Annotated in this window: 50 protein-coding genes and 2 rRNA genes (2 of these 52 cut by a window edge); 23 read left to right on the forward strand and 29 right to left on the reverse strand. The window is 35.2% G+C overall.

All coding sequences use genetic code 11. From position 1 onward, the window contains the following. From HAV12_RS11475 to HAV12_RS11485, 3 genes are all read left to right on the forward strand, one after another. A 23S ribosomal RNA gene (locus HAV12_RS11475) occupies positions 1–1937 on the forward strand; it begins 947 nt to the left of the window's first position. A 150-nt stretch (positions 1938–2087) separates the two neighbouring features. Next, positions 2088–2197 (forward strand): 5S ribosomal RNA (gene rrf, locus HAV12_RS11480). A 380-nt stretch (positions 2198–2577) separates the two neighbouring features. After that, a complete protein-coding gene (locus HAV12_RS11485; RefSeq protein WP_171569784.1) occupies positions 2578–3012 on the forward strand; it encodes a nuclear transport factor 2 family protein in 435 nt (144 codons plus the stop codon). On the opposite strand, the gene nth is transcribed toward HAV12_RS11485, so the two are convergent. Continuing rightward, the gene (nth, locus tag HAV12_RS11490; RefSeq protein WP_171569785.1) at positions 3013–3663 is read right to left on the reverse strand and encodes an endonuclease III; all 651 of its coding nucleotides are present in this window, start codon (positions 3661–3663) and stop codon (positions 3013–3015) included. It abuts the gene before it with no gap. 36 nt (positions 3664–3699) lie between these two features. Next, positions 3700–4566 carry an alpha/beta hydrolase gene (locus HAV12_RS11495; protein WP_171569786.1) on the reverse strand — a complete coding sequence of 289 codons (867 nt, stop codon included), beginning with the start codon at positions 4564–4566 and terminating at the stop codon, positions 3700–3702. Between the two features lie 142 nt (positions 4567–4708). On the opposite strand from HAV12_RS11495, the gene HAV12_RS11500 reads away from it, so the two are divergent. From HAV12_RS11500 to HAV12_RS11525, 6 genes are all read left to right on the forward strand, one after another. Then, the gene (locus HAV12_RS11500) at positions 4709–6136 is read left to right on the forward strand and encodes a glycogen synthase (protein WP_171569787.1); all 1428 of its coding nucleotides are present in this window, start codon (positions 4709–4711) and stop codon (positions 6134–6136) included. Continuing rightward, positions 6126–7406 carry a glucose-1-phosphate adenylyltransferase gene (locus HAV12_RS11505; protein WP_171569788.1) on the forward strand — a complete coding sequence of 427 codons (1281 nt, stop codon included), beginning with the start codon at positions 6126–6128 and terminating at the stop codon, positions 7404–7406. Before HAV12_RS11500 ends, HAV12_RS11505 begins: the two co-directional genes overlap by 11 nt. Positions 7407–7440: 34 nt before the next feature. After that, the gene (gene glgB, locus HAV12_RS11510; protein WP_171569789.1) at positions 7441–9345 is read left to right on the forward strand and encodes a 1,4-alpha-glucan branching protein GlgB; all 1905 of its coding nucleotides are present in this window, start codon (positions 7441–7443) and stop codon (positions 9343–9345) included. A 198-nt stretch (positions 9346–9543) separates the two neighbouring features. Next, a complete protein-coding gene (locus HAV12_RS11515; RefSeq protein WP_171569790.1) occupies positions 9544–11943 on the forward strand; it encodes a glycoside hydrolase family 31 protein in 2400 nt (799 codons plus the stop codon). Positions 11944–12027: 84 nt separating this feature from the next. Further along, positions 12028–12837, forward strand: coding sequence for a M48 family metallopeptidase (locus tag HAV12_RS11520; RefSeq protein WP_171569791.1), 810 nt, complete (start codon positions 12028–12030; stop codon positions 12835–12837). A gap of 231 nt (positions 12838–13068) precedes the next feature. After that, positions 13069–14394: an MFS transporter gene (locus HAV12_RS11525; RefSeq protein ID WP_171569792.1), complete on the forward strand. Its 1326-nt coding sequence runs from the start codon at positions 13069–13071 to the stop codon at positions 14392–14394. A 124-nt stretch (positions 14395–14518) separates the two neighbouring features. On the opposite strand, the gene HAV12_RS11530 is transcribed toward HAV12_RS11525, so the two are convergent. From HAV12_RS11530 to HAV12_RS11545, 4 genes are all read right to left on the reverse strand, one after another. Then, a complete protein-coding gene (locus HAV12_RS11530) occupies positions 14519–15250 on the reverse strand; it encodes a head GIN domain-containing protein (RefSeq protein WP_171569793.1) in 732 nt (243 codons plus the stop codon). A gap of 19 nt (positions 15251–15269) precedes the next feature. Further along, a complete protein-coding gene (locus HAV12_RS11535; protein ID WP_171569794.1) occupies positions 15270–16331 on the reverse strand; it encodes a hypothetical protein in 1062 nt (353 codons plus the stop codon). Next, entirely contained in the window at positions 16315–16854 is a 540-nt protein-coding gene (locus tag HAV12_RS11540; RefSeq protein WP_171569795.1) for an anti-sigma factor, read from the reverse strand. The genes HAV12_RS11535 and HAV12_RS11540 overlap by 17 nt, the downstream gene beginning before the upstream one ends. Before the next feature lie 91 nt (positions 16855–16945). Then, a complete protein-coding gene (locus HAV12_RS11545) occupies positions 16946–17500 on the reverse strand; it encodes an RNA polymerase sigma factor (protein ID WP_171569796.1) in 555 nt (184 codons plus the stop codon). 285 nt (positions 17501–17785) lie between these two features. On the opposite strand from HAV12_RS11545, the gene lon reads away from it, so the two are divergent. The 7 genes from lon to rpsA all read left to right on the forward strand — a co-directional run bounded on the left by lon (position 17786) and on the right by rpsA (position 27217). Further along, positions 17786–20239 (forward strand): endopeptidase La, encoded by a 2454-nt coding sequence (lon, locus tag HAV12_RS11550; protein WP_171569797.1) that lies wholly within the window; start codon positions 17786–17788, stop codon positions 20237–20239. A 143-nt stretch (positions 20240–20382) separates the two neighbouring features. Continuing rightward, on the forward strand, positions 20383–21402 hold the full coding sequence (gene porQ, locus HAV12_RS11555; RefSeq protein WP_171569798.1) for a type IX secretion system protein PorQ: 1020 nt from the start codon (positions 20383–20385) through the stop codon (positions 21400–21402). Between the two features lie 8 nt (positions 21403–21410). Next, a complete protein-coding gene (locus HAV12_RS11560; protein ID WP_171569799.1) occupies positions 21411–22010 on the forward strand; it encodes a murein L,D-transpeptidase catalytic domain-containing protein in 600 nt (199 codons plus the stop codon). A 45-nt stretch (positions 22011–22055) separates the two neighbouring features. After that, positions 22056–22748 carry a (d)CMP kinase gene (gene cmk, locus HAV12_RS11565; protein WP_171569800.1) on the forward strand — a complete coding sequence of 231 codons (693 nt, stop codon included), beginning with the start codon at positions 22056–22058 and terminating at the stop codon, positions 22746–22748. Between the two features lie 68 nt (positions 22749–22816). After that, positions 22817–24193, forward strand: a complete 1377-nt coding sequence (locus HAV12_RS11570) for a nucleoside permease (RefSeq protein ID WP_171569801.1) — start codon at positions 22817–22819, stop codon at positions 24191–24193. Between the two features lie 320 nt (positions 24194–24513). Then, positions 24514–25164, forward strand: a complete 651-nt coding sequence (locus HAV12_RS11575) for a hypothetical protein (RefSeq protein ID WP_205423308.1) — start codon at positions 24514–24516, stop codon at positions 25162–25164. A 274-nt stretch (positions 25165–25438) separates the two neighbouring features. Next, positions 25439–27217 carry a 30S ribosomal protein S1 gene (gene rpsA, locus HAV12_RS11580; protein WP_171569803.1) on the forward strand — a complete coding sequence of 593 codons (1779 nt, stop codon included), beginning with the start codon at positions 25439–25441 and terminating at the stop codon, positions 27215–27217. A 90-nt stretch (positions 27218–27307) separates the two neighbouring features. On the opposite strand, the gene HAV12_RS23080 is transcribed toward rpsA, so the two are convergent. The 3 genes from HAV12_RS23080 to HAV12_RS11590 form a co-directional block, all read right to left on the reverse strand. Beyond that, positions 27308–27511: a hypothetical protein gene (locus HAV12_RS23080; protein WP_370528449.1), complete on the reverse strand. Its 204-nt coding sequence runs from the start codon at positions 27509–27511 to the stop codon at positions 27308–27310. 114 nt (positions 27512–27625) lie between these two features. After that, positions 27626–27832, reverse strand: coding sequence for an ExbD/TolR family protein (locus HAV12_RS23085; protein WP_370528450.1), 207 nt, complete (start codon positions 27830–27832; stop codon positions 27626–27628). A 32-nt stretch (positions 27833–27864) separates the two neighbouring features. Next, positions 27865–28395 carry a biopolymer transporter ExbD gene (locus HAV12_RS11590; RefSeq protein WP_171569804.1) on the reverse strand — a complete coding sequence of 177 codons (531 nt, stop codon included), beginning with the start codon at positions 28393–28395 and terminating at the stop codon, positions 27865–27867. Between the two features lie 208 nt (positions 28396–28603). Between HAV12_RS11590 and HAV12_RS11595 the strand changes: the two genes are divergently transcribed. Then, a complete protein-coding gene (locus HAV12_RS11595; RefSeq protein ID WP_171569805.1) occupies positions 28604–29158 on the forward strand; it encodes a fasciclin domain-containing protein in 555 nt (184 codons plus the stop codon). Between the two features lie 80 nt (positions 29159–29238). Here the strand turns inward: HAV12_RS11595 and HAV12_RS11600 are convergent, their stop codons facing one another. The 6 genes from HAV12_RS11600 to HAV12_RS11625 form a co-directional block, all read right to left on the reverse strand. Then, on the reverse strand, positions 29239–30084 hold the full coding sequence (locus tag HAV12_RS11600; RefSeq protein ID WP_171569806.1) for a DMT family transporter: 846 nt from the start codon (positions 30082–30084) through the stop codon (positions 29239–29241). 129 nt (positions 30085–30213) lie between these two features. Next, entirely contained in the window at positions 30214–30354 is a 141-nt protein-coding gene (locus tag HAV12_RS11605) for an SsrA-binding protein (protein ID WP_171571677.1), read from the reverse strand. Between the two features lie 91 nt (positions 30355–30445). Beyond that, on the reverse strand, positions 30446–31888 hold the full coding sequence (locus HAV12_RS11610; protein ID WP_171569807.1) for a serine hydrolase: 1443 nt from the start codon (positions 31886–31888) through the stop codon (positions 30446–30448). Positions 31889–31999: 111 nt separating this feature from the next. Next, on the reverse strand, positions 32000–33835 hold the full coding sequence (locus HAV12_RS11615) for a M56 family metallopeptidase (protein ID WP_171569808.1): 1836 nt from the start codon (positions 33833–33835) through the stop codon (positions 32000–32002). Positions 33836–33841: 6 nt separating this feature from the next. Continuing rightward, positions 33842–34210, reverse strand: a complete 369-nt coding sequence (locus tag HAV12_RS11620) for a BlaI/MecI/CopY family transcriptional regulator (RefSeq protein ID WP_127340561.1) — start codon at positions 34208–34210, stop codon at positions 33842–33844. Between the two features lie 153 nt (positions 34211–34363). After that, positions 34364–35581, reverse strand: coding sequence for an MFS transporter (locus tag HAV12_RS11625; protein ID WP_171569809.1), 1218 nt, complete (start codon positions 35579–35581; stop codon positions 34364–34366). 97 nt (positions 35582–35678) lie between these two features. Here HAV12_RS11625 and HAV12_RS11630 point away from each other — a divergent pair, with 97 nt between their 5' ends. From HAV12_RS11630 to HAV12_RS11650, 5 genes are all read left to right on the forward strand, one after another. After that, on the forward strand, positions 35679–36278 hold the full coding sequence (locus HAV12_RS11630; protein WP_171569810.1) for a DUF1684 domain-containing protein: 600 nt from the start codon (positions 35679–35681) through the stop codon (positions 36276–36278). Then, entirely contained in the window at positions 36278–36925 is a 648-nt protein-coding gene (locus tag HAV12_RS11635; protein ID WP_171569811.1) for a TatD family hydrolase, read from the forward strand. The genes HAV12_RS11630 and HAV12_RS11635 overlap by 1 nt, the downstream gene beginning before the upstream one ends. A 71-nt stretch (positions 36926–36996) precedes the next feature. Further along, positions 36997–37713 (forward strand): ThiF family adenylyltransferase, encoded by a 717-nt coding sequence (locus HAV12_RS11640; protein ID WP_132036670.1) that lies wholly within the window; start codon positions 36997–36999, stop codon positions 37711–37713. 133 nt (positions 37714–37846) lie between these two features. Further along, on the forward strand, positions 37847–38509 hold the full coding sequence (locus HAV12_RS11645; protein WP_171569812.1) for an HAD family phosphatase: 663 nt from the start codon (positions 37847–37849) through the stop codon (positions 38507–38509). A 72-nt stretch (positions 38510–38581) separates the two neighbouring features. Then, positions 38582–39424 (forward strand): DUF2911 domain-containing protein, encoded by an 843-nt coding sequence (locus HAV12_RS11650; protein WP_171569813.1) that lies wholly within the window; start codon positions 38582–38584, stop codon positions 39422–39424. Between the two features lie 106 nt (positions 39425–39530). On the opposite strand, the gene HAV12_RS11655 is transcribed toward HAV12_RS11650, so the two are convergent. From HAV12_RS11655 to HAV12_RS11705, 11 genes are all read right to left on the reverse strand, one after another. Continuing rightward, on the reverse strand, positions 39531–40157 hold the full coding sequence (locus HAV12_RS11655) for an MCP four helix bundle domain-containing protein (protein ID WP_171569814.1): 627 nt from the start codon (positions 40155–40157) through the stop codon (positions 39531–39533). A gap of 180 nt (positions 40158–40337) precedes the next feature. Next, positions 40338–42068, reverse strand: coding sequence for a sodium:solute symporter (locus HAV12_RS11660; protein WP_171569815.1), 1731 nt, complete (start codon positions 42066–42068; stop codon positions 40338–40340). A gap of 121 nt (positions 42069–42189) precedes the next feature. Then, positions 42190–44721, reverse strand: a complete 2532-nt coding sequence (locus tag HAV12_RS11665) for a PIG-L family deacetylase (protein ID WP_171569816.1) — start codon at positions 44719–44721, stop codon at positions 42190–42192. Positions 44722–44875: 154 nt separating this feature from the next. Beyond that, on the reverse strand, positions 44876–45397 hold the full coding sequence (locus HAV12_RS11670; protein WP_171569817.1) for a hypothetical protein: 522 nt from the start codon (positions 45395–45397) through the stop codon (positions 44876–44878). A 224-nt stretch (positions 45398–45621) separates the two neighbouring features. Continuing rightward, positions 45622–47448 (reverse strand): hypothetical protein, encoded by a 1827-nt coding sequence (locus HAV12_RS11675; protein WP_171569818.1) that lies wholly within the window; start codon positions 47446–47448, stop codon positions 45622–45624. A 74-nt stretch (positions 47449–47522) separates the two neighbouring features. After that, a complete protein-coding gene (locus HAV12_RS11680) occupies positions 47523–48623 on the reverse strand; it encodes an AI-2E family transporter (RefSeq protein WP_171569819.1) in 1101 nt (366 codons plus the stop codon). Positions 48624–48739: 116 nt separating this feature from the next. Further along, on the reverse strand, positions 48740–49270 hold the full coding sequence (locus HAV12_RS11685; RefSeq protein ID WP_171569820.1) for a mechanosensitive ion channel domain-containing protein: 531 nt from the start codon (positions 49268–49270) through the stop codon (positions 48740–48742). Positions 49271–49282: 12 nt separating this feature from the next. Continuing rightward, positions 49283–49867: a Maf-like protein gene (locus tag HAV12_RS11690; protein WP_171569821.1), complete on the reverse strand. Its 585-nt coding sequence runs from the start codon at positions 49865–49867 to the stop codon at positions 49283–49285. After that, complete coding sequence (locus tag HAV12_RS11695) at positions 49860–50786, reverse strand: geranylgeranylglycerol-phosphate geranylgeranyltransferase (RefSeq protein WP_171569822.1); 927 nt, start codon at positions 50784–50786, stop codon at positions 49860–49862. Before HAV12_RS11695 ends, HAV12_RS11690 begins: the two co-directional genes overlap by 8 nt. A 177-nt stretch (positions 50787–50963) precedes the next feature. Beyond that, the gene (locus tag HAV12_RS11700; RefSeq protein WP_171569823.1) at positions 50964–51491 is read right to left on the reverse strand and encodes an HAD family hydrolase; all 528 of its coding nucleotides are present in this window, start codon (positions 51489–51491) and stop codon (positions 50964–50966) included. Beyond that, positions 51475–52236, reverse strand: a complete 762-nt coding sequence (locus HAV12_RS11705; RefSeq protein WP_171569824.1) for a Rossmann-like and DUF2520 domain-containing protein — start codon at positions 52234–52236, stop codon at positions 51475–51477. Before HAV12_RS11705 ends, HAV12_RS11700 begins: the two co-directional genes overlap by 17 nt. A 326-nt stretch (positions 52237–52562) precedes the next feature. Between HAV12_RS11705 and ccsA the strand changes: the two genes are divergently transcribed. Beyond that, positions 52563–55775, forward strand: coding sequence for a cytochrome c biogenesis protein CcsA (gene ccsA / locus HAV12_RS11710; protein WP_171569825.1), 3213 nt, complete (start codon positions 52563–52565; stop codon positions 55773–55775). Between the two features lie 90 nt (positions 55776–55865). On the opposite strand, the gene HAV12_RS11715 is transcribed toward ccsA, so the two are convergent. The 3 genes from HAV12_RS11715 to HAV12_RS11725 all read right to left on the reverse strand — a co-directional run. After that, positions 55866–56591, reverse strand: coding sequence for a DUF3667 domain-containing protein (locus HAV12_RS11715; protein WP_171569826.1), 726 nt, complete (start codon positions 56589–56591; stop codon positions 55866–55868). A 40-nt stretch (positions 56592–56631) separates the two neighbouring features. Next, positions 56632–57024, reverse strand: coding sequence for a DoxX family protein (locus HAV12_RS11720; protein ID WP_171569827.1), 393 nt, complete (start codon positions 57022–57024; stop codon positions 56632–56634). 94 nt (positions 57025–57118) lie between these two features. After that, positions 57119–57671, reverse strand: partial view of an anti-sigma factor domain-containing protein gene (locus HAV12_RS11725; RefSeq protein WP_171569828.1) — the 3' portion only. 236 nt of this gene lie beyond the right edge of the window; 553 of the gene's 789 nt are visible here — the last part of the coding sequence; the start codon falls outside the window, past its right edge — the gene reads right to left on this strand; its stop codon occupies positions 57119–57121.

Raw genomic sequence — 57671 nt, forward strand, 5'->3', positions numbered from 1 at the left:
GCTATATAATGATTGATAACAGTGAGGGCTTGGGTGCTAAGGTCCAAGTCCGAGAGGGAAAGAACCCAGACCATCAGCTAAGGTCCCCAAATATATACTAAGTTGAAAGAACGAGGTTTGTCTGCCCAGACAGCTAGGATGTTGGCTTGGAAGCAGCCATTCATTTAAAGAGTGCGTAACAGCTCACTAGTCGAGCGGACGAGCATGGATAATAATCGGGCATAAGTATATTACCGAAGCTATGGATTTAGAGTTTACTCTAAGTGGTAGGGGAGCATTCTAACAGGGTTGAAGGTGTATCGTAAGGTATGCTGGACTGGTTAGAAAAGAAAATGTAGGCATAAGTAACGATAATGCGGGCGAGAAACCCGCACACCGAAAAACTAAGGTTTCCACAGCTATGCTAATCAGCTGTGGGTTAGTCTGGTCCTAAGGCGAACCCGAAAGGGACAGTCGATGGCTAACGGGTTAATATTCCCGTACTACTAATTACTGTGATGGGGTGACGGAGTGATGAAAGCGCCGCGAACTGACGGAATAGTTCGTTGAAGTACCTACCTATAAGCTGCGCAGGCAAATCCACGCGGCTTGGGGAAATACGATAGTACTCGGAGTCTTCGGACAAAGAGATAGTGCGCCTAAGGGCTTCCAAGAAAAACCTCTAAACTTCAGGTAATTAGTACCAGTACCGTAAACCGACACAGGTAGTTGAGGAGAGAATCCTAAGGTGCTCGAGAGATTCATGGCTAAGGAATTAGGCAAAATAGACCCGTAACTTCGGGAGAAGGGTCGCCCTGTAGCAATACAGGGCCGCAGTGAAGAGGTCCAGGCGACTGTTTATCAAAAACACAGGGCTCTGCAAAATCGTAAGATGAAGTATAGGGCCTGACACCTGCCCGGTGCTGGAAGGTTAAGAGGAGATGTTATCTTCGGAGAAGCATTGAATTGAAGCCCCAGTAAACGGCGGCCGTAACTATAACGGTCCTAAGGTAGCGAAATTCCTTGTCGGGTAAGTTCCGACCTGCACGAATGGTGTAACGATCTGGACACTGTCTCAGCCATGAGCTCGGTGAAATTGTAGTAACGGTGAAGATGCCGTTTACCCGCAGTGGGACGAAAAGACCCTGTGCACCTTTACTATAGCTTAGTATTGACCTTGGATAAATGATGTGTAGGATAGGTTGGAGACTGTGAAGTGGCGTCGCCAGGCGTTGTGGAGTCATTGTTGAAATACAACCCTTTGTTTATCTGAGGCCTAACCCCACAAACGTGGGGGACATTGCTTGGTGGGTAGTTTGACTGGGGTGGTCGCCTCCAAAAGAGTAACGGAGGCTTCTAAAGGTTCCCTCAGTACGCTTGGTAACCGTGCGTAGAGTGCAATGGCATAAGGGAGCTTGACTGAGAGACATACAGGTCGATCAGGTACGAAAGTAGAGCATAGTGATCCGGTGGTTCCGCATGGAAGGGCCATCGCTCAAAGGATAAAAGGTACGCCGGGGATAACAGGCTGATCTCCCCCAAGAGCTCATATCGACGGGGGGGTTTGGCACCTCGATGTCGGCTCGTCACATCCTGGGGCTGGAGAAGGTCCCAAGGGTTGGGCTGTTCGCCCATTAAAGTGGCACGCGAGCTGGGTTCAGAACGTCGTGAGACAGTTCGGTCTCTATCTACTGTGGGCGTTAGAAATTTGAGTGGATCTGATTCTAGTACGAGAGGACCGAATTGGACAAACCTCTAGTGTATCTGTTGTTCCGCCAGGAGCATCGCAGAGTAGCTACGTTTGGAAGGGATAAGCGCTGAAAGCATATAAGCGCGAAACCCACCACAAGATGAGATTTCTTTTAAGGATCGTGGAAGATGACCACGTTGATAGGCTATAGATGTAAAGGCAGTAATGTCATAGTCGAGTAGTACTAATAATCCGTAAGCTTATGTACACCCTTTTCCCGGGCCGCAAGGCTCGGGGAGAAACTTTCTAAAATAAAAAACTTTCTTTATCTCAGTATGTTAAGATATTATTGCAATTTTTTTAATTTTTAATTCTAAATTTTTAATTAATTGCAAGTTACCTCAAGTAACAACGACCTTAAGGTGGTTATTGCGGCGGGGCTCACCTCTTCCCATCCCGAACAGAGTAGTTAAGCCCGCCTGCGCAGATGGTACTGCAGTTATGTGGGAGAGTATGTCGTCGCCTTTCTTTTTAAAAACCCTGTTTCAAACGAAACAGGGTTTTTTGTTTTATGTTGAATCGTGGAATTTAAACGCAAAGTCCGCAAAGGAGTTTTTGGAGTTTGTGAATGGTATTAAATTGCAAGGGATGCAAGGCTGGAGGGGCTGTTTGGGATTCTTTTGAAAACAGATCTCAAATTACCCTTAAACTGCGTTAGGGATCGCAGCGGTATCCTTTTGCGGGGAACGTGTATCTCTAAAAGCACCCCAAAACCAATCCCGCAAAAGATTTAGCGTAGAGCCCGGCCCACAGGGAAACGCCCACAAACAATAACTGTAGGATAAATATCAATTCATTAAATGATTTAAATTTTATACTTTTAATCTTAAAAAATTAAACTGATTTCTATGAAAAAGATAATTGTTTTTATAGTATTGCTTTTTGGGATAGTTTGTAATGCTCAAAAGAAAGAAGTCCAGGAAGTGATTGACAATTTCTTTGTGGCATTTCATCAGAAAGATACAATCAAATTGAAATTAATTTGTTCCGATCAACTTATTTTGCAATCTATTACAGAAAGTAAAACAAAAGGAAATAAATTGTCGGATGAGAATGTAAAAGAATTCTACAAATCTATTGCGACAATTCCTTCTGATGTGAAGTTTAAAGAGAAAATACTAAGTTCTACTATTCAAATTGACGGAAGTATGGCTCATGTCTGGGCTCCGTACGAATTTTATATCAATGATAAACTAAGTCATTCAGGTGTGAATACTTTTACGTTATTTAAAGAAAAAGAGAACTGGAAAATTATTTATCTGATCGATACAAGAAGAAAATAATTATTTACTTAAGTGGTGCGTTGCATAGTAATGACAAGAATCTTTCATCAAACATTCTTCACATTTAGGTTTTGGCCTGCAGATTTCCCGTCCTAAAAAAGAAATTGCCATTCCAATCTCAGACCAAATGGATTTTGGAAGTGCCTGCATTAAATCTTTTTCTACTTTGTTACCATCTTTAGCTTCTTTGATTATTCCGATTCTGGGCGCAACCCGAATTACATGCAAATCGGCAATAATGCCTTCTGCCGGCTGATGGGTTTCTCTTAGAATTACATTTGCAGATTTTCTTCCAATACCTTTTAGGGCTGTTAACTCTTTTATAGTTAAAGGAATATTTTCATCTTTTTGAAGTGTTTCTGCAATTTCCAATAACCAGTTTGCTTTGGTTGGATAATTTCTGACTTTACTTATGTAAGGAATAAATGTTTCCGTATTCGCTCCGGATAAGCTGGTTAAAGTTGGAAATTTATCAAATAAAGCAGGAGCTATGGAATTTATGTTTGCATCAGAATCCTGTGCAGACAGCACTACCATAACGAGTAATTGGTAAGTGCTTTGATACTCAAGCGGGTGTTTTTTACTTTTATATTTTTCTAATAAGGGTTTTAATTTTAGTTCCCAATCGGTTGTTTCTCCAAATAAATCCATTTTAGTTTTTTTTAAAGTGAATTGTGCTATACAATATTAAGTAGTTTTAATAAAATCTATTATTTTTTTAATAACATTTTGATTTCCTAAAATTTTTCTGTGACCTAAATTATCAGTTAAAAGTAAAGTTCCATTTTCTAAATGTTCATGAATATGGATTCCTGCTTTTACTGCAACTTCGGGGTCATGATTGTCATGAATTACCAAAACTGGAATTTTGACCTTGGCAGCTGCTCTGTAAGCAGAATAATTATCCATTTTGGTCTGATATTTATTTTCAAAATAATTACATAGGAGTCTGCTCATTTCCGGTTTCAATCCTAATTTGGAAATAAAATCATCTAAAATATCCTGTACAATATCTCCACTTCCAATAATAATGGCTTTTTTGACCTTTAATCCATCCTTAATTGCATTAACAACCGACATTCCTCCTAATGAATGGCCAATCGCAAATTCAAACGGGCCATAATGTTTTTCGATTTCTAAAATTGATTCTATAAAATCAGACATTATAGTGGTTTTTCCTTCTGATTTTCCATGTGCCGGAGCATCAAAACTTATTGTTGAATATCCATTTTGTAAAAGTTCTTCGGCTATTTTAAATAATTGGGTTCCGCGTCCGGACCAACCGTGAACAATTAGTATTTTTCGCTGACTTTTTCCATATTCATAGGTAACAACGCTTTTGTCGATAGCAGGAACATAGATCGTTTTTTGGATGCTTTTATGTTCCATATCCAATTCTCTTTTAGGAACCTTATGTTTTATGGGGGTTGTAAAAAGCTTTGCAGCATATTTTGTAGCCAATTTAGTAGAAATAAAAGCGCATATTTTACTGGATATGATTATAAACTGCGGAATTTTTAAGGATTGAGTAGGATTGGAAGCCTTTTTTGCCATATTGATAATTTTTTTTTCAGGTCTTTATTCTGTGTATTTTTTCCTAAATTTAAAGAACATAAAAGTAACATAATTAATAAATGCTTACTCAAAAAAGAATTTGTATTTGATTAATTATTTAAAAGGCTTATAAATTTTTAAAATGGAAATATTTCATATCAGTGCAGAATGTTATCCTATGGCAAAAGTGGGCGGATTGGCCGATGTTGTAGGTGCATTGCCTAAATACCAGAATAAAGCAGGTCATCAGGTTCGTGTTGTTGTACCTTGTTATGATACGAAATTTAAAAAGGATAACGAATTTGAGTACGTTCACTGGGGAGAAGTCAAATTAGGAAATTTTGAATTTCCATTCAGTGTTTTGAAAGAAGCAACAGACAAGTTAGGATACGAATTGTATCTGATCGAAATTAAAGAATTATTTGACAGGCCTAATGTGTATGGGTATGAAGATGATATTGAACGCTTTTTGTCTTTTCAAATCGCCGCATTAGATTGGATTTCCGGCCGCGAAACGGTTCCTGATATTATTAATTGTCATGATCATCATACCGGAGTAATTCCGTTTTTAGTAAAATATGCTTATAAGTATGAAAGAATAAAAAACGTAAGGACAGTTATTACCATTCATAATGGATTGTATCAGGGCTGGTTTGGCTTTGACAAATTGCATTATTTACCTGAATTTGATTTAATTCATGTTGGGTTTTTAGAATGGAATAATGCTATAAATTCTTTGGCTGTTGGAGTTAAATGTGCCCATGCTGTTACAACGGTTTCGCCAAGTTATCTGAACGAAATCAATTATGCTGCTAATGGACTTGAAGAATTATTCAAAGTAGTACGAATCAAATCAAAAGGTATTTTAAACGGAATTGATATTGAAATCTGGGATCCGTCCACTGATAAAATGCTTTATGAAAATTATACAACTGAAACTTTTAGGGCAGGGAAGCAGAAAAACAAAGAAAAACTCTGCGCGCAATTTGATTTAGATCCTGCAAAACCGTTGTTTAGTTTCATTGGGCGATTGTTTGAAGAAAAAGGTGGCGATTTATTGCCTCAGGCTTCTGCTTTAGCTTTATCAGAGAATTTCGAAAATATAAATATCCTGATTCTGGGATCGGGTAATTCGGAGATTGAGTCACAATTAACGCAACTTAGAAATGACTATATCGGGAATTATAATGTTTTTATAGGCTATAATGAAGAATTAGCCCATTTGATTTATGCAGGTTCTGATTTTATCTTAATGCCTTCGCGTGTGGAGCCCTGCGGTTTAAATCAGATGTACGCTTTGCGCTACGGAACGGTGCCTATTGTCAGAAGGACGGGCGGATTACGCGATACTGTGGTTGATTTTGGTGATGATGGAAACGGAATTTGTCACGATCAGGCCTCTGTCGGCGATATTTGTTATTCAATTAATCGCGCCGTAAAACTGTATGGCGATAAAATAAGTTTCAATACAATAATTGAAAGAGGAATGCGTACAGATCATTCCTGGGAAACAGTATGTGAAGAGTACATAAAAATATACAACTTAATAATTCAGCAAAATGAAGTTTAAAAAGAAAAATGTAGTTGCCATTATTTTAGGAGGAGGACAAGGATCACGTTTGTTCCCATTAACAGAAACAAGATCAAAACCAGCTGTTCCGATTGGGGGAAAATACAGATTGGTTGATATTCCAATTTCAAATTGTATTAATTCTGATATTTTTAAAATATTTGTACTGACACAATTTAATTCTGCATCTTTGAATGCACACATCAAAAACACTTTCAATTTCAGTATTTTCAGTCAGTCCTTTGTCGATATTTTAGCTGCTGAACAAACGCCTGATAATCCGACCTGGTTTCAGGGTACAGCCGATGCCGTTCGTCAGTGTATGTCACATTTTCAAAAGCATGACTTCGAACACGCTTTGATTTTATCCGGTGATCAATTGTATCAGATGGATTTCAACGAAATGTTAGAGGCTCATATTGCAAGTAATGCAGAAATTTCTATTGCGACATTACCTGTAAATGCTAAGGATGCTCCGGAATTCGGAATTCTGAAAACGGATCATGAGAATTGTGTGGAAGCTTTTATTGAAAAACCGGATGCTTCGCTTTTACCGGAATGGGAATCAGAGGTAAGTGAACACATGCAGGCTAAAGGCAAAAAATATTTAGCTTCGATGGGGATTTATATTTTTAATAAGAAATTATTAGAAGATTTAATGGCTGATCCGGATACAAAGGATTTTGGAAAGGAAATTATCCCACAAGCGGTTGGTAAACATAAAATTCTGAGTTATCAGTACGAAGGGTACTGGACGGATATTGGAAATATTGAATCTTTTTTTGAAGCAAATATTGGTCTTACTGCCGATATTCCGGAATTTAATTTGTTTGATAATGACAATAAAATTTTCACGCGTCCAAGATTGCTTCCTCCTTCAAAGTTTAGAAATTCGGTGATTAATCAGTCTTTAATTTCTGAAGGCTGTATTATTAACGCCAAAGAAATTAAGAGTTCCGTAATTGGTATTCGTTCCAGAATTGGTGAGGGAACAGTACTCGAAAGCTGTTATGTGATGGGGAATGATTTTTATCAGGACCTTGATGAACTGCATGAGGATTCCGAGAACAATAAAATTCATATTGGAATAGGCGATAATTGTTTTATAAAAAATGTTCTGGTGGACAAAAATGTGCGTATTGGAAACAATGTTCATATTAACGGAGGCAAGCATTTAGATAATTTCACCAACGAATTATACAGTATAAAAGACGGAATTGTTGTTATTAAAAAAGGAGTTGTTCTTTCGGATAATTTTAGAATTGAATAAAGCTTAAAATTAATTATTGCCTTAAAAACCAAATATGAATAAAGTCCTCACACATTCCCTTTTTACTGATTTTGATATTAATTTATTCAAAGCAGGGAAACACTTCAGATTATATGAGAAACTTGGTGCACATTTAATAGAAGTTGATGGAGTAAAAGGCGTTTATTTTGCGGTTTGGGCTCCAACTGCACAATCTGTTTCTGTTGTCGGAGATTTTAATTACTGGACAGGAGGAGAACATCTACTACAAGTACGCTGGGATTCTTCCGGGATTTGGGAAGGGTTTATTCCAAAACTGGAAAAAGGAGCACTTTATAAATATAAAATTCAATCGAATATCGATAGTGTTGTAACCGAAAAAGCAGATCCGTTCTCTTTATATTGTGAAAAACCACCTCATACGGCTTCTGTTGTCTGGGATCTGGATTATAACTGGAAGGATGAAAACTGGATGCAATCCCGTCAGGAAAATAATGGTCTTGATAAACCTTATTCGGTTTATGAAGTGCATTTAGGCTCGTGGAAACGTGGAGAAAACAATCGTTTCCTGACTTATCTGGAATTAGCGGAAGATTTGGTAGCTTATGTAAAGGAAACGGGTTTTACCCATGTAGAATTTATGCCCATAATGGAATATCCATATGATCCTTCCTGGGGATATCAGCTTACCGGATATTTTGCGCCGACTTCCCGTTTTGGAAAGCCACAGGATTTTATGGTGCTCGTTGATAAATTGCATCAGGCCGGGATTGGAGTTATTCTGGACTGGGTTCCGTCTCATTTTCCTGACGATGCGCACGGTTTAGGATTTTTTGATGGTTCAAATTTATATGAACATCCGGATCGCAGAAAAGGTTATCATCCGGATTGGAAAAGTCTTGTTTTTAATTATGGCCGAAATGAAGTGCGTGCTTTTTTGATTAGCAACGCTGTTTTCTGGCTGCAGCAGTATCATGCAGATGGCTTACGGGTTGATGCCGTGGCTTCGATGCTGTACCTTGATTATTCCAGAAAAGAAGGGGAGTGGGAACCTAATATTTATGGAGGAAGAGAAAATCTTGACACAATTAGTTTTCTTAAAGAATTCAATGAAGTTATTTATGCTAATTTTGATGGAGTTCAGACGATTGCCGAGGAAAGTACTTCTTTTCCTATGGTTTCCAGACCAACTTTTACCGGAGGTCTGGGCTTTGGAATGAAGTGGATGATGGGCTGGATGCATGATACACTGAAATATTTTCAAAAAGAAACGGTCTATAGAAAATACCATCAAAATGAATTGACTTTTTCGATGACTTATGCTTTTACCGAAAATTTCATGTTACCGTTTTCACATGATGAAGTGGTGTATGGAAAGAAATCTGTTGCGAATAAAATGCCGGGCGATGAATGGCAGAAGTTTGCCAATTTACGTTTGTTGTACGGCTATATGTTTACGCATCCGGGAACAAAATTATTGTTTATGGGGTCTGAGTTTGGACAAAGTGATGAGTGGAATTTTGAAAAAAGCCTCGACTGGCATTTGCTACAATACGATTATCACTCCGGAATTAAAAAAATAATTACAGATTTGAATCAGTTGTATAAATCACAACCAGCATTGTACGAAAAACAATTTAGTGGCGAGGGTTTCGAATGGATTAATTATTCAGATCATCAAAATGCCATTCTGTCCTACATTCGAAAAGGAAACAATCCGAGGGAAAATTTAATAGTGGTTTGTAATTTTACACCGGTAGTTCGGGAAAATTACAGGATCGGAATTCCTCAGAAAGGAAAATTGGTTCCCGTATTTAATAGTGATGATAAGCTTTATGGCGGAAGTGGAATTAGTAATCCGCGTTCAATTAAAATTGAAGCATCACCCTATGATGGCAGGGATTATTCGGTCGAATTAATTTTGCCTCCTCTTAGTGTAACCCTATATTCTTTTGAATAAAATTCAGCTCTTTTTTTCCAAATGAGATTTTGTTAATTTTGAGCTCGTATATTATCGATTTTCTGATTTTTTAAGCCCTAATTTATCACTCACACAGAAAAAACGTTTTCGTGAATAATCTTTATATTCATAGCGGCTTATATAGTTTTTTTGTATGTTTGAAAGAGGTAGCGTTGTTATAACTAATTCATTATCGATATGATTACAAACACATCATTAGAATACAAAGGCGATTTATATCCATCAAAAATTGTTTCCTATGAACATGAAGGGGATACCATTTTTTTTCATACTGATAATAAAGTAATCTTAAAAGTTACCATTCTCAGAGACAGTTTAATTCGGTTTCGTTTTACGACAAAAGGCTATTTTAGTAACGATTTTTCATATGCGATTGATAAAACACAGTTGCATGGCTATAACTTTCTCGAACTTACAGAAGAGGAAACTTATTTTCAGATCAGAACCAGTAAAGTCAAATGTAAAATTCAGAAAGCAGATCTTCGTTTGTCTATTTATGATTTAAATGATCTTCTGATTCTCGAAGACGAACTTGGTTTTCATTGGGAAGAAAGTTATGAATATGGTGGAAATATCGTAAAAATGAGTAAGTCTTCAAAAGATGGAGAATGTTTTTACGGATTGGGTGATAAAGCGACGCAAATGAATTTAAAAGGCAAAAGACTCGAAAATTTTGCTACCGATCAATATGCTTTTCAAAAAGAACAAGACCCCTTATATAAGGTAGTACCGTTTTATATTGGATTAAATAATAAACAATCTTACGGCATTTTCTTCGATAATACCTTTAGAACCTTTTTTGATTTTTGTCAGGAAAGAAGAAATGTTTCCAGCTTCTGGGCAGAAGGAGGCGAAATGAATTACTATTTCATTTATGGTCCTCAAATGCAGGATGTGGTGACAACCTACACCGATTTAACCGGAAAACCGGAATTACCGCCGCTTTGGGTTTTAGGATATCACCAATGTAAATGGAGTTATTATCCCGAAAGTAAAGTAAAAGAAATCACTTCAAAATTCAGGGAGCTTAAAATTCCATGCGATGCCATTTATCTGGATATCGATTATATGGAAGGTTTTCGATGTTTTACGTGGAGTAAAGAATATTTTCCCGACCCCAAAAGAATGATTGCTGAATTAGCCGAAGATGGTTTTAAAACAGTTGTAATTATTGATCCGGGAATAAAAATCGACAAAGAATATTCTGTTTATAAAGAAGCTTTAGAGAAAGATTATTTCTGCAAAAGAGCCGACGGACCTTATATGAAAGGCAAAGTATGGCCCGGTGAATGTAATTTTCCGGATTATACAAATCCCGCAGTCAGAGAATGGTGGGCAGGATTATTTAAAGAATTAATTTCAGATTTTGGCGTAAAAGGAGTCTGGAATGACATGAATGAACCCGCCGTTATGGAGGTTCCAAATAAAACTTTCCCAATGGATGTTCGCCATGTTTATGACGGAAATCCGTGCAGCCACAGAAAAGCCCATAATATTTATGGAACACAAATGGCCCGGGCAACCTATCACGGGGTAAAACGATTTGCGTATCCCAAAAGACCTTTTGTCATTACAAGATCTGCTTATTCCGGAGCACAGCGTTATACATCATCCTGGACAGGAGATAATGTGGCTACCTGGGAACATTTATGGATTGCCAACATACAGGTACAGAGAATGTCTATTTCGGGAATGGGCTTTACAGGATCGGATATTGGAGGTTTTGCAGAACAGCCAACAGGTGAATTATACGCACGTTGGATTCAGTTAGGCGTCTTCCATCCGTTTTGCAGAACCCATTCTTCCGGAGATCATGGGAATCAGGAACCGTGGGCGTTTGATGAAGAAGTGATTAATATTACCCGAAAATTTGTTAGCCTTCGCTATCAATTATTACCTTATTTGTATACGATGTTCTGGCAGTATATTGAAGAAGGAATTCCGATGTTAAAACCTTTGGTATATTACGATCAGGAAGACACACAGACACATTATAGAAATGATGAATTTATTTTCGGAAATCAAATATTGGTTTGTCCGATACTTGAACCTAATGCTGTAGGCAGGCGTATGTATATTCCAAGAGGGGAATGGTATAACTACTGGACCAATGAGTTTTCAAATGGAGGTAGAGAAGTCTGGGTGGATACTAAATTTGATGAAATTCCAATTTTTGTAAAAGCGGGAGCTATTATTCCGAAATATCCGGTTCAGCAATATGTTGGAGAGCTTGATTTTGATGAACTTACGCTGGATTTATACTTTAAAAACGGAAAGGAAAAATCATTTGTTTACGAAGATTCCCAGGATGGTTACGATTATAAAAAAGGACGCTATAGTTTTCTTTCTTTCACATCTATTGGTAAAGAAAAAGAATTGATAGTGCAGCTGCATAAAGAAGGAAAATTTGAAACGAATTACAGTACCTATAAAATCAATTTAATTGGATTACCATTTAAAGTAAAAGAGATTGAAATTGATAACGAAAGAATCGCTTTTGATGAAGTAAGTTTCTCAGAGAGCCATTTCTTAATGGTGGATAAGGAATTCAGTGAACTTCATATTATTGGGGAATAGCCATATTATGATATATTTTTGTTAAATTATGTAAATGATGATTTCATAATAATTGTATTTTTGTGTTGCTAAATACGAAAAATTATGAAAAAATATTTGATAGGAGGAATACTTACTATTCTTTTGGTTGCATGTGCAACAAATCCAATTACAGGAAAACAAAATTTAAATTTTGTTTCAAACAGCGAATTGTTCCCGTCTTCTTTTCAGCAGTATAATCAGTTTTTGACTGAAAATAAAGTTATTACAGGTACGGCTGATGCCAAAAGAGTAGATGTTGTGGGATCCAGAATTAAAGCTGCTGCAGAGAAATACCTGAAATTTTTAGGACAGGGTCAATATTTACAGGATTATCGCTGGGAATATAAACTGGTAGATAATAAAGAAGTTAATGCCTGGTGTTTGCCCGGAGGAAAGATTGTGGTTTATTCGGGAATTTTGCCGATAACCCAGAATGATGCCGGTTTGGCAACTGTTATGGGACATGAAGTTTCACATGCTTTAGCGAACCACGGTGCGCAAAGAATGAGTGCTGCACAATTGCAACAAATTGGAGGTGTGGCTTTAGGAGCCGCTACAAGTGGGAAATCTGAGCAGACACAACAAATATTTTCACAAGCTTACGGACTTGGTACAGAGGTGGGTGTAATGCTTCCATTTAGCAGGGGCAATGAAACTGAAGCCGATAAAATAGGATTGACTCTGATGGCAATTGCAGGTTATAATCCCGACGATGCTGTTGCATTCTGGAGCAGAATGTCTGCCAAATCCGGAGGAGGATCAACACCTGAATTTATGAGTACGCACCCGTCAGATGCTACAAGGATTGCGAATATAAAATCATTAATTCCTGAAGCAAAAGCAACCGCGCTTAAAGTTGGAGTTATAAAATAAAAATATTTTACATAGTAGAAGGAGAGATTGTTTTTATTAAAAGCAATCTCTCCTTTTTTATATTGTTTAGCCTCAATATTCAGTCTCAGTATTCAGTCTCAGTTGAAACCTGAAAACTGAAAACTGCAACTGCGACTGCAGACATAAAAAAAATCAAGTTCTTAATACTGTAATAATGAATTCTTAATAAAAATTAGATAAATTCGTAGCTTAATTAACCGAACCATTTCTATGAGAAAATTACAAAAAGGAGATAAAAAATTGCTAAACGCCTGGGCGTTTTATGATTGGGCCAATTCTGTTTATACTTTGACCATTGCATCAGCAGTATTTCCGATTTTTTATGAAGCTTTATTTTCCGAACGTGATCACTACATTGATGTTTTCGGAATGCATTTAAAAAATTCTGCTTTAATAAGTTTTATAACTGCTGCAGCATTTTTAGTGGTTTCGTTTATTTCTCCTTTATTATCCGGAATTGCCGATTATGTGGGAAACAAGAAATCATTCATGAAGTTCTTTTGCTACGTAGGTGCTTTATCCTGTATGGGCTTGTACTGGTTTGATCTGACGGATATATATGTTGGATTATTATTTTACTTCTTAGGATTGATAGGATATTGGGGCAGTCTGGTTTTTTATAATTCTTACCTTCCGGATATTGCTTTTCCGGAGCAGCAGGATAAAATTAGTGCCAAAGGATATTCATTAGGATATATCGGAAGCGTTATTCTCTTAATTATCAATCTGGCGATGATTATGAAGCCAAAGCTTTTTGGAATTACCGGAACTGATGGTGAAGCAGCAATGAAAGCCATGCGATATTCGTTTATAATGGTGGGCGTGTGGTGGATATTATTCAGTCAGTATACCTATTATTATTTACCAAAAGGAAGTAAGGAAACAGGGCAAAAATTAACTAAAAATGTGCTCTTTAACGGTTTTAAGGAGCTAAAGAAGGTTTGGGCTTTATTAAAAGAAAATATTGCGTTAAAACGTTATTTAGGAAGTTTCTTTGTTTCCAGTATGGCTGTACAGACTGTGATGTTGGTGGCTACTTACTTTGGAGCACAGGAAATTCAATGGGCTTCGAAAGAAGAAAGTACTATTGGTCTGATTATTTGTATTTTATTAATACAGTTGGTGGCTGTTTTGGGAGCTTTTTTAACGTCAAGAGCTTCAGATAAATGGGGCAATATTCCAACCTTAGTAGTGATTAATATAATATGGGCCGTATTTTGCGGACTTGCCTATTTTATCACCTTACCGATGCATTTTTACGCGATGGCTACTATGGCCGGGCTTGTAATGGGCGGAATTCAGGCATTATCACGTTCTACCTATTCTAAATTACTGCCTGAAACAGAAGATACGGCTTCGTTTTTTAGTTTCTATGATGTAGCCGAAAAAATTGGAATTGTAATCGGAATGTGCGTTTACGGAATTATAGATCAGATTACCGGCAGCCCGCGTGCAGCTATTGTAATTTTAGGAATTTTCTTCGTAACAGCTATTTTTCTGTTAAGAAGAATACCTAAAAACGCCACTTCAAAATAATAAAAATTAAATTTTATTTAAATGCCCTGATAGATAATTTGCTTATCTGTCAGGGTATTAATTTTTGTAAACATTTGTTTTACATTTTTATTTTTTGGATTTAAATCCAGTGATCTTCTAACTTTTAAGCTTTCGAAATATTTCCTGACCCACTCACTTTGGTATCTTTTGTTTTTGGATCACCAATGTACTGAATGTCACCAGAGCCGGATACTCTTGCCTTTAGGTTTTCACTGCAAAATACCTTACCGTCGCCTGAACCCGAGATCGTGATATCTACATTTTTAGCTTTTAATGAAGCGGCATCAATATCACCTGAACCGGATAGTTTTGTTGTTAAACTTCCTGTATTTCCTTTTAAAACAATATCTCCGGAACCACTCACCGCAAGATCAAAGGTAGTGGCATCAACATTCAGGTCTAAATCGCCGGAGCCTGCTAATGCTGCCGAAAATGAATCCGATTTTATAATGCTTTTTGATCGGATGTCACCCGAACCGGCAAGTGAAACATTCGATATTTTTTCAAAAGGTACCGTAATCTGAATTGTTTTACCGCTGCTTGGACTTATGCTTGCATTTTTCTCAGTGTAAATTTTAAGAACGTTGCCTTCTACTTCCACTTTAATATAGCTTTGTAGATTTTCTTCGGCTTTCACAGTGATAGCTCCTTCTTTACCGGAAACTAAATCAACATCAAAGAAACCGGATACTTTAATCTTGTCATAATCGGCAGTCGACCGATTATTGGTTACCACTTTACCATTTCCTTTTATTCGGTTTTTAGACCACTGGGCATTGGCTGCCGTGCTTAAAAGAAATATACTGCAAATTAATAGTTTGATTGACTTTTTCATTTTTTGATTGATTTTAAGATTATTGTTTTTTGATTAATGTTACATTTCCGTAATTCGAAGTAATAATTACTTTGTTCTGACCTTTTTTCTTATTGTATCCGCTTATTCTTTTGCTGGCATTTTTGCTTTCGTTAACGGAAACATCCAGCGAATTGTCACTTTTTATACTTCCGTATTTAGTGTTAATGTCGAAATCAAAAGAATAGTTTGTATTATAACCCAAGGACACGTCTGAATAACCGGAGGTAACATTGATATTGTTGGCCTTCTCGCTTATGATCCCTACATTTAGTTTGCTGTAATTGAGATCGGCACTTAATGTATTGGAAATCTCTGCGATAGTAACAGTAAGATAATCACCTGTTCCTGTAACTGAAGCTGTTTTTTGAAATTTAAATGTTCCGTAATTACAGTCGTATTTTATATTCTGACTGTCACCCACAACAAGATCTGTGTAATTGGTATCCAGATTGATTTTACCGGCATCTGCAATTCGTAAACCGGAATATCGCGCTTCAATATTACCACTTTTAATGTATTCAATGTTGGAATTCTGGCAATACTCGATATGAACTGAATTTGTGTTTCCGTTGAGTCTTCCAAGGTTTATCTTGCCGTATTTGCAGAAGATCTCACTGGTTGAAGCTAAATCGCCTGTCATGATATTTCCGTATTTATTACTGAGTTTTACAGTTCCGTTTCTCGGAATTTTAATCACATAGTTAATTTCAAAACTGTTGCTGCTCCCTTTACTTTTTACAGAAGAATTTCCGGTGGAAGTAATGGCGGTAACCATTGATTTTAAGGCAGTAATGTCAACATCGATGCTGTTGAGTCTTTCGTTTACCCAGTTTTCATTTCCTCCGGTTACTTTTATGGTAATGTCAAGGTCAATTTTGTCTTCATCCCAGGTTGATACTGAAATATTTCCGTATCGGTTATCAATATCAATTCCTGCATTCGAATTAACGATATAAGTCTTTTTTATCGTTTTTTGTTTTGAAATAAAAGTATCATCATTTGCAAATCCCAAAAATGGAATCAAAATGAATAAAATCAGTAGGTTATAATGTTTTTTCATGTGTAGTGTTTTTTAGATTTTCGTTTTCTTCAATTCTTTGTAAAACGGTCTGCAAAAACGAGATTCTCGTTTGCAGATTGCTGATCATGGCATAAATGATTTGTTTGTTTTCGCCATTCTTTTGCAATTCATGAATAATTTTTTGGTAGTCGGCATCAAAGACTTTCATTTGTTTCAATGCATCATTAATTATCTGTTCGTTTTCCGGCGAACTTTTTTCTTTTAATTTCACCAATTCATTATCAATTAAAATATTGAAAATAGAATCAGTTCGTTTAGTTTCGTTCGATGCAAATTTGAATTCTTTTGGTTTTTGACTATTATTATAAAAAACAGATATTCCCAGCAACAAGACTATCGAAGCAGCAATTCCCCAAACAGCATAATAATTTTTTTTAGGTTTCTTTTTGTTATTTAATTTATTCAGGAAGTCAAGCTGATGGTCGGGATTCACCTCTTCGACATCCCATTGATTCTCAAATTTCTTAAACAACTGATCTAAGTTTTCATTTTCCTTTTTCATATATCCAGATTTTATTTTTTAAAGGTGATACAGGATATCGCCTCTTTATTTATTGTTGTTTGTCTGCACTAACAGATTTTTAGTGGCGATTTCATATTTCCTCTAATTTTTTTCGCAGGCTTTCTTTTGCTCTGCTCAATGTTGTTCTACAGTTGGCATAGGTAATATTCAGAATTTCGCTGATTTCTTCCTGATCATAACCTTCAATATAAAAGAGGGTTAGGACCATACGATAGTTATCTTTTAATCCTGAAATGGTATCTAAGACTTGTTTCACCTTAAGTGAATTCAGATCTATATTTTCAGAAAAAAAGCTGTCATTTTCCTCTGTTTTATATAAAGTCTTACTCAAATCTTCTACCTGAAAAGCATTATTCTTTTTATAAAAGTCAATACTGTAATTGACAATTATTTTTTTCAACCACGCCCCAAAAGCAACTTCCTGCCTGTAGTCGTTTATTTTTGTAAAAGCTTTCAAAAAACCTTCCTGCATGACGTCTTGTGCAAAATGTTCGTCTTTTACAATTCTGTAAGCCACATTGTACATGGCTTTACAGTACCGATTGTAAACTTCGAATTGTGCTTTTTGATTATTCTCTTTACAAAGCGCGATTAATTCTTCGATATTTTGGTTTGTTATATTCAAGTATTGGTTGCTGGTTTTTTATAAGGACGTGGCTTTTTTTGGTTTGTTACAGTTGGAATAAAATTAATTGTATTTTTTTTGAAAATAATTCGTTTCTTGATATTAATTGACTTCATGACTAAATTTCAAAACTTTCTTTTTTGCTTTTGGCACAATGATTGTCTATTTTTACGACCTATCATGTAAATGAAATATTTAAGTTGTTTTTATGAAAAAGCATCTGAGAAAAAGATCGATTTACTGCTAGGTTTAAAAATTTAATGACAAAACGACTTATATATTATTATGTCAAACCATAAAATACTTACTATTGACAATCTGTCACTTCAGGAATTTGACTCAGAAGCAGAATTAATTCCATTATTAACTCCGGAAGACGAAGAAGAAATGAATAATGAAGAGCTTCCGCTTTCATTACCTATTTTACCTTTACGCAATACTGTTTTATTTCCGGGTGTTGTAATTCCGATATCGGCAGGACGGGATAAATCCATAAAGCTTATTAATGATGCAAATGCTGCTGGAAAAATAATTGGTGTAGTTTCTCAGATTAATGAAGAAGATGAAGATCCGTCTAAAGATGATATTCATAAAATAGGAACTGTAGCCCGAATCCTGCGTGTTTTAAAAATGCCTGATGGGAATGTTACGGTTATTCTACAAGGAAAAAAACGTTTCGAAATTGATCATGTAGTTTCAGAAGAACCTTATATTACAGCCACTATAAAAGAAGTAACAGAAGAACGTCCGGATGAAAATGATACGGAATTCACGGCTATTTTAGATTCTGTGAAAGAACTGGCTATTCAGATCATTAAAGAAAGTCCTAATATTCCTTCAGAAGCCACTTTTGCGATTAAAAATATTGAGAGCCAATCGTTTCTAATCAACTTTGTTTCTTCCAATATGAATTTATCGGTAAAGGAAAAACAAGGCTTACTTTCGATAAATGGCTTAAAAGAAAGAGCCCTTGAAACTTTGCGTTATATGAACGTGGAGTTGCAAAAACTGGAATTAAAAAATGACATTCAGTCAAAAGTTCGTTTTGATTTAGACCAGCAGCAACGTGAATATTTCCTTCACCAGCAAATGAAAACCATTCAGGAAGAATTGGGAGGCGTTTCGCAGGAAGAGGAAATGGATGAAATGGGGCAGAAGGCGAAAACGAAAAAGTGGGACGAAAAAACGCAGAGACATTTCGAAAAAGAATTGTCTAAAATGCGCAGGATGAATCCGCAATCTCCTGATTTCGGAATTCAGCGTAACTATTTAGAGTTATTTTTGGAATTGCCGTGGGGTGAATATTCCAAAGATAAATTTGATTTAAAACATGCCCAGAAAATATTAGACAAAGATCATTTCGGACTTGAAGAAGTGAAGAAAAGAATGGTGGAACATCTGGCTGTTCTGAAACTTCGTAACGATATGAAATCGCCGATTATTTGTTTGACAGGGCCTCCGGGTGTTGGTAAAACCTCTATCGGACGTTCTGTTGCAGAAGCTTTAGGACGTGAATATGTACGTATTTCATTGGGTGGTCTGCGTGATGAAGCAGAAATCAGAGGACACAGAAAAACCTATATTGGTGCGATGCCGGGAAGAATTATCCAGAGCCTGAAAAAGGCCGGAACATCAAATCCGGTTTTTATTTTAGATGAAATCGATAAACTTTCAAGCGGAAATAGTGGTGATCCTTCTTCCGCTTTACTGGAAGTGTTGGATCCGGAGCAAAACAGTGCTTTCTACGATAATTTCCTGGAGATGGGATATGATTTATCTAAAGTGATGTTTATCGCGACTTCAAATAATATGGCTGCCATTCAGCCCGCGTTACGTGACAGAATGGAAGTTATTAAGATGTCAGGTTATACTATCGAAGAAAAAGTAGAAATTGCCAAAAGACACCTTTTTCCAAAACAATTGGAAGCGCATGGTTTAACTTCCAAAGATCTGACCATTGGTAAAAGACAATTAGAAAAAATTGTAGAAGGTTATACACGTGAATCAGGGGTTCGTAATCTGGAAACTAAAATTGCTCAGGTCATTCGTAATGCTGCAAAAGCAGTAGCTATGGAAGAAGAGTATAATAAAAAAGTGACGGATGAAGACATCCTGACCGTTTTGGGTGTACCAAGACTGGAGCGTGATAAATACGAAAATAACGATGTAGCCGGAGTAGTTACAGGTTTAGCCTGGACGAGTGTTGGCGGGGATATTTTATTTATAGAGTCGTTAATTTCGGAAGGAAAAGGTTCTTTGAGCATTACAGGAAATTTAGGCACTGTAATGAAAGAATCGGCTACCATTGCTTTAGAATACATAAAAGCAAATGCTAAGAAATTAGGTCTAAGTGTAGAATTGTTCCAAAAATATAATATTCACCTGCACGTTCCCGAAGGTGCAACGCCAAAAGACGGTCCAAGCGCCGGAATTGCAATGCTGACTTCACTGGTTTCTTTATTAACACAAAAGAAAGTAAAGAAAAGCCTGGCAATGACTGGAGAAATTACCCTTCGCGGGAAAGTTTTACCGGTTGGCGGAATCAAGGAAAAAATCCTGGCAGCGAAAAGAGCTAATATCAAAGAAATCATTTTATGTCACGAAAACAAAAGTGATATTGATGAAATTAAAGCTGAATATCTGGAAGGGCTTACCTTTCATTATGTGAAAGAAATGAGTGAAGTTCTTGCTTTGGCTTTAACGGATCAAAATGCCAAAAACGCTAAAATATTAAAATAAATTTGAAATTTAAAAATCCGGATTCCAGATCGAAATGTTCGATTTGGAATCTGGATTTTTTTTAGTCATAATATTTATTTTATAAGTTATATAATTTTATCTTCGCATTTGCGTTATTCCCATATAGGAACGCCTTGAAAAGCATGTTAAAACGACCTGTTTTATTTTTAATGTTATTGATTTGTTCGTTTTCTTTCGGACAAATTGGAGGTCGTCACACCTATCAGTTTCTTAATTTAACAACTTCACCCAGACAGGCAGCGTTAGGTGGAAATACAATAACGATTTATGATGAAGATGTCAATCAGGTTATGTTTAATCCAGCAACTTTAAACGAGGATATGGATAATCACCTGGCTATGAATTACGGAAGTTATTATGGGGACGCGTCTTACGGAACTGCTTCATATGCTTATACTTATGATAGACATGTTCAGACTTTCTATGCCGGGGTAAGCTATATAAACTACGGTACATTTGATGGTTATGATGAAAATGGTCAGGCCACTTCAGAGTTTACAGGCAGTGAAGGCGCACTTTCATTGGGTTATGCCTATAATGTTCCTTATACAGATATTCATTTTGGAGCGAATGTGAAGTTAATAACTTCAACGTTAGAAAGTTATAATTCTATTGGAGGAGCAATTGATTTGGGTTTTTTGTATATAATTGAAAAAAATGATTTAAATTTGGCGCTGGTAATTCGCAATATTGGAACACAGTTCACAACCTATTCAGGAATACAGGAGAATTTACCTCTTGAAATCATTGCAGGAATGTCACAAGAATTAGAACACGTGCCGCTTCGCTGGCATCTTTCTTTAGAAAATTTGCAACAATGGAATGTTTCATTCTCGAATCCTGTTCGCGGAGAAACTAATATTGATGGAACTACTAAAGAAGAAAAAGTTTCGTTCGTAAACAATGCTTTACGACATGTAGTTGTAGGAGTAGAGCTTTTTCCAAAAAAAGCATTTAACATCAGAATGGGTTATAATTTTAGAAGAGGTGAAGAATTGAGAGTGGAAGAACAGCGTAATTTTTCAGGGGTTTCCTTAGGATTTGGTTTAAAAATGAATCGATTGAAATTCAATTATTCATATTCAAAATATACTTTAGCGGCTAATACGAGTCTTTTTGGACTAATCTTAAACTTTCAATAGGTAATTTTATGAAACTATTTTATTTAATCCTTTTTGTTACTGCAGGTTTTTTTAACACCTCAAAAGTTAATTTCGAAGACGAAACCCTTACTACTGCTGATGTCGAAAGGATAAATTTTCACATTAGCGAAATAAAAGAAAAGATTGGAGCTGGTTCCAATTACAATGGAAAAATTGCTTTTTTAGTTGATATGAAAATCAAATCAGGTAAAAACCGCTTTTTTGTTTATGATTTGGAAAATGATAAAATTCTCGATCAGGGACTTGTAGCTCACGGATCAGGATCGGAAACCGGAGTTGGCGGAGAATTAAAATTTAGTAATGTACCGCAATCTAAAGCTACGGCTCTGGGAAGGTATTCTATAGAAAAATGTTATAAAGGAATGTTTGGTAAAGCTTACAAATTAGCTGGTCTGGACGAGACGAACAGTAACGCTCTTAAAAGATCTATTGTGCTGCATAAATATTCAGCTGTTCCGGAAGGTGAACAGGATCATTATATCTCACGCAGCCAGGGCTGTCCAATGGTTAGTGAAGCTTTCTTTAAAAGAATAGAAAAAATAATAGACACTTCTAAGTCAAAAATCATCTTAGATATCTACTATTAAAAATACCCGCATCTTATTATAAATTTATAAAATCAAAAGATTATTTTGAAAAAAATAACCATTGCAATCGACGGATTTTCGTCAACAGGAAAGAGTACTTTAGCAAAACAGTTGGCAAAAGAATTAGAATACGTATACGTCGATACAGGAGCAATGTACAGAGCCGTAGCTTTATTTGCAATGCAAAATCAGTTCATAGGGCCTGATTCTTTTAATACAAAAGGTCTTGTCGATTCCCTTCCAAAAATTCAATTAGAGTTTAAATTCAATGCAGAACTGGGTTTTGCAGAAATGTACCTGAATGGCGAAAATGTTGAAAAACAAATCAGAACTATTGAGGTGTCCAACTATGTAAGCAAAGTGGCAGAAGTTTCGGAGGTACGTTCGAAGTTAGTAGAGCAGCAGCAAGCTATGGGAAAAAACAAAGCTATAGTCATGGATGGTAGAGATATCGGAACTGTAGTTTTTCCAAATGCGGAATTGAAAATTTTTATGACTGCAAGTGCAGAAACCCGTGCACAAAGACGTTTTGATGAATTACAGGAAAAAGGGGATGATGTTTCTTATGAGGATGTTTTGAAAAATGTTGTAGAGAGAGATCATATAGATACACACCGTGCAGATTCTCCTTTGGTCATTGCCGACGATGCCATCGAAATAGATAATTCTTACCTGAGTCGCGAAGAACAGTTCTCAGCTGTTTTGGAATTAATAAACGACGTTGTTAAAACCGCTTAATTTTTTGCAGATATCATTTTTAATGGTAGTTTTACCGCTTCATTTATTTAAAAAGACAATTTCATCATATGGGAATTAAAAACAGGTTGATTATAATGAGCTTTCTTCAATTTTTTGTTTGGGGAGCCTGGCTTATAACAATTGGAAATTATTGGTTTGGAACTAAAAATTGGGAAGGAACCCAGTTTGGTCTTGTTTTCGGAACCATGGGAATTGCTTCTTTATTCATGCCTACTCTTACGGGAATTATTGCTGACAGATGGGTAAATGCTGAAAAATTATATGCCTTATTGCATATACTTTATGCGGTAGTTTTATTTGCCATTGCACAAGTTACTACACCGGATAATTTTATATATGTAATGTTTGTGGCAATGTGTTGCTATATGCCAACAATTGCGTTGAGTAACTCAATTTCGTATACTTCGCTAAAACTGAACAATAAAAACATAGTAAAAGACTTTCCGCCAATTCGCGTTTGGGGAACAATTGGTTTTATCGCAGCGATGTGGATTACCAATTTAAGCGGAAGTAAGGCAACTGAATACCAGTTTTATATTGCCGGAGTGGGTGCGTTAATTCTGGGAATTTACGCTTTCACATTACCGAAATGTGAGCCACAGCGTCTGACTAAAGAGGATGCTTCGTTAGTGGAAACATTAGGATTAGAAGCTTTTAAGTTATTTGGAAATTATAAAATGGCTTTGTTTTTTGTCTTCTCTATGTTTTTGGGAGGCGCATTGCAATTGACAAATGCTTACGGAGATGTATTCTTAGATGAATTCAAACATTTTCCAAAATATGCAGATTCTTTTGTCATTCAATATTCGACGATCATTATGTCGATTTCCCAGGTTTCTGAAACTTTATTTATTTTGGCGATTCCTTTTTTCTTAAGACGTTTCGGAATCAAACAAGTAATGCTGATTAGTATGCTGGCCTGGGTATTGCGTTTTGGATTGTTTGCTTTTGGAGATCCTGTTGGTGGCTTATGGATGATTATTATGTCTTGTATCGTTTACGGAATGGCATTTGATTTCTTTAATATTTCAGGTTCGTTATTTGTAGAAAGCAATACCGATTCTAAAATTCGTTCCTCGGCACAAGGATTGTTTATGATGATGACTAATGGTGTAGGAGCTGTTTTAGGAAGTTTAACTTCCGGTTGGGCAATTGATCGTTTCTTTACGAAATCATTTAACAATACTACTGAATTAGCCGGGTTTTTGCAAACCGGTACCACAAATTCCAGAATGTTGGAATTCGTAAAAGCACAAGGAAATACAGTCTCAACTGATGGAATTTTTACAAATCCAATTTTAATGAAAGACTGGCATACGATTTGGTTGTCGTTTTCAGCTTATGCTTTGGTTATCGCAATTGCTTTTGCTATTTTGTTTAAGCATAAACATGATCCGAAGGAAATAGAAAATTTAAGTCATTAATGATTTTATGAAATATTTAAAAAACCGTTTTCAGTTCATTGGAAACGGTTTTTTTATGTTCCGATTGAGCCAATTTTATATTGCTAATCCAGTCAGTTTTTTTAAGGACGAAACAGGAAAGTTTGATAGTTGCGTAAAGAAATATTAAAATTCATTTCTTAATAAGCCTGCTATTTTCTTCTGTTTTTGCCAGTTATATGCAATAACATACCATTTATTACGGGACTAAATCAGTTATTGTTTTGGGTTAATTATTTGAAAATCAATTAGATATTTTTGTATCGGATTTAACGGTTAAATCCTTAAAAAGATACAAAACAATGAAGAGGATAATTTTCTATTTCCTGTTATTGATTCCTTTCATAGCACTGTGCCAGACGAGCAGCAGCAAACAATTGTCCGATGTATCATCACGTTTCGATGAAATTTGTAAAAATGAAGAAATTATGATTCCGAGAGCAACACTAAAAAACAGGTCTGATAAGCCCATGATTGTAGATCAGAACACCAAATTTATATTGGTTTTTAATACTGTAAAAGGAGCAGGGATTTCACCGGGTTACTATTACTGGTATAAAAATAAATGGAATGATTTGAAAAATCTGACAGAAGAAAACGGCGTACCGAGAGCGAATGGCCAGACAGGAGATCTTTTTATGGATTTTTCTACCAGAGAAGTTTATTTTTATAACGGAACGATATGGCTTACCATGACAACACATAATAAAACGCTGACCGAATCAGTATTTGAAAACAGCAGCAGTATTTTAACGTATAAGGATAAGACAGGAGAAAAGATTGAAATTAATCTTTCTCAACTTGTGCCTAATTTCGAAAAGCCCAGAACTATTTCGCTAAATGCAACAAAGGAAATCCTTAATTATATTGATAATGACGGAAGATTAACGGTTTTGAAATTGGACATATTACTTGCAAAAAGTAAAAATAAAAATGTAACTGCAGCGTTTTGAGTCAACCAGACTCATTTTTGATACTCCCTACACGTTTAAAAACCTGTAGGGTTTATTTTTAAGATGCGCTTGAAATCTGTAAATCCAAGGATCAAAATAATGATTTGATAATCATTTGTAATTGTTTTGCTATTACAAATAAATGTATTAATTTTGCAAACCTTTTGGCAGAGAAGAGTTTCCATTAGGTATCAACTATTTATGTAAAACAACTTCTGTTTTTTCTATCGCTTTGAGAAACTCAAGAAAAACAGAATACAAATTTTTTATCAGCATGTCTGAACAATTAAAATCACAAGAAGAGTTTTTAGCAAATTTTAACTGGCATAACTTCGAAGAAGGTATCGATGCAGTAGATGAGAAAAACTTACAGGAATTCGAAGACTTAGTATCAAAAACTTTTATCGCTACAGATCAGGAAGAAGTTGTTGAGGGAATAGTTGTTAGAATTACAGATAGAGACGTTATCGTTGATATCAACGCAAAATCGGAAGGTGTTATTTCTTTAAACGAATTCCGTTACAACCCGGCATTAAAAGTAGGTGACAAAGTAGAAGTATTAATCGACATCCGTGAGGATAAAACAGGTCAGTTAGTATTATCTCACAGAAAAGCACGTACTATCAAATCATGGGATAGAGTTATTTCTGCAAATGAAACAGGAGAAATCGTTAATGGTTTTGTAAAATGCAGAACTAAAGGTGGTATGATCGTTGACGTTTTCGGAATTGAAGCTTTCTTACCTGGTTCTCAAATTGATGTTAAGCCAATTAGAGACTACGATGTATATGTAAACAAAATGATGGAATTCAAAGTGGTAAAAATTAACCACGAATTCAAAAACGTTGTTGTATCTCATAAAGCGCTTATCGAAGCTGATATCGAAGTACAGAAAAAAGAAATCATCGGTCAATTACAAAAAGGACAAGTATTAGAAGGTGTTGTTAAAAACATTACTTCTTATGGTGTGTTTATTGACTTAGGTGGTGTTGATGGATTAATTCACATTACTGACCTTTCTTGGAGCCGTATTAACCACCCAAGTGAAGTTCTTGAATTAGACCAAAAATTAAACGTTGTAATCCTTGATTTCGATGATGAGAAAACAAGAATTCAATTAGGATTGAAACAATTAAACGCTCACCCATGGGATGCTTTAGATGCTAATTTAACTATTGGTGATAAAGTAAAAGGTAAAGTAGTTGTAATCGCTGATTACGGTGCATTTATCGAAGTTGCTGAAGGTGTTGAAGGTTTAATCCACGTTTCTGAAATGTCATGGTCTACTCATTTACGTTCTGCTCAGGATTTCGTAAAAGTTGGAGATGTTGTTGAAGCTGTTATCTTAACTTTAGACAGAGATGACCGTAAAATGTCATTAGGTATCAAACAACTGACTCAGGATCCATGGACTGATATTACTTCTAAATACCCGGTAGGTTCTAAACATACAGGTATCGTTAGAAACTTTACAAACTTTGGTATTTTCGTAGAATTAGAAGAAGGAATTGATGGATTAATCTACATTTCTGACCTTTCTTGGACTAAGAAAATCAAACACCCATCTGAGTTTGTAAATGTTGGTGAAAAACTTGATGTAGTAGTATTAGAATTAGATGTTGAAGGACGTAAATTATCTTTAGGTCACAAACAAACTACTGCTAATCCTTGGGATCAATACGAAGATTCTTTCGCTGTAGGAACTATCCATAATGGTGAAATTTCTGAAATCGTTGACAAAGGCGCTACTGTAGAATTCGGAGATGATATCGTTGCTTTCATTCCTACTCGTCACCTTGAAAAAGAAGACGGAAAGAAATTGAAAAAAGGTGATACTGCTGATTTCAAAGTAATCGAATTCAACAAAGAATTCAAAAGAGTAGTAGCTTCTCACACTGCTATCTTCCGTGAAGAAGAAGAGAAAAACGTGAAAGCTGCAACTGAAAATACTTCATCTAACTCTACTACAAATGCACCAGCTGCAACTTTAGGAGATAACAATGATGTATTAGCTGCATTAAAAGCTAAAATGGAAAAAACGGAGAAAAAATAATTCTTAGTTTCCTTTAAATAGAAAGTCCCACAGTAATGTGGGACTTTTTTTTGTTTACATAATTTTGATTCAGGTTCTCAGAAAGAACTTTTATCTGGACGCCAACAGTTTAGATTCTTCCGGAGAAAACTCATTAACAATTGTATAGGTGTCAATTTTAGCAATTGCCATTTCATCTAAAATATCAATTAAATTCTTAAAGTTGCATTTGTTACTTGGTTTTATGATTACAATCGCGCCTCTTCCGGATCGTCCTTTATAACTTGAATATTCAAATTCGTTTTTATTTCTCATTAAAAGCTCTTTACGAATTCCATTTTTACCATATTCTATTTCTCTAAGGGAGTATTGGGCTTGCTAAAATTCCCATATAAGAAACTAATTTATTATTTTCACCCAGTAGTATTGTTATTGTTCGGTCTTCACCACAGCCACGGCCCAAAGACCACAAGTCCAACCATTGTCAGGCAAACTTAAATCAATACCTTTTGGTTTTGACAATTCAATTGTAACCATAAAAAAGATGATTAATAAAAAAGAAACACTAACCATCGCGGTAAAATCAACTCGTGTATTTAACTTTTTACTTCTTACTTTTTTCGGGAGATTTTGCATAAATAAAAGTTTTATAAGTTTAGAAAATAGTTTTAATTTGAAGCCAATAATTTTGATTCTTCGGGAGTAAAATAGTCAACGACAGAATAGGATGAGATACTTGTTATCTTCATTTCATCAAGAATGCTGACTAGATTTCCATAATTAGATTTATTACTTGGTTTTATAATTACGGTAACGCCAATTTTCGGTTTGCCCATTGATGCTGAATATTCATGAACTTTTTTATCAATGTATAATAGCTCTTTTCGGATACCATCTTTGCCATATTCTACTTCCTTAGGATTTTGAACAGGAGCATATAATAATCCCATGTAAGTGACTATTTTATTATTATCATCAAGTAAGACAGTTAATATACGATTCTCGTCGGGTCTATAGCAAATGGGCTCTCCTCCACAACCACCTTCATTTGAAAAACTTTGTTCCATAATATTCGGTTTAGCCAACTCAATTGTCACCATAAAAAAGATGATCAACAAAAAAGAAACACTAACCATAGCGGTCAAATCGACTTTTGTACTTAACTTTTTACTTCTTACTTTTCGCGGCAGATTTTCCATAATGAATGAATTTATTACTAAAGTATCAAAAAAAGTAATGCAATAAAGAAGCAGATTTAAAAATATTCAAAAATAATTTAAATCATCAAAGGCTTGTTTTACAGCGTATTTTAAGAATAATTCATGTTTGCTTCTAATTTTTTATTTTTTTCCTAAAACCAAAACAAATATTACAGCGTAAATGAGCTTATAACTTAAATTATTAATTATGAAAACTAGAAAATTTTTAGCTGTAGCAGTTTTAGCCTTAGGATTTGCATTTACTTCTAATGCACAAAAAACAGTAATGGTGGGAGGAGCAGCAATGTACCCAACAAAAAACATTGTTGAAAATGCTGTTAACTCAAAAGATCATACCACTTTGGTTGCTGCTGTAAAAGCTGCAGGATTAGTAGAAACATTACAAAGTAAAGGACCATTCACCGTTTTTGCCCCAACAAATGCAGCGTTTGACAAGTTGCCAGCTGGAACTGTCGAGACCTTATTGAAACCTGAAAACATCAAAACTTTACAAACTATTCTTACTTATCATGTTGTAGCGGGAAAAATGAATTCTTCTGATATTGCAAAAGCAATAAAAAAAGGTCAAGGAAAAGCTACTCTTAAAACAGTAAGTGGTGGTACTCTAACAGCCTGGATGGATGGAAAAGATTTATATATCAGCGACGAAAGCGGTAATAAATCTAAAGTGACAATTGCAGATGTAAATCAGTCAAACGGTGTGATTCATGTAGTTGATACTGTATTGTTGCCTAAAAGTTAATTAAAGGCGTAAAGCATATAAAAAAAACCTGTAAATAGCATTTGCAGGTTTTTTTATATCATAATTTGACTTCTATTGTTTTATCTTTTAGCCGTTAAAGTTGATCCTGCTGACGCAATAACAACACAGAAAACCGCTAAGATTTCATAAAAATTGAGTTGTTCCTGTAAAAAAATATAGGCACAGATTGCTGCTGCTGCCGGTTCTAAACTCATCAGAATACTGAAGGTTCGGGGAGGAAGCTGCCCTAAAGCTTTCATTTCGAGTGTAAACGGAATGGCGCTGGATAACAAGGCTAATGCTACTCCCAGTCCCATAAGTTTTGGAGTAAGATTGACTAATCCATTTTCATAAAAACCGAATGGGAGAATTAAAAGAGAAGCGAAAAGCATTCCGATAGAAACGGCCTCACCACTGTTCATGATTTTAGAAACTTTTCCACCAAGGACGATGTAAGTAGCCCAAAGTCCTCCTGCCAACAGCGCAAATAAGACTCCCAAAGTATCTATTCGGGAATTGGTCCAGGGTGCTATTAAAACAATCCCAGCGGCTGCGAGCAATACCCAGCAATAATCGACCAAACGTCTTGATCCGACTATAGCCACCAAAAGCGGCCCGATGAATTCTAAGGTAACGGCCAGGCCAATTGGAATTCTTTCAATAGACATATAAAAGATTAAGTTCATGGCACCCAAAGTCAAACCATAAGGAATAACAATTTTCCACTGTTGTCTTGTGATTTTGGATAAATTGGGACGGTAAGCCAATAATAAAATTAAAGCGGAGACACCAATTCGTATCGATGCTGTTCCCGCCGCGCCAAGTGCAGGAAATATTGTTTTTGCGATTGCAGCACCACATTGTACACTTATAATGGCCAAAAGTACTGCCGGAATAGGAGGGAGGTTAAATTCTTTGTTTTTCATTGCAATTTTATACTGAAAAGCAAAACTACAAATTACGGAACAGAAAAGACTTTGAAAGGTATAAAAGGATACAGATTGTACTCAGAATGGTACAATATGGTTATAGATCAGAAGTAATATGGTGAAAAATTAATCTAAAGCACGTTTAGTTACAAAATAACGGTAACCAATAAGAGCCATTTGCCATTTTTTTGCTTTGGTAATATCTAAACCCTGTTTGGTAAAACTGGGTAAAAGGATTTTATTGATTTTAGCTAAAATTTTATACATGGCCGGTTTTATTTTTTTCAAAGATATAAAAAAGACTTTGCTAAACAGCAAAGTCTTTCTGAGTATTAGAGATTTGTATTTTGTAAAGCGATTAAAGTTTTAGAATGAGATTTTCGTCGCCGCTATTTTCTTTGTTTGAAATATTTTCAGGAGCTTCCACCCAGCCCGTTTTATTGATAACAAATTTGAAAGTATGGAGATGATCTTTTTTAAAGTTACTTACAGGAGTCGATAATTCAAAAGTATTTTTATTTTTCCGAATCATTTGATAGTTCTTGTCCTCAGTATTCCAGTTGTTAAAAGAACCGGCAACGGAAACGCTTTTTACCAGATCTGAATTAAAAAGTGTATTGTATTCGTAGGTAAATTGTACCGAATTATCTTTTATTTTATATCCGTAAATTCCTTTCTGTGATTCTTCTCTTGGCAATAGCGCTAAGGCTAATTTTGCAGCTGCCTGTCCGATGGCATTGCTTGTATTCTGATCACTTACATTTACAATAACAGAGATTCCCAATTTACTTTCGGGATATACCAAAAACATATTTTGTGTACCGAAAGCCCCACCGTGTTTCCAACTATTTTTTCCAAATCCGCTTACTTCAATTCCATCCCAAAAATAGCCGTTCCACATGGTCTGACTATCCAGAAGATTTCGTTGTGATTCTACAGCAAGTTTATTTTTAGTGTCCAGTTCGAAGGCCAGAAACTTTACTAAATCGCCCAAAGTCGACTTGATACCACCGGCTGCTCCCCATAAATTATCTGATAAAATTGGCATTTGAATATTTTTTGCATTATATCCGTTTGCAATTATTGTATTGGGATTTATAAGAAGCTGCGTATCGTTTAATGATAATTTATCGAAAATATTTTCCTTAAGTAAGGTTTCGTAGTTTTTATGATACACGTTTTCCAAAATGTGTGCTGTAAGCTGAACGCTGCCGTTACTGTATTTATATTTTTTACCCGGTAAAGTATCCAGTTTCATGGCATGTAAGTCCTGAAAAAAAGTCGCTCTACTATACGAGTCGTCCAGTCTTTTAAAGGCAAGGTAGCTAGTATCACTTATATTTTTTCTGATTTCCGAATTATCAGGCAAATCATGGCTAAATCCGCTTCTGAAAGATAGCAAATCCCGGAATTTGACAGGATTTCCCTCATATTCTAAATTGGGATAATCACCGGTAATATATTTTCGAATGTCATCATCCAGATTTATTTTTTTTTCTAAAACGGCTTGTGCTACGAGTAGTCCCGTGAATAATTTTGTAATGGAAGCCACTTCGAAAATAGTACTATTGGTTGCGGTATTACCTTTTCCTTTGTCTATTTCACCATAATGTTTCGTATAGGTTTTCCCATCTTTCACAACTCCAATAGAAACTGAATTTGCTTTGGCTTCTTTCAGTAAATCTGCTGCACTTTTATCCATTAGGATTAAAATCTCTTTTTCGCTCAGGGCTTCTGATTTTTGTTGTGCCTTAACTGAAAAACAAAGTAGTAAAAACAAAATGCATATTATTTTTTTCATTTAATAGGATTCAAATAAATTAGAATTGATTTTTTGACGTAAAAAAAACCAGTGTTGGGCACTGGTTTTTTTTATGATTCTAGTAAGTTATACGTTTTAAATTTTTACGTATTAATTATTTTGTCTATTGGCTCTCTCTTTTTGTTGTTTAGCCATATCTTTTTGATGCTGAATCATGTCTTTTTGATGCTGCTTCATGTCTTTCTCCTGTTGCTTCATATCTTTAGCGTGCTGTTTCATGTCTTTTTCATATTGCTTCATATCTATGGCATGCTGTTTCATGTCTATTTGATATTGTCTATTATTGAAATTGACATTTTGCTGGTTTTCCTGATTGAACTTTTCCATGTCAGCATTGTATTTTTCCATGGCAACTTCATATTTTTCCATTTCTTTTTCAAAAATAGCTTCGCGTTTTGACATTACTTCTTCTACTTCTTTCTCGTAGGCGGCCATATCCGGTTCAAATGCTTCCATTTTTTTCTCAAATTCAGCCATTTCTTTTTCGAATTTTTTCATGGCTGCTTTGTCATTCACATTTCCGGGATGTGTTGGTGGTTTTGGGATATTAGCCATAGCCGATGCAGGAACCTGAGGCATTGGACCTCCCGGAAAAACGGGTGGTGCAGGAGGTGTTGGGGGAGTAGGAGTACCAGACGTGCCCGGAGCATCAGGAGCATCAGGAGCGTCAACGTTTTCCACTTCTCTAATTTCATCATCCTGATCTTCATCAGACCTGTCAATATTTTTTATTTGTTCATCATCAGAAAAATTAAAACTGATTTTACCGCTTTTCTCTTTAATAATAATGATTCCGATTTTATCAATTCCATTAGTAGATTCGGTTCTTTTTACTTTAACTACTCCTTTTTCATTTTTTAATTCAATCTGAATGGAGGTTATCTCGTTTTTAGAATCTCTTTTTAAATCAGAAACACTTACTTTAATCTGATGTTTTTCTTTTAAAATTTTAATTCTTTCTGCAATTTCAGCATCAGTAGTATTTTTAGAAATGTTGAATACATCCATAGATTCTATTCCTTTAGGATCAATGTTTGTAATCGGGTCTGAAGCTTTCTCCTGTGCAATTGTTTTGACCTGAAATAGCAGGACAAAAGCTAGAAGTGCCGGAATTATGGCGTAATATTTTAAATAATTCCTCTTTTTTGATTGATTTTTGTTTAACATGACGATTCGTTTTTTGATTAATGATTGATAAAAATGATTGGTGATTGCAACACAGCTTTCATGTGTTGTTATTTTTAAAAGCGTGTATTGATACGCTTTTTTGTCAGATATTTTTTTTGCAGCTTCGCTATCGGCAATAAATTCAAGGTTCTGAAGAATAGCCTTTTTATAAAGCCAGATAATCGGATTAAACCAAAACAGCACACAAAAAATTCTTGAGATCAAAACATCAATAGTATGATTCTGATCGCTATGTACTTTTTCATGCTCAATAATATTCTCTAACTCTGAGGCGCTGTACAGTGATGAGTTGTACACGATATAATCAAAATAAGAAAAGGGAGCAATATTTTCGTTGATATCGATAAACTTAAAATCAGCTTGCTGTTGTACTTTTTTTCCTTTTAAAACCGAATTTAAACTATAAAAATCGATTCCAAATTTTACCAGGAAAGCCGTAAAACCAAGTGCGTAAATGGCAAGGGAAACCAAATTCCAGTCGATTTCAAAAGACTCTTCCTGTATCGTACCCGGAGTGAAAACAGGGGAGTACGCCATATTGGAAACCGGAACAGGATCAACCCATATCACTTTGGTATACACTAAAAAGGGCAATACCACAGCTGTAATCAGGCCGGATAGTAAAAACCACCTGTTACTGTTGAAAAAAGTTTCTTTGCGCAGTAATAAATAATACGCCAGGTAAAACAAAGCAAGTAATCCACTTGATTTTGCGATAAAAATGAAAAGTGCTTCCATAAACGGTTATTTTTCTTCTTTTGGATTTTCAATCATAGCCAGAATTTCGCGTAATTCTGCTGCAGATATTTTTTCTTCCTTGGCAAAAAACGAAACCATACTTTTATAGGAACTATTAAAATAATTATCAATAGCGGTACTCATAAAACCTTTTCGGTAATCCTCAATCGTTACAATAGGATAATATTGATGTGTATTTCCAAAGGCGTTATGGCTCACATATCCTTTTTCTTCCAGATTCCTTACAATAGTTGAAAGTGTATTATAATGAGGCTGATCTTCGGTTATTTCTGCCTGAACTTCTTTTACGAATGCTTTTTTAAGCTTCCATAAAATGTGCATGATTTCTTCTTCCTTGTTCGTTAGCTTTTGCATGTTTTCTAATTTTAATTCAAACCTACAACTATTTTTCTAGTTACGCAACTATAAAAATAGTTATTTAACTAAATTTTCAGTTTAAAGCATGAAAAAGCACTTCAATTTAAGTGTAATAAATTGAAAATTAATGATTTATGATTAGAATAAAATTCAGGAAACTTTTTCGTCTATCAAAGCTTTCTTGATCCAAAAACAACAGAGCGTTGCTACAACTCCAATACACGCCATAAAAAGCCAGTTGATCTGATACCCCAGTCTGGAGATAATTTCAAAACCGACCTTTGAACTCACAATGTGTGCCAGACTAAAACTCATGGTATAAAGTGCCATATATTGGCCTTCCTGACCTCGGGGTGCACGGCTTAAGGCAAAGGCGTTGGAGAACGGAAAGGTTAGAATTTCGCCAATAGAAATACAAATCATGGCAATTACTAATATTCCGGCCCAAACATTTATAAGTAATAAGAAGAAACTCAGCGACATGATAAACGAGCCCAGAATAATAATTTTTATTTTAGGAAAACCTTTTCTTTCCATAAAACCAACGGTTGGCATTTCCAGAGCAAAAATAAGAAGGCCGTTTAGCGTCATTAAAAGTCCTGTCTGAAATTCGCTCAACCCAAATTTCTCATTGTGGTATAAGGGTAAAGTGGTAAATAGCTGAAAGAAAATCATAGCGGTTACAAAACTTACAAATAAGAAAGCCCAGAATATAGTATCATGAAAAACCGATTTTACTGCTTTGGCACTTTCAATTTTATCTTCATGAGTTACTTTTTTCTTTTCTTTTACCAAAAGCGCAAAAATTAAAATTGCAATGATACAGGAAGATCCGTCTACCCAAAACAGTCCCTGATATCCAACTCCCATAATAATCAAACCACCTAAAGCAGGTCCGGCAGCAAAGCCAAGATTTACGGCCAAACGTACTGAAGTCAAGGCACGGGTTCTGTTTTCAGGTTTAGCATAAGCTCCTAAAGAAACAAACATGGCCGGCCTGAACATATCTGCAATGACCATTAATATAAACATAGCACCGCATAATGCCCAGAAAGTGGTGATATATTGTACGAAGAAAAGCGAAACCCCACTGGTAAATAAACTAAAAATCATGATTTTATAAAACCCGATTTTATCGGATAGTTTTCCGCCCAGCCAGGAACCCAACATAGATCCTAAACCAAATGAAACCATAATCCAACCCACCTGATTATAGGTAAAATGAAGGTCTTCCTTTAAATATTTCGACAAAAACGGAAGTACCATTGTACCGGCACGATTAATAAAAGTTACAAGTGTAAGGATCCAGATTTCTCTTGAAAATCCTCTGAAATTATTGATGTAGTGGGTAAAAGCAGTTTTGAGCATTATAAAAAGGTTATTTGCAACAAAGTTAGAAAACTTTGTAATGTAGATCGGTTGTTGCTTTGTTACTTTTAAACTATTTTTGCATAAAATTTCCAAGATGAAAAAAATAATCGCATTTGTTTTACTGCTGACTTTTAATTTCGGCTTCAGCCAAAAGAAATTTGATAAAAGTGATGCCGAAAAATTTCAAAAGACCATTAACGCAGAATATGCTGACGCTAAGACCAGTCCGTTGATGTCAGAAGATTTAAAGTCTTTCAAAACTTTGGATTTTTATCCGGTTAGCAGTAAATATTTTGTAAATGCAAAATTGGTAAAAGCAAAAAACGAAAAGGTTTTTGAAATGAAAACCACGGGTACAAGAACGCCAAAATATATTAAATATGGCACTTTGTACTTTACCATAGACGGTGTGTCACTGCAATTGAATGTCTACAGAAGCATTGATCTTTCTAAAACAAAAGAATATAAAGATCATTTATTTTTGCCTTTTTCAGATTTGACTTCCGGTAAAGAAAGCTATATAGGCGGACGATATATTGATTTGAAAATCCCGAAAGGCGAGACCATCGCAGTTGATTTTAATCAGGCTTATAATCCGTATTGTGCCTATAATCATAAATATTCCTGTCCGCTGGTTCCGTTGGAAAATGATTTAAAAATTGAAATCAAAGCGGGAGTTAAAACTTTTCATTAATGGAATTTTTTAATTTTCATACCCATCAGTTCACCAACCAATCCGATATTTTAGAATTGGTGAATCAGTATCCGCGTGAATTTGATGCTTCAATTCCGTTTTATTCCATTGGAATTCATCCCTGGTATATTGCAGAAGACAAAATTGACGCCGATTTGAAAATTATAGAAGAAAAATTGCAAACTGAAAATTGTCTGGCAATAGGCGAGTGCGGTTTGGATAAACGGATTGAAATTCCACTGGACCTTCAAACTTCAGTTTTTGAAAAACAATTGATTTTAGCCGAAAAATATAAAAAACCGGTTGTGATTCATTGCGTGGCTGCTTTTCAGGAAGTGATTGCGATTAAGAAAAAAAGGAAGATAACGGTTCCGATGATTATACACGGATTTTCGAAAAACAGTCAGCTTGCAGACCAGCTTATAAAAGAAGGATTTTATATTTCTTTTGGAAAATATTTATTGAGGAATCCGGAATTAAGAACTGTTTTTCAACAAATTCCAAACGATCGTTTTTTTCTGGAAACAGATACGGTTGAAGAAACAATACAACAGGTTTACGATTTAGCATCAGAATATAAAAATATAAATAACAGTGCGTTACAAGATATAATTTCAACGAATTATAAAAGGGTATTCCATAAATAAAAAAAAGTTTCAGATTAAAAGGAATCTGAAACCTGAAACAAAAAACAATAAAATTTTAAACAAAAAGAGATATGGCAGAGTGGACAGAAAGAGCCGAGCTTTTATTTACCAAAGAAGGATTAGAAAACCTGCAAAAGTCCAATGTTTTGGTGGTTGGTTTAGGTGGTGTCGGATCATTTGCAGCTGAGTTTCTGGCCAGGGCCGGAGTAGGAAGTATGACAATTGTTGACGGTGATGTAGTAGATATTACCAACATAAACAGACAGTTACCGGCTTTACATTCTACAGTTGGCGAAGCCAAAATCAAAATTGTAGGAGATCGTTTAATGGATATTAATCCGGAATTAAAACTGACCCGTGTTCAGGAATTTTTGTCTCCGGAACGTGCTTTTGAAATCGTTTCCCCTGAGTTTGATTACGTTTTGGACTGCATCGACAGTATTACACCTAAATTGAATTTAATATTCGCCGCCAAACGCAAAAGAGTAAAAATCATTAGCAGTATGGGTGCTGGTGGAAAAATGCTGGCCTCTAAAGTAAAAGTGGCAGATATCTCTAAAACGATAAACTGTTATTTTTCTAAAGCAATCCGAAAACGCCTGAGGGAAGCTAACATCAACAAATTGAAAGTTGTTTTTTCTTCTGAAATTCAGGATACAAAAAGCTTAAAACTAACAGACGGCAAGAATTTCAAAAAATCATTTTACGGAACCAACAGCTATATGCCCGGATTATTTGGTCTTCATGCTGCCGAAACAGTAATACGATATTTGCTTAAGAAAGAATAGGCTTCAGTCTCAGTCTCAATGTCAGTTTTCAGATTTAAAACATTGACAAAGTTACCACAAACCCAAAACCCAAAACCCAAAACCCAAAACCCTCAGAATCTTAGCAATTCAGAACCTCTGCACCTAAAAAAAAATGATAAAAACAGTAATTTTTGATATGGACGGTGTTATTGTAGACACAGAACCCGTTCACCGTTATTCGTATTACAAACAATTTTCTGAATTGAATATTGATGTAACAGAAGAAATGTACACTTCGTTTACGGGATTTTCTACCCGTAATACCTTTCAGGCCCTGAAAGAATTTTTTCCAGCGATAGAGCAGGAAGTGGAAGATTTGATTCAAAGAAAAAGAAACATTTTTAATGATGCATTCGATACGAAAGAAGATTTATATCTGTTGGAAGGCGTAGAAGATTTGATCAAAGATTTGTACGCAAGCGGAATTCAGTTAATCCTGGCTTCTTCAGCTTCAAAAGTAACCATCGAACGTGTTTTTACGCGATTTAAGCTGCATTCGTATTTTACGGATATTGTAAGTGGTGAAGATTTTCCGCAATCCAAGCCGAATCCCGCTATTTTTCTTCATGCAGCATCGTTATCAGTCGCTCCGAAAGAAAATTGTATCGTAATTGAAGATAGTACGAATGGCGTAAAAGCAGCTAAAGCGGCAAACTTGTTGTGCATCGGTTATAACAGCCATCATTCTAAATTACAAGACCTGTCAACGGCAGATTTAATCATCAATGATTTTAAGGAATTAAATGCTCAAAAAATAGCACAGTTGGGCAACTGAATTATATAAAATTTAACATTTGTTAGGGGATTGAATTTGTAAATTTGAACAAAACAAATAAACTTAAAACCAATGAAAAAACTAATCATTGCATTAGCCATTATTATGGCCCCTTTTGTCTCGGAAGCACAGGTAAAAACACCACAAGCGAGTCCAAAAGCATATATCAAACAAACCGTTGGTTTAACGGATGTTGAAGTTACCTATTCAAGACCGGGTGCGAGAGGAAGAGCCGTATTCGGAAACTTAGTTCCGTTTGGAAAATTATGGAGAACCGGAGCGAACGAAAATACCATAATCAGTTTTAGTGACGATGTGGTGATTGATGGCAAAACATTAAAAAAAGGAAAATATGCGATCTATACGATTCCTAAAATTGAAAGCTGGGAAGTAATTTTTTACAGTACTACAGACAATTGGGGACTACCTGAGAACTGGAGTGATGCCAATGTAGCTTTAAAAACTACCGTTAAGGAAAATGCTTTACCAACTCCGGTTGAAAGTCTTACAATTGGAATCAATGGTTTAGATCCAAATTTTGCATTTCTTGAAATCGCCTGGGAAAATTCACATGTGGCTTTGAAATTTGAAGTTCCGACATCAAAAACGGCAACAACAAGTATCGAAAAAACGTTGGCAGGACCAACAGCAAATGATTATTTTGCATCGGCACAATATTTATTCCAATCTAACGGAAACATTGCAGATGCCAGAAATTATGTAGATAAATCTTTGGATATGAGTGCTGATAAACCTTACTTTATTTTAAGATTAAAATCATTAATCCAGGCCAAACAAGGAGATAAAAAAGGTGCTGTGGAGACAGCAAAACTTTCTTTAGCTGCTGCAGAAACTGCCAACAATCAGGATTATGTAAAAATGAACAAAGACAGTATCGCTGAGTGGAGCAGATAAAGATTCTTTGAATCTTTGAAATTCCAAATACTTAAGTTCCAAAATATAAAAATCCAAATTCCAATTTATTGGGATTTGGATTTTTTTATAACTTATAACTTATAACTCAATTCAAACTTGGCGGTTCCGGAATCCGGATTGTTTTCTTCTTTTTTATAAGCAGCAAATAGAAGGTAATGCCGCCCAGAATAATAAGCAAAGCAATCTGAAGCTGTCCCAGGTTATTATTTCCGTTATACATCTCATTTGCCGCCTTTAATTTGGCTTTTCCTTCGGTGATCTGAATTTGAGACAATAATTCCAAAGTTTTCAAAGCTTCATTGCCCGATTGTGAAACCTGCTTCCAGTTATTGCTTTGAGATTGGATTTGGATTGTTTTACAGGAATTTAAAAAAGCTTCAAAATAGGTTTTTTCTTTTGGAGTCAAAACCGTTTTGGCGTATAAATGATCTATGCTACGAATGATTTTTAAGGTATTGGCAATTTCACTCCTTTTGAGATGATCACTCAGGTTTGGCTGTTCGGCTTCTGTTTTTATAAAATGAAGCTCTTTTGAATATTGAAAAATATAATGTGCCACGACCAGTCGGTCTTTATAAATGGCATTGATATTCTCATTGACATTTTTAGAGTTTTGCAGCGTATTGAAATTACTAAGAATAATGATAAGCATCACTACCAGCAAAATAAAAGCAGCTTTGGTTTTGTTGCTGTATTTTTTCAGGTCTTTCATAATGATGCATTTTAGCAATGGTTAGTTTCTCAAAGATATATATTTACGAAACAGCATTTATCTTATAAATAAGATTTGCATTTGCACTTTTTAGCATTATTCTTCATAGAAACATTTTTAAATTACTTACTTAAGAATCCGCAAAATCAGTGTGCTATCGTACTACGGAAATTCTTAAACTTACAATTCATTCGTTTCAAGCTCATTTCTCTTGAAAACCAACAGCTGCATTAACAATGACAACACAATAGTCAAAATGGCACCAATAAAATTCAGCCATAAATAACCCAATTTTTCCTGACCGCTTGGGTAAATATAAATCATGAAATAATAGATTACAAAAATGGTGATCTGACTGATAATAGCACTATAAAACATTGCTTTTGCCTGAACGCGACGCAGGTAAAAACCAACCAGGAAAATTCCCAAAACGGTTCCATAAAAAATAGATCCTATGATGTTTACCAACTGAATCAGGTTTTCAAATAAGGTACCTACACAGGCAAAAAGTATGGCAATAATTCCCCAGAAAAGCGTGAAAAATTTGGTTGCATTTAAGTAATGTTTCTCTGATTTTTCGGTTTTCAGGTTTCGTTTATAAATATCTATAGCGGTTGTAGACGCCAGAGCATTTAAACCTGATGCTGTTGATGACATTGCAGCAGAAAGAATTACAGCCAGCAATAATCCGATAAGTCCTTTTGGTAAATAATGCAAAATGAAATGAAAGAACACATAGTCTTTGTCATTAGTTTCACTGTTGCTGTCTGCTTTAGAAATAATTTCTTTCGCACGGTCACGCAGGTCTTTTTCTTTATTGGATAATGCCACCAGTTCTTTTCTCAAAATCGGATTGTCATAATCCTGATTCAACTGATCGATGTACAATAAATTGATTACTTTTTTATCTTCAGAAAGTGTATTTAGTTTTTTTTCCAAAACATGATACTCTTCTTTAAAAGCGGATTTCTCAATAACAATTTTATTATTTGGATTAAAGTTTAACGGTACCGGATTGAATTGAAAGAAGACAAAAACCATCACTCCTGTAAGCAGAATAAAAAACTGCATGGGTACTTTTAGTAATCCGTTCATGATAAGTCCCATCTGGCTTTCACGAACTGATTTCCCGGATAAATAACGTCCAACCTGCGACTGATCTGTTCCAAAATAGGCGAGTGCCAGGAAAAAACCACCGGTAATTCCGCTCCAGAAGGTATATTTTTCTTCCGGATTAAAAGAAAAATCCACAATATTCATTTTATCATTTGCTCCGGCAATATGCAGGGCACTCGTAAAAGTCATATCGTTTGGTAAGTAATGTAAAATCAGGAAAAAAGTGATAAACATTCCGGTCATAATCACAAACATCTGCTGTTTCTGAGTCACGTTCACCGCTTTTGTTCCGCCTGAAAAAGTATAAATAATAACCAGCAAACCAATCATGATGTTCATGAAAGTCAGATTCCAGCCTAAAAGTGCGGATAAAATAATAGCCGGGGCATAAATAGTTAGACCGGTTCCCAGACCTCTTTGAACTAAAAAAAGGATTGCAGCTAACGAACGTGTTTTAATATCAAAACGTTTTTCCAGAAATTCATAGGCTGTAAAAACTTTACTTTTATGATACAATGGAATAAAAGTAACACAAATGACAATCATGGCAATTGGCAATCCAAAGTAAAATTGCACAAAACCCATTCCATCATGGTAGGCTTGTCCCGGAGTCGACAGGAAAGTAATCGCACTTGCCTGAGTAGCCATTACAGAGAGTCCAACGGTATACCACGGTGTTTCATGATTTCCTAAAATGAAATCCTCGACATTTTTACTTCCTTTGGTTTTCCACGAACCATACCCAACAATAAATAAAAGAGTAACAATAAGTACGATCCAGTCAAATAGTTGCATAGGTTATGAGTATAATTGCATGATTAAGAAAAAAATCAGAATGTAAACGGCGTTTGCTACCAAAACATAGGTGTAGCTTTTTTTCCATCTTTTTGTTTTTTTGTCTTCCATTTTTGAATATTTATTTCTTTAGTTCCTGTTTGGGAGCTTCTATAGGTTGTTTTAGTGAAATGATATTCGAAAGTAGTCGGTACGCACCGGCAACACCTTCTGGCAATTCCCTGAAAAAACTAAGACCGGTGTAAATGTAATATCCTTTTCCGTAAGGCGCTACTAACAAGGCACCATTTTTTGGAGATTCCCCATTGTCATGCGACGACAGAACAGGAGTGAAGGCAGGGTCATACTGATCCGGATAATATAAGCCTTGTTCCTGCGTCCATCCTTCAAAATCTTTGGTGCTGATTTTATTTGGCGTATTTAAAACAGGATGATTGGGTGCCAGAAAAGTAATTTTTGCATTTTCTTCTGTCACACGGTCATTTGATATTTTTAACGGATACGGCGCAATCTGATCGGTTACTATTTTACCAAAAGTATTGTATTGAACAATCATGTTTTTACCGCTTTTTACAAAATCAAAAAGTATTTTTTGTTTGTTGGCTAAAGCATTCACGGTATTATAAGCACGAATTCCTGTAATTACGGCATTGAAAGAATCGAGTTTTTCGGGAGTGATTTCTTCAGGTTTTAAAAGGGTTACTTTATATCCCATCTGAGCAAGGCTTTCGGGAACTTCATCACCTGCACCCATAATATATCCGATTGCATTTCCTGAGGTTTTCAGATCAATTCGCAGACATTTAGATTCGGCAGACTTTAAGACCATTTGCTTTGTAATATGACTGTAATCGATAATCGTTACATCTTTGTCAAAACGTTGATTATCAATTGTAACGATGCTTTTTGCAATAGCTTCTTCCGGTTGAATTGGTGCTGTAACCTCAAAATAAAAGGTTTGCTCCATTCTTTTTTTTTCTAAAGCAAACGGAATTTGTTTTGGAGAAACCAGCCAGTCATTCGGTAATTCTAATTGTAAAGTTCCTTTAATGTCATCTTTTCCTGCACGAACTTTTACAGGAACCATTTTACTTTTAGTATCTTTAAAAATCAAAACTTTCTCTAAAATTGAAGTGGTAGCTTCAGGAACAATATCAAGAAAATTATACATTTCTCCTTTTACGCCGTCATTGTATTTGTAAACTACGATTCGTTCAAAGGGAATTTCAACACCATTGATTTTTACATTAAAAACAACTTTTACGTCTCTTATAATATCCGGTATTCCAATATTTTCCTGATTAGACACCGTATACATTCCAACACTGGCTTTTTCTTCTAGCCAATACGGTTGCGTGTATTCGATTGTATTGGGAAGCTGCAGTTGAAGTGTGGTTTTCAGATCAGTATTATTTTTTAAAATACTGTTTTGAATTGTATTTTTATGATCGGGTAGTGTAGTTACACTCATCAGTTCCATTCCCACCGCAGATCGGTTAATCGCTTCAAGGCTTAACTTAACGGTACTTCCGGGTGTTGCTTCCTGTTCGCTCGCAACAGCTTCGAGATATAATCCTGAGCAGGAGGCTATGATATTTTTTATCGCGGCAGATTTCAGGTTTTTCCAGTGATCGTCTTCCAGAGATTCAATCATGGTATAGGCTTTCACTAATTCCGGAATACTTGCTGATGGATTGCTGAAATCATATTTTGCTATAATTTTAGAAATTAATTCCCCAATCGGTTTTCCGTTTTTAACGCGGTTCCAGGTGGTATCAATTCCATCAAATAACTGATCCGGGTTTGTTGGGCTTTCGCCATTAATGAGCTCCAGATATTCTGTTTCAGTTCCACGGGCACCGGTACTTCCAAAACCCTGAGACTGGTGACGGCTGCGGCTTAAAGCTGCAATTTCCTGATTGGATTTTCCGATTCCGGTATAATAAACACCAGTTTCCAATTTGGTAAATTTTGATTTATTGGCAGCATCAAATTTTTCCTGGCTTCCGTAAAACCACCAGGAAGTATTGAAAAACTGACGTTTTACCTGCCATGGTTTTACGTATTTTAACTGTTCAGGGTATATTTTCGGATCATTTGTCAAATTAAAACTTTCAACACTTAACATTGCAGATGATGTGTGGTGTCCGTGTGTTGTGCCTGGTGAGCGATGATCAAATCGATTGATAATCACATCGGGCTGAAATTTTCTTATCGTCCAGACCACATCCGCCAGAACCTTGTCTTTATCCCAGATTTTTAAAGTTTCATCCGGATTTTTGGAATAACCAAAGTCGTTGGCTCTGGAGAAAAACTGCTCTCCGCCATCTACTTTTCTGGCTTCAATTAATTCCTGAGTTCTTATAACGCCTAATAATTCGCGCAATTGCGGACCAATTAAATTCTGACCTCCATCACCACGGGTTAAGGACAAATATCCTGTTCTGGCATTTACCTCATTTGACAAATAGGATATCAGACGGGTATTTTCATCATCAGGATGTGCTGCCAGATACAATACAGAACCTAAAAAATTTAGTTTTTTGATTTGATTGTAGATTTCTACAGCATTTGGTTTTTGTGGTTGTTGTGAAAAAGAATTGAAAGTTCCAGCTAAAAAAATAAAAAGAATCTGTATCTGAATTTTTCGCATAGCGTAATTAGGTGTTTTGATAGAGCCTCAAAAATACTAATTATATTTTTGAAGATTATGTAAATGAAATGTTAATGCTTAATTTTTATACTATTAAAACAAACAAAAAGAGAGTATCATTGTAGTGATACTCTCTTTTTTGCTTAGAAAATAATTATCTTCTTCCATGTCCACCGTGTCCATGATCTCTGCGATCATCATCATCATGTCTATCGTGTTTATGGTGTCTGTCGTGTTTATCATGATGTCTGTTATCCCTGTGATTATCATGACCATGATTATAAGCATAAACCGGTCTTGGCCTGTACGGTCTTTGTGGAGCACCATGGTAACCTTTGTAATATCTTACTTTGTGTCTGTCAAAATAAGTATAAGGGGTTCTTCCGTGATAGTCTGTTAAAACAACTTTATAACCTCCGTATAAGTCATAATTACGATATTGTCTTGGTAAACGGGTAGTTCTGACCCATTTTCCACCTCCAAAATAAATAAATTGTGAGGCTCTGACATCATAATAAGCTTCAATGTCCGGTAAGTAATAATATTCCATTTCGGCGTAACCTGACGGACCCCATGCAGGAGGAGATCCAATGTTTACGTTTACAGATACCTGGGCTTGTGCGGCGTTTGCAATCAAAAGAAATAGTCCGGCGATTGCTATTTTAATTGTTTTCATTTTTTTAGTTTTTATGTTAATTCTAATCGTAATTACCGATATTCATATACTGTGCCAAAAATAAAAACTAAATGCATTTTAGCCGGTAAAAAATGTATTTTATCGATGTGATATTCTTAGGTTATTTGGAAATATTTGATTATTAATATGTTGCAGAAATGTTAAGGTTTAAAGAAAAAATCACTTTTTGGAGAAAAATAAATCGAAGAATTCTAACTTTCAACTTATTTATACTCCACAACTCTTGGTTTTGCCAGTTCAAAACTTTGTAAACCATAATCTGTAGTTTCAAAAGTGTTGGTTTTAGTAATATTTTCGCCTTGCAGCGGAATACTGGGATAGTAGGAAAGTGAGAGCTGAAAAGAACTGAAGACCAAATAATCATTACTGATCACCAAACCTAAAGTGATCTTATGATAAGGTTTATTTCTAAACATGGCATCATTTTGACTTCCGAGTACTGCTACGGAATAATTAAAAAACGGATTCATACGAAATCCCCAAAGCGCATGCGGCGCGTAGGTTTGTGTTTGTAACGACAAAACCATTTTACTGGTTCCGTACAAAGCAGTATTAAAACCGGCCAATCCTTCGCGATCATTAATAGTAAGCTGATCTGCGATAATATCGACGCGATTCATACCCAGTACTAATTTAGGATTAATAAATTGCCTTAGTTTCCAGTTTCCAATACTATACAGTTTAGTAAAATAATTAGACTCAAACAATAATGTGGTCTGATAAGTTTTTGATTGATGGAAGAAAGTTCCGGCTTCAAAATTCATACTCAGAAATCCTAATCTGTAATAGTTTCCAAAAGAAAACTGCGCCCCTACGTAAGGCCTCCAAAAAGTATTTTTGTATTGATAGCCCAAGGTTATTCCGTAAATCCTGCCTATTGGTACATCTTCGGTCTGGCCATTTCTAAAAATATAACTGTCCTTTATAAATTTTCGGGTATTGATTCCGACACCGCTTAAAATTAGTTTCTCATCCGAATAATAATCTGTCGGATCAAAATACCGGGACGGACTTTCTTTGTAATCAATATTTAAAAAGCGTCCGGAAACAATCAGGTTCGTTATTCCATTAGGCTCATCTTCAAAAACCTTTGCTGCTTTTCCTGCCCAAAAATCCTGATAGTCATATTTAAAAGGCTGAAAAGAATATTGTAAATCCGGAGCTTGTAAACTGTCTCTTCTGAAACTTTGGCCTAATATTATTCCGCCCGCCCATTTGGTTAGGGGAGAATAAAAAGCTCGTTCGACATTGACACTTTTACTGTAATTATTGTCCAGATCCATATTGTATTTTAATGTCGTGCTTATAAAAGTATTGACAATATTTGGAACGGTATAAGTGATATCGTTTGCGTTTGCCCCATCTTCAAAACGATTGGTAAAACGATAATCTAATTGCTGGCCGGATCCGAAAAAATCTTTTTCTTTCATCCCTACAGAAATCCTGCTGCCTGAAAAAGACAATCTTGGAATTGTACTCCATGAATCTAAAACACGTACAGTAACATCAATAGAATCCGATTCTTTACTTACCAGCTTTCTTGAAATTTTTACAGCTGTTACATATCGCTGAGATCTGATAATACGCTCACTTTCGAGTATTTTATAAGCATCATAAGGGGTGTTTCTTTTAAATAGCAATAAATTATAAATGGCTATTTTTTTTGTTTTCAGATGTAGTTTATTACCCGTTCTTTCTCCCCAGTTTCTGGGCATGGCTGTTGAATCAACAACGGAGTGTCCAAATGGATCTAAGGTTACTACATTTATTTTACGGATAATTTTCCCATCGTAATTAGTAGTGTCTTTTTCTATGATTTCAGCTTCTCTTTTTCGGGGTTTATTGGTTCTGAAAAGCCATTTGTGCAATGTTTTGGTAAACTTGCGCTTTTTAGAATAATTCTGAATTTTTTTATAAACTGCTGCACTATCCTTAGTGGTTTCTTTTTTAGGTTTGTCTACTTGCGCGCAAATGCTTTGCAGGCAAAAGCAAAGTAAAACAGATATTATTATTTTAAATTTTCGAAACATTCAACGGTATTTTGACTTTACAAAAATTTTAAATGTAAGATAAATATTGCTCATATCTTACATTCGGTTACTATTTAATTTTCAGAATGTACTTTTTTAATTCTCCAAATAAACCTTTTTGGCATGTGATTGCCCATCAGATATCCCCAGGGTTCCAGTGATTCGATTCTGTCGAAAATAATTTTTAAAATTGCCAAAAGCGGTATCGCCAGAAACATGCCGGATATTCCGGCTGCCGCGCCACCAATGATGATACCCATGATAGAGACAAATGCGTTGATTTCTACTTTAGAATTAATAATTAATGGAACCAGTACATTATTGTCGATTAGCTGAACGATCAGGTTGACTATCAAAATTGCAAGGATCATCGATGTTTCTGCAGAACCCGTAAGCGAAGCTAAAATAGTTATGATTCCTGCGGCCGTAATACCAATGTAAGGTATCAGGTTTAATATTCCTGTGATAAGTCCCAGAAGAATAAAATATTTTACACCGATAATCCAAAGTCCTAGACTTGTTAACACCGACACAATAATCATTTCTAAAATTAAACTAACAATATAATTATTGATAGAAAGTTTTATTTGAGATAAAATATTTTTTAACGTAGCATGACTTTCTTTGCTTATTAATTTGACCAGGAAAAGAATAAAATGGTCTTTATACAATAAAAATAAAAAGGTATAAATCGGAATAATGGTGCAATCTAAAAGAAGATCACTTATTGATATGATCGCTGAGCCCAGAGTAGCATTTCCATTTTTAACTGAATCCTTGGTTACATTATCAATATATTTTTTTTGTTCGCCAATACTAATATTAAAATGATCTTTTATAAACTTATGTATATCAACAATAAAAGCATTTGCGTTCTTTTTAATGGTATCAAAATCATTCGCCATATCATTGACTTGATAAGAGATAAAAAATAATATACCAATAATAAATGAAGCAAAAAGAATAACACAAAGAAAGGCCGCGAGATATCTGGGAAATTTAAGTTTTGTGTTTAAAAAAGTAAAAACCGGAAGCAATAAAACAGCAAATAAAAATGCCATTAATACAGGTGTGATAATATCTTTTCCGATGCAAAAAATAAATGCAAAACAGATTAAAGTTATTACTATTAAAGAAAGTTTTACATAAAAAGGCAATTCTACTGATCGAGTCATTTTTTTGGAAATTTTTTATAAAAAAAATAGAGTTTTAGTGAAACAAATATTACACTTTATTTAAATAATATTGTTTTAGCTTTTCTATTTTAGTTTATAAAATTTCCATTTAGAAATTAATCAAAAAACTCCTTTTCTTCGTAGTGGACCGGCATAATAGAGATGCCTTTCTGCAGTAATAGATTGTTCGGAAAAATGATTTTTTCTCCCTCTTTGGTTTTTAAATTTACATGAAAGGCACTGATATCTTCAATTTCCGCTTCGATTGGAAAATCCTTATCGTGAATTTTTATGGTATCGCCAATTCGGAAAGGGAATGAAAAAAACAAAATCATTCCGGAAGTAATATTGCTCAGAATAGACCATTGTGCAAACATGGCCACACCAATTACGGTTGCAATAGAAGAGACAGTTACAAAAATATCTTTGGTTTGAACTCCCCAGATTACAATCAGGCTTATTATAACCAATATATTCATTAACACATGAATGTATTTAATGACTAAGTTGGTCCGATGTTCTAATAATTGACTGGAACTGGCATAACGACGAATTAACTTCGCAATAATCATTCTTAAAGCAATTAACGCAAAAAGGAGAATCCCTGTCGATATTATTTCCTGACTATATTCTTTAAAAGAAAACATAAGTGATTTTTTTTATACTAAAGTACTCAAATATTCATAAACTTTGGCCGTTGGAAGTCCCATAACATTCGTGTAAGAGCCTTCAACCTTGGTAACAGCCATAAAACCAAACCATTCCTGGATACCGTAAGCACCTGCTTTATCGTAGGGTTTGTAATTTTCTATGTAAAATAAAATCGCTTCGTCTGATAAATCCTTAAAAGTAACTTTGGTAACATCATTGATAACAGTAGAAGCAGCATTGGTTTTAAAACAAACCGATGTAAAAACCTCGTGTGTGGCATTGGACATCGATTTGATCATTTCGAAAGCTTCCGGTGCATTTTTTGGCTTTCCCAATGCGCGATTCTGGTGCCAGACAATTGTATCACTGGTCACTAAAATCTCGTTCGGATTTAATTCTCCTTCAAAGGCACTTGCTTTTAATACGGCTAGATAATCGGTTATTTCAACTGCTTTTAGCTCCGGAGGGTATATTTCTTCAATCTCCTTAAGTCTGATTTCAAAATCCAGATCCAGATCTTTAAAAAACTGTTGTCTGCGAGGAGATCCTGAGGCCAGAATCAGAGCATATTTTTTTAGTTTTTCTTTAAGCATTGTACTTGATATTTATGGCAATAACCAGGATTGATAAAATTCCGAACAGCAGTATTAATTTTAAAACAGTACTTAAATGATGAAAATCCTTTTGAGATTTCGCACTAAATATTTTTACCATAAAATATAAAAGTGGTGCTAAAACAAAAGCAAAAGCATAAAAAGTAACCATGTAGAGATTATTTTCAATAAAGTATTTATTGATGTAAAGCAGAGCCAATATAAATGGAATAACAGCAAAACCTAAAGCAATTTTTGCAGCTCTGTTAATTCCAATGACAACAGGTAAGGTATTCATCCCCTGATTGTAATCACCATTTACATCTTCAATGTCTTTAATGATTTCGCGAATGAAATTAATCATAAAAGCAAATAAGGCATAGTCAATTAAAATAGAAAACAGACTTGCCATTTGCGCCTGATTTTCAGTGTTTGTGGCAGGAAAAATATCGAACACTCCGATGATGATTACACTAAATGATAATACAGCGGCTACAACAAAATTCCCTAAAACCATGATTTGTTTTAGTGATGTTGAATAAAAATAAAGTACAGAAGCAATTAGGATAAAGACAACCGCAAAACTTGGTCTCATTATCACATTCGATAAATAACAACCAATAGCAACACCGGTAATATTTAAGCCGATATAAATATTGTAACCCGCAGTTTCTGAAATTCCTTTACCAATTACAACATCATTGGGTTTGTTGATGGTATCTGTCGCAACATCCAGAATATTATTAATTACATATCCTGCAGCAGCTAACAAAACAGTACTTAAAACCAACAGACCATATTGCCAGTCAGCTAAAGCCAACGGAATGTCCTGCTGTTTTAAAAAAGCATAACGAAATAAAAGCTGCATAAAAGCAAGCATCACTAAGTTTTGATATCGAATGAGTTTGAGGAGTTTCATTTTTTTTAAGGTTCTTTTTCTAAAGATTCTGAGTGGCTAAGGTGCTAAGGTTCTGAGTTTCTTTTTATGAAGGTTCAGAGGCGCAAAGGTTCAAAGGGACAAAGGTTTTGTTAGATAATGTTAAGTCTAAGACTGAAAATGGAACTGAGACTGAGACCGAAAACTGCGACTAAAAACTTAATCATGTTTCCCACTAAAATGTTCCATCCATTTTCCCTGTACTTTCATGACTTGCTCGATAACATCACGGGCAGCGCCTTTTCCTCCTTTTACATGCGAGATATAACGGCAGATATTTTTAATTTCAGGGCTTGCATCTTGTGGACAAGTTGGTAATCCCACCAATTTCATAACATGAAAATCCGGAATATCATCACCCATATACAACACGTTTTCAGAATTAATATTGTAAAGGTCAGTATATTCTTTAAACGTTTTAACTTTGTCGGGAGTTCCCAAATGAATGTCCGTAATTCCTAAATTACGAAGACGAACACGAACACCTTCATTGCTTCCGCCAGAAATAATGCAAACATTATAGCCGCTTTCCACAGCTGCTTTCATAGCATAACCATCACGAATATTCATCGTACGAAGAATTTCTCCTTCGTTGGTTACAAAAACAGAGCTGTCTGTAAGTACGCCATCAACATCAAAAACAAACGTGGTGATGTCATTCATTATTTCTTTATAACTTTTTGCCATTATTTTGTATAGATTGGGTTAATATTTTATAGATATTTTTTTGATTTTGAGTGCTTAAATAATCCAAATGGGCTTCAATAGTCAAAGAATCACTGCGTTTTGCAGGACCTGTTTGTGCCTCAGCGGGATTTAAAGTATTGATTTTTTCTGCCGTTTCCTGTATCAGAGGTCTGAGAATTTCAAAAGGAACCTGATGTTCTTCACAAATTTCCTGTCCGATCTGGTACAAATGATTCGTGAAATTGTTCACAAAAACAGCCGAAACATGCAATGCTTTTCTTTGATCTGAATTAATGGCATAAACAACATTTGAAATACTTTTTGCGGCAGTTTCTAAAACACGAAAGTCAAAAGTGTTTTCAGCTTCCAGGCACATCGGAACAGTCGAGAAATCAATATCCTTGTTTTTAGAAAATGTTTGGAGCGGATAAAAAACGCCCTTTCTGTTCTTTGAATCTAAAACATCAAGTGAAGCTGCACCGGAAGTATGAACAACAATTCGGTTTTGAAAAGGCAATTGCTTTGAAACATCTGAAATCGCTTTGTCAGAAACTGCAATAATGTATAAATCAGCTTCTTTTAAATCCTCAAAATCACTTGTAATTTTGTCAAATTCAATAAGAGAGGATAAGGTCTCTTTTTTTCTGGAATATACCTGGACAATTTCTGTAAGTTCACTTTTAGCGAAAGCCTTAATCAAATGCTGCGCTACATTTCCGGAACCAATTAACGTTATTCGAATCATAACGCAAAATTAGCATTATTTTTTTTAAAGAATACCTATGAAAGAAGTTTAGCTACAGATTGCAGGGATTAAACAGATTTAATGCGTTAGCATTATTTTAAAAGAAGGTTAATTCCCAATATCAAAAAAGAATTCTTGTAATCTGTCTAATCTGTGGCTAATAAATAGTACACGCTTTTATAGCTTTGTAAAATTAAGCAGGCGGTTTTAAGAATTTGATTTAATTGCAGCGCCTTTTTTTGGTTTTAATTAACAAATTGCAAATATAGGAACTCAACATTTTTAAGTACTTTTGTCGCTCTTTTATACAATGTAATTCCTCAAAAATGGATAAAAAAATATTCTCTTTTTTGTTTTCTACACGATTAATGGCCGTTCTTTTTTTAACATTTGCTTTGGCAATGGGAATCGGAACTTTTATAGAAAGTAAGTACAATACCGATACGGCCCGAATCCTAATTTATAATACATGGTGGTTTGAAGCGATAATGGTCTTTTTTATGATTAATTTCTTTGGAAATATCAAACGCTATCAATTGCTGAAAAAGGAAAAATGGGCTACTCTTTTATTGCACATTGCCTTTATTTTTATTCTTTTAGGCGCTTTTATTACGCGATATGTCAGCTACGAAGGCATGATGCCCATTCGTGAAGGTGCTGCCGAAAACCAAATTTTTTCTGATAAAACATTCCTGACCGTATTTGCTGATGGAGAATATAAAGGCGAAATGAAGCGCAGGGTTTTCGAAAAAAGCCTTTTATTATCACCGGTTACCAATAATGATTTCTCTATTTCCGGCAAGTTTGATGAAACCCCGTTTGAAGTAAGTTACGTAAACTACATTATGGGAGCGAAAGAAATGGTAAAACCAGATCCGAAAGGAACTTTGTATCTTAAATTAGTTGAAGCAGGAGCAGGCGGACGTGAAGAACATTTCCTGAAAGAAGGTGAAGTTCAAAATATTCACAACGTTTTGTTTGCTTTGAATAAACCTACAGACGGTGCTATTAATATCACAACTACCGGCGAAAAATACACTATTCAGACTCCATTTGAAGGTAATTTTATGCGAATGGCAGATAAATTCCAGGGGAAAGTTACAAAAGACAATGTGCAGCCTCTGATGATGCGTTCCCTATATAGTATTGGAGACATTAGAATTGTATTTCCGGATCCTGCTATGAAAGGAAGTATAGCCTATGAATCGAATAAAGATTTCAAGGCCAAAAGTCATCACGATGCGATAATTGTAAAAGTAAAATCGGAAGGACAGGAAAAAATAGTGACTCTTTTGGGATCTAAAGGAAGTGTGGGAGAACCAAAAACAGTTAAAATCGGCAACATCGAATATTCTTTATTCTACGGAAGTAAAGCATATATCCTGCCTTTTAAAGTAAAATTAAACGATTTTATTGCTACAAAATACCCGGGAACAGAGAAAAGTTATTCTGCTTTTGAGAGTAAAGTTACCGTTCAGGATTCTGCTGAAACTTTTGATGCTGATATTTATATGAATCACGTTTTAGATCACAAAGGATACCGATTTTTTCAATCTTCATTCGATCCGGATGAAAAAGGAACCGTATTATCTGTAAATCACGATTTCTGGGGAACATCGATTACTTATCTGGGTTATTTCATGTTGTTTTTTGGTTTGATGGCTATTATGTTTACGAAAAACTCTCGTTTTGCTGATTTAAAACGCAAATTAGAAGACGTTAAAAACAAAAAAGAAAAACTTGTTACTATTTTGTTCCTGATGTTAAGCCTGAATGGTTTTGCACAGGAAGTACCTGCACCCCATGTGCATACACCGGGTCATAACCATACACACAGTGAGGATCCAAATGATCATGCCAATCACGTTACAGCCGCGCCAAGTAAGAAACAATTAGATTCTTTATTGACAATTTATAAAGCACCCGAATCACACGCTGCAAAATTTGGACGTTTGATTATTCAGGATGCCGGTGGAAGGATGAAACCTATTAATACTTTTTCATCGGAGTTGCTTAGAAAAGTAAGCCATAGTGATACGTATAACGGAATGAATTCTGATCAGGTATTTTTGTCCATGACGCAATACGCACAGGTTTGGATTCAGGTTCCTATCATTTACGTAAACACTAAAAATGATAGTATCCGCAGAATCATTGGAATTGAAAAAAAAGCAGAATTTGCACCTTTTGTTAAGTTTTTTGATGAAAACGGAAACTATAAGTTATCACCTTACTTAGACGCAGCTTACAAAGCCGCAAATCCAAATAGTTTTGAGAAAGATTTTATCGAAACAGATAAAAAAGTAAATCTGATGGAATCTGCTTTAAGCGGAAGTATCCTGAAAATTTTTCCAATTCCAAATGACCCAAACAACAAATGGATTTCTTATCTCGAAATTCAAAATGCAGGTTTAAAGGGAATGGATTCTACGTATGTAAAGCAGATCATACCAATGTACTTTAGTGCTTTAAACAACGGAGCGATTTCAAAAGACTTTAAAACAGCAGATCAGTTAGTAGAAAGTATCAATGGTTTTCAGAAGAAATTCGGAAGCAAAGTTCGTCCAAGTGAAAAGAAAATAGATCTTGAAATCGCTTATAATACCTATAATATTTTACCGAAAATGTTCTATTGGTATTCGCTTGCAGGAATTTTTATGTTGATTTTTACCTTGTTTAATATTTTCTTCGAGAAAAAGTTTTTACGAATCACTGTAAATGGTTTTCATATTTTAATAGGGTTAATATTTGCACTTCATACAGTAGCATTAATCGCAAGATGGTATATTTCAGGACATGCGCCCTGGAGTAACGCTTACGAAGCAATTGTTTATGTAGCCTGGGCAACCATGTTCTTCGGATTAGCTTTTGACAGAAAATCAAAACTTACCGTTGCATCAGCAGCATTTGTAACATCAATGATTTTTATGGCCGCAAACGCCAACTGGATTGATCCTGAAATTGCTAATTTACAGCCGGTACTTAATTCGTATTGGTTAATGATCCACGTTGCAGTAATTGTAGCCAGTTACGGTCCGTTTGCGCTCGGAATGATTTTAGGTCTTGTGGCCTTGATACTGATTTTCTTTACTACAGAAAAGAATAAGGCTAGAATGAGCCTAAACATCAAAGAAATAACATATATCAACGAAATGGCACTGACTATTGGCTTAATCATGTTAACTATTGGAAACTTCTTAGGAGGACAATGGGCTAACGAAAGCTGGGGGCGTTACTGGGGATGGGATCCAAAAGAAACCTGGGCCCTAATATCGATTATGGTTTATGCTTTTGTAATTCACGCTCGTTTTGTACCTTCATTAAGAGGACAATGGTTCTTTAACCTAATGAGTATGTTTGCCTTTATTTCGATTTTATTTACGTATTACGGAGTAAATTTTCACTTAGTGGGTCTGCATTCCTACGCAAGCGGGGAAGCTCATTCCCTAAGCTGGATCTGGTATTCTCTCGGAACTATTTCAGTAATTGGAGCTGTAACATATCCAAAGTATCGTAAATATTACAAAAGCAAAAAATAATACACCCAAATTATTAATTCATAAAAAATGCTCTCCTGTAAAGTGAGGGCATTTTTTTTAGAGTAAGCCTGGTGAATCACGGGTTAAAAATTAAAGCCCAAAAACAGAAATAACCAAACTGACAGCTAAGAGAAAAGTGACCCAAAAAATTAGCTGGCTCAGTATGGATAATAAAAAAGCTTTAGTTTTGGAAATTTTATTAAAGAATTGAATATTTGTCCAAAAGGTTAAAATAAGGTCAAGTATATATACTGCAATTAGAATTTTTTGAAGTTCAGGTTTTCCGTTATTGTAAAGAACCAGAGGGAATATGATAAGATGAGCAAATAACTTCTGAGAGGCTTTGTAAGTGTTTAATACAATGTATTCTACAAAATTATAACCTTGTTTTCTAAAGCTGATATAGGTTCCCAAAGTAAAAAACGGAATAGTCACAATTATGATCCATGAATAATGTTTTGAACTCCATTCATTAAGCTGACCAATGTCTATATTTGGATCAGACGTATCATCATACAAATTAATATGGAAGTAATGATATAAGAGGCCGTAAAATGTTGCCAAAACCATAACTAAAGATAAAGGTTTAAAGTGCCTGACACGCTTTCCTTCGATAAATTCACGAATAGAATGTCCCGGTCTTGTAAATAATTGTTTTATAGAATAAGGAATACCTTCATCAAAATGCAATAAACTATGCCTGATTTCATGCCATAAATAATGTCCGTTTATTTTGTAGGTTGCAGCAGGCTGACCACAATTATTACAATAATGACCTTTATAAATCTGTTTACAATTTTTGCAGGTTATTTCCATTGTTTAGGCTTTATTTAATATTATAAAATAGAATTTATGACTATTGCTCCTGAATTTTATCTTTCTTAAATCCATTCGGATACATAATAGCAACAAGCACAATAATCAGTAAAAAGTTATATTCCATACCATTTCTTCCTCCGCCGACTACAAACCAGCCTTCCTGAAAATGCACCAGAATGATTCCCATAATAAGAACCAGAATTGTCACAAAACCAGCTAATTTTACATATTTGTTCAGAAGCAGAAGCACTGCAGCGACAACATGTGATAATTTGATCAACCAGGCCAAAAGAACGCCATAAGGAGCAAACCCAATCTGGTTAAGGAATAAATTGCCAAAATCGTTTATTCCGTTATTAAACATTCCGAATACAGAATGGTTCAGGAGAATAATAGCGATCGTAATTCTTAAAAGTAAAGTTGCGTTCATATTGTTGTTTTGATTGTTTTTGACTTAAAAATAATAAAAAAACGCACATCAAAATAAATTAATGTGCGTTTTTAATATTGTTAAGACTACTTTATTATACTTTTCCTAAAGTATATAGTTGTTCCATAGTAGGAGTCAGACTTCCTCCGGCAGGCTCAAGCGTTATACCAAAAGCTTCCGCTGAAACGGTTTGATCCACTGCAAATATTTTTTGATTATTTGAATCGAAATCACTCAATAAACCAATGCTGGTTGGTGTAAGTACCGGACTTAATTTTAAAGCCCATACCTGATATACCATTCCTTTTGGAGGTTTTGGTAAACCTGCAGCATCAATATAAGTCGTTCTGGTGTCTTTATTCCAGTAAACTTTTGCAAATGATGTTGGAGAAACAGCCTGACCACCAAGTGTTACTCCGGTATTTTTAATATCTCTTACAATAGTCAGACTTTTTTCAGTTTGTTTATTTTGTTGGTCCAGATAAGCAAAATCTCTTTCGATTTTAGTTTTCTCACTGCCAACAGTTGCAATAGCATCTCTGGTTTTGGTCAGTTCCAAAGTTTGGTAACCCAGACCTAAAAGAAGCAATACAGCAGCTGCCCAGCCCACATATTGTGACCAGTTTGATGCAGGTTTCATTTCGACT

Source organism: Flavobacterium sp. CLA17, assembly GCF_013112255.2.
Taxonomy (GTDB): domain Bacteria; phylum Bacteroidota; class Bacteroidia; order Flavobacteriales; family Flavobacteriaceae; genus Flavobacterium; species Flavobacterium circumlabens.

Excerpts from the sequence above, each read along its gene's own strand:
- HAV12_RS11525 (WP_171569792.1), top strand. The coding sequence starts at position 13,069 with ATGAGAAAATTACAAAAAGGAGATAAAAAATTGCTAAACGCCTGGGCG.
- HAV12_RS11520 (WP_171569791.1), top strand. The coding sequence starts at position 12,028 with ATGAAAAAATATTTGATAGGAGGAATACTTACTATTCTTTTGGTTGCA.
- HAV12_RS11570 (WP_171569801.1), top strand. The coding sequence starts at position 22,817 with ATGGGAATTAAAAACAGGTTGATTATAATGAGCTTTCTTCAATTTTTT.
- HAV12_RS11695 (WP_171569822.1), bottom strand. The coding sequence starts at position 50,786 with ATGAAACTCCTCAAACTCATTCGATATCAAAACTTAGTGATGCTTGCT.
- HAV12_RS11540 (WP_171569795.1), bottom strand. The coding sequence starts at position 16,854 with ATGAAAAAGGAAAATGAAAACTTAGATCAGTTGTTTAAGAAATTTGAG.
- nth (WP_171569785.1), bottom strand. The coding sequence starts at position 3,663 with ATGGATTTATTTGGAGAAACAACCGATTGGGAACTAAAATTAAAACCC.
- HAV12_RS11655 (WP_171569814.1), bottom strand. The coding sequence starts at position 40,157 with ATGAAAGACCTGAAAAAATACAGCAACAAAACCAAAGCTGCTTTTATT.
- HAV12_RS11530 (WP_171569793.1), bottom strand. The coding sequence starts at position 15,250 with ATGAAAAAGTCAATCAAACTATTAATTTGCAGTATATTTCTTTTAAGC.
- HAV12_RS11660 (WP_171569815.1), bottom strand. The coding sequence starts at position 42,068 with ATGCAACTATTTGACTGGATCGTACTTATTGTTACTCTTTTATTTATT.
- HAV12_RS11645 (WP_171569812.1), top strand. The coding sequence starts at position 37,847 with ATGATAAAAACAGTAATTTTTGATATGGACGGTGTTATTGTAGACACA.
- HAV12_RS11650 (WP_171569813.1), top strand. The coding sequence starts at position 38,582 with ATGAAAAAACTAATCATTGCATTAGCCATTATTATGGCCCCTTTTGTC.
- HAV12_RS11675 (WP_171569818.1), bottom strand. The coding sequence starts at position 47,448 with ATGTTTCGAAAATTTAAAATAATAATATCTGTTTTACTTTGCTTTTGC.
- HAV12_RS23085 (WP_370528450.1), bottom strand. The coding sequence starts at position 27,832 with ATGCAAAATCTCCCGAAAAAAGTAAGAAGTAAAAAGTTAAATACACGA.
- HAV12_RS11670 (WP_171569817.1), bottom strand. The coding sequence starts at position 45,397 with ATGAAAACAATTAAAATAGCAATCGCCGGACTATTTCTTTTGATTGCA.
- HAV12_RS11600 (WP_171569806.1), bottom strand. The coding sequence starts at position 30,084 with ATGAAAAACAAAGAATTTAACCTCCCTCCTATTCCGGCAGTACTTTTG.
- HAV12_RS11700 (WP_171569823.1), bottom strand. The coding sequence starts at position 51,491 with ATGGCAAAAAGTTATAAAGAAATAATGAATGACATCACCACGTTTGTT.
- HAV12_RS11640 (WP_132036670.1), top strand. The coding sequence starts at position 36,997 with ATGGCAGAGTGGACAGAAAGAGCCGAGCTTTTATTTACCAAAGAAGGA.
- HAV12_RS11515 (WP_171569790.1), top strand. The coding sequence starts at position 9,544 with ATGATTACAAACACATCATTAGAATACAAAGGCGATTTATATCCATCA.
- HAV12_RS11605 (WP_171571677.1), bottom strand. The coding sequence starts at position 30,354 with ATGTATAAAATTTTAGCTAAAATCAATAAAATCCTTTTACCCAGTTTT.
- HAV12_RS23080 (WP_370528449.1), bottom strand. The coding sequence starts at position 27,511 with ATGAGAAATAAAAACGAATTTGAATATTCAAGTTATAAAGGACGATCC.
- HAV12_RS11495 (WP_171569786.1), bottom strand. The coding sequence starts at position 4,566 with ATGGCAAAAAAGGCTTCCAATCCTACTCAATCCTTAAAAATTCCGCAG.
- HAV12_RS11500 (WP_171569787.1), top strand. The coding sequence starts at position 4,709 with ATGGAAATATTTCATATCAGTGCAGAATGTTATCCTATGGCAAAAGTG.
- ccsA (WP_171569825.1), top strand. The coding sequence starts at position 52,563 with ATGGATAAAAAAATATTCTCTTTTTTGTTTTCTACACGATTAATGGCC.
- rpsA (WP_171569803.1), top strand. The coding sequence starts at position 25,439 with ATGTCTGAACAATTAAAATCACAAGAAGAGTTTTTAGCAAATTTTAAC.
- HAV12_RS11625 (WP_171569809.1), bottom strand. The coding sequence starts at position 35,581 with ATGCTCAAAACTGCTTTTACCCACTACATCAATAATTTCAGAGGATTT.
- HAV12_RS11615 (WP_171569808.1), bottom strand. The coding sequence starts at position 33,835 with ATGGAAGCACTTTTCATTTTTATCGCAAAATCAAGTGGATTACTTGCT.
- HAV12_RS11595 (WP_171569805.1), top strand. The coding sequence starts at position 28,604 with ATGAAAACTAGAAAATTTTTAGCTGTAGCAGTTTTAGCCTTAGGATTT.
- HAV12_RS11630 (WP_171569810.1), top strand. The coding sequence starts at position 35,679 with ATGAAAAAAATAATCGCATTTGTTTTACTGCTGACTTTTAATTTCGGC.
- HAV12_RS11535 (WP_171569794.1), bottom strand. The coding sequence starts at position 16,331 with ATGAAAAAACATTATAACCTACTGATTTTATTCATTTTGATTCCATTT.
- HAV12_RS11665 (WP_171569816.1), bottom strand. The coding sequence starts at position 44,721 with ATGCGAAAAATTCAGATACAGATTCTTTTTATTTTTTTAGCTGGAACT.
- HAV12_RS11680 (WP_171569819.1), bottom strand. The coding sequence starts at position 48,623 with ATGACTCGATCAGTAGAATTGCCTTTTTATGTAAAACTTTCTTTAATA.
- HAV12_RS11690 (WP_171569821.1), bottom strand. The coding sequence starts at position 49,867 with ATGCTTAAAGAAAAACTAAAAAAATATGCTCTGATTCTGGCCTCAGGA.
- HAV12_RS11620 (WP_127340561.1), bottom strand. The coding sequence starts at position 34,210 with ATGCAAAAGCTAACGAACAAGGAAGAAGAAATCATGCACATTTTATGG.
- HAV12_RS11590 (WP_171569804.1), bottom strand. The coding sequence starts at position 28,395 with ATGGAAAATCTGCCGCGAAAAGTAAGAAGTAAAAAGTTAAGTACAAAA.
- HAV12_RS11560 (WP_171569799.1), top strand. The coding sequence starts at position 21,411 with ATGAAACTATTTTATTTAATCCTTTTTGTTACTGCAGGTTTTTTTAAC.
- glgB (WP_171569789.1), top strand. The coding sequence starts at position 7,441 with ATGAATAAAGTCCTCACACATTCCCTTTTTACTGATTTTGATATTAAT.
- porQ (WP_171569798.1), top strand. The coding sequence starts at position 20,383 with ATGTTAAAACGACCTGTTTTATTTTTAATGTTATTGATTTGTTCGTTT.
- HAV12_RS11505 (WP_171569788.1), top strand. The coding sequence starts at position 6,126 with ATGAAGTTTAAAAAGAAAAATGTAGTTGCCATTATTTTAGGAGGAGGA.
- HAV12_RS11635 (WP_171569811.1), top strand. The coding sequence starts at position 36,278 with ATGGAATTTTTTAATTTTCATACCCATCAGTTCACCAACCAATCCGAT.
- HAV12_RS11705 (WP_171569824.1), bottom strand. The coding sequence starts at position 52,236 with ATGATTCGAATAACGTTAATTGGTTCCGGAAATGTAGCGCAGCATTTG.
- HAV12_RS11720 (WP_171569827.1), bottom strand. The coding sequence starts at position 57,024 with ATGAACGCAACTTTACTTTTAAGAATTACGATCGCTATTATTCTCCTG.
- HAV12_RS11610 (WP_171569807.1), bottom strand. The coding sequence starts at position 31,888 with ATGAAAAAAATAATATGCATTTTGTTTTTACTACTTTGTTTTTCAGTT.
- HAV12_RS11575 (WP_205423308.1), top strand. The coding sequence starts at position 24,514 with ATGAAGAGGATAATTTTCTATTTCCTGTTATTGATTCCTTTCATAGCA.
- HAV12_RS11685 (WP_171569820.1), bottom strand. The coding sequence starts at position 49,270 with ATGTTTTCTTTTAAAGAATATAGTCAGGAAATAATATCGACAGGGATT.
- HAV12_RS11715 (WP_171569826.1), bottom strand. The coding sequence starts at position 56,591 with ATGGAAATAACCTGCAAAAATTGTAAACAGATTTATAAAGGTCATTAT.
- HAV12_RS11485 (WP_171569784.1), top strand. The coding sequence starts at position 2,578 with ATGAAAAAGATAATTGTTTTTATAGTATTGCTTTTTGGGATAGTTTGT.
- lon (WP_171569797.1), top strand. The coding sequence starts at position 17,786 with ATGTCAAACCATAAAATACTTACTATTGACAATCTGTCACTTCAGGAA.